The organism is Streptococcus infantis (assembly GCF_047464415.1).
GTDB lineage: Bacteria > Bacillota > Bacilli > Lactobacillales > Streptococcaceae > Streptococcus > Streptococcus infantis_AE.
This window is the reverse complement of the sequence record NZ_JASHBX010000002.1, coordinates 114912-170668: the sequence shown is the minus strand read 5'-3', so window position 1 is coordinate 170668 and position 55757 is coordinate 114912. Positions and strand designations below refer to the sequence as shown.

Sequence of the window (55757 nt, the reverse complement as noted above, 5' to 3'; positions counted from 1 at the left end):
TTGGCTTGAACACCTTTATTGTATCGCGTTTGGAGTTTTTTTGGTATAACCTTCGACGCGCACCCGCATAGCGGGTGGTTTATTTGTCTCGCACCTAACGGAGCGAGACGGACTGAAAGTCACATAAGATAAACAAACCCCTTGAAAACACTGAATTTTCAAAGGGGTTATTTTTATTCTTAGAATCCGTCTACGTTTGTGTAGATTTTTTGTACGTCTTCGTCGTCTTCAAGGACTCCGTAGAGTTTTTCAAATGTTTCCAAATCTTCACCTGACAACTCAACTTCTGATTGAGGAATCATTTCCAATTCAGTTACTTGGAATTCTTCAATACCAGATTCACGCAAAGCAACGATAGCCTTGTGAAGATCAGTTGGAACTGTGTAAACAGTGATTGTTCCTTCTTCTGCTTCTACATCGTCTACATCGACATCTGCTTCAAGCAAGAGTTCAAAGATAGCATCAGCATCTTCACCTGCAAAGACGATAACACCTTTGTTGTCAAAGAGGTAAGATACAGAACCTGAAGCTCCCATGTTCCCACCGTTTTTACCAAAGGCAGCACGCACGTTGGCAGCTGTACGGTTAACGTTTGAAGTCAAAGTATCAACGATCAACATAGAACCATTTGGTCCGAATCCTTCGTAACGTCCTTCTGTAAAGGTTTCGTCTGTGTTTCCTTTTGCTTTATCGATTGCTTTATCAATAACGTGTTTTGGCACTTGCGCTTGTTTGGCACGATCGATAACGAATTTCAAAGCAGTGTTTAGTTCTGGATCTGGCTCACCTTTTTTAGCTGCTACATAGATTTCTACACCAAATTTTGCATATACTTTAGAGTTAGCTCCATCTTTAGCCGTTTTCTTAGCTACGATATTGGCCCATTTACGTCCCATTAGGAATCTCCTTTTTTCACATTTTAATCTTTCTTATTATAACACAAGTCTATCCGATTTTCACTAGAGGAAATGGATTTTTCTTTTGTAAATTAAGCTAGGATTTCCCGCCAGTAGCCAAGAGTTTTTTGCCTTCTTTGATCCATGGATGTTTGGAAAGTGAGAAGTAAAGTTGGGCAGTCATAACTAGCCAGAGAAGGGGCTCACATAGAATCACACCTGTATAACCTGTCCAAGGAATAATCCAAGCGACGAAAATAATTTTACCAAAAAACTCGATAAAGCTAGATACGAGGGGCAAGAATTTTTGACCGAGACCCTGCAAGCTATTTCTATAGATCAATAAAAGACTCAAAAACGGATAGAATACCGAACTGATACGTAGATACAAAGACCCATTTTCAATCAAGTAAGCGTCTGTCGAACTTGCCAGGAAAGAAACTAGGCTAGGACTTGCAAAAAATAGGAACACACAAGCAAAGGTCGCCCAAGACATACTCAAATAACTCCCTATACGAAGACCTTGAACGATACGTTCGGGACGTTTCGCTCCAAAGTTTTGAGAGATAAAAGTCGTCATCGAAGCCGAAATAGCCGTCATTGGCAATAGGGCAAAGGCCATGATTCTACGCGCTGCCGTTTGGGCGCTGATAATCACTGCTCCAAAGCCATTAACAGAGGATTGCAAGATGACGCTTCCGATAGAGACAATTGACCCCATCAGGCCCATGGCTAGACCTTGTTCCAAAAGATCCACATAAAGATCCTTATTCCATTTGAAATGTTTGAGACCTGGAAGAAGATCCGGAACACTCTTGCGAATATAGAAATAGCAGAGGATTGCGGACAAACCTTGCGAGATGATGGTTGCAAGACCAGCAGATTGAACACCTAACTGCAATTGTGTAATAAAATACAAATCCAGAATGACATTAACGATGGCTGAGAAAATAAGAAAACCAAGCGCCGCTAGGCTATCACCAACAGAGCGTAGCAAACCTGCAAAAAGATTATAAGCAAAGCTCACTCCCACACAAGTAACAATCATGGAGATATATTCATAGGATTGGGGGAGAATTTCTGCAGGTGTTTCTAGGTACCGTAAGAGTGGATAAAGACCAAAAAAGCCCATCAACATGACAAGCACACTCAAGATAATCCCTAAAATCCAAGTTGCTGCGACAGCTTCCTTAATCTTTTCAAAATTACGAGCGCCGTAGAGACGTGCAATAACAACACCCATCCCATTTCCAACACCGAGAGCAAAGCCGATAATCAAATCAAAAATGGCTGTCGTTGCTCCGACTGCCGCCAAGGAATCTTGCCCTAAAAAACGCCCAACAATCAAGATATCAGCTGTATTGTAAAGTTGCTGAAAGATATTGGACAGTAGAATCGGTAATGCAAAACTAATTAGCGCGGGAAGGATGGGACCATGAATCAGGTCCACTGTTGATTTTTTATTCATAAGGCTATTATATCAGCTTTCTAGTAGGGGAACAAGAGAATTTGGATAAGAAAGCGTTGCCTAGATACAAACAATCTGGTATAATCGTGACAGAAAAGGAGGCTATGTATGAGCTTAACCAGCCAGTTAATTACAGATGTATTCCCAGACCTTGAGAAAGTTGACCAATTAAACAAGGAAGCCTTTCCTGTAGAAGAACGGGTCCCTTTGGAAGAATTTTTAAGTTACCAGGATAGAGATGATGCCCACTTTTTCGCTTTCTATAACGAGGAAGAATTTGTCGGCTTCGCTTTTGCCATTTCCAACCAAAAAGCTTTCTACATTAGCTTTTTTGCCATTATGCCTCATCTCCGTAGTCATGGCTACGGGAGAGAAATCATTGAAAAACTCATCGATTTTTACCAGCGTACTATGATTCTTGAAGTAGAACGATTGGACGAAGACTGTGATAATCTCGAACAACGAAAGGCCCGCATGGATTTCTACTTACAAAATGGTTTTAAAACTGCCAATGCTTTTTTGGAGTACGAAGGTCTTAGTTTTGAGATTCTATATCGTGGCGACCACTTTGATGAAGAAGTCTATCGGAATATCTTCCAAAAATTGCAAGAAGAAAATTATTTTGACTTCCACATCGAGTACCGTCGCTTTAGTGAACACTAATCTAGATTGCAACCTTGAATCTCCATTAAAGATTTGTAATTTTCTCTGTAACCAATATACAATCACCTGTCGTAGGTGATTTTTTGTTATTCCCAAAGAAGATGAAAATTTGAAAAAAACTATCCCTAGCTCATCATAAATAAGGCTGAAACAATTTTGTCTCAGCCTTATCATGATTTACCTTATAAAGATGCACTAAGTTTACGCTTCTGTTCCAGCTTCTGGCATGATGAGCCAAAGAATGAGGTAAGCAAGAATTCCTGATCCACCTAGCAATGTGAAGAGAATCCAAAGCCCACGAACAAGTGTTGCATCAATATCTAAATAGTCAGCAAGACCTGCACAAACACCAGCAATCTTTTTATCTTGAACATTACGAACTAGACGTTTTTCCATAATAATCTCCTAATACTAATTTTTCTTTTTATTTATTTTATCATCAAATCAAATCTTTTTCAATAGGCTTTCTGCTTTTTATCTGAAGGTGCTAGTTTTAGCAATTCTTAAGCTCTCATTGTTTCATACTCTTCGAAAATCAAATTCAAACCACGTCAGCTTCACCTTGCCGTACTCAAGTACAACCTGCGGCTAGCTTCCTAGTTTGCTCTTTGATTTTCATTGAGTATCAGTTCTTTAGTCTAAGATAACAGAAAAAGTGGGGATTCCTCCGCCACTTTTACTTTTTGGCTCTATAATTTCTGTAGTGGGTAAAACCACCATAGGAATTATGGAGCCTATTTTATTGTAGAAAAAAGTCCCATAAGACCTATAATGAAAAGTGACCAAACCATCATTAGAAAGAATCTTATGGAACAATTAAATTTTATCACAAACTTACTCGGAATTAAAGACAAGAACATCATATTCTTGGATTATCTTGATGCTGGAACGCATAAAGAAGTCATCGCTAAGCTAGATTATCCTGCTCCTAAGTGTCATCACTGCCTAGGGCAAATGACTAAATATGACTTCCAGAAAGAATCTAAAATTCCCTACCTCGAATGTGCAGGATATAAGACACTCATTCGATTGAGAAAACGTCGTTTTCGTTGTAAAGTCTGCGGAAAAATGGCTGTATCAGAGACTTCCTTAGTCAAAAAGAATCACCAAATCCCGACCATCGTCAACCAGAAAATCACTCAAAAATTAATCGAGAAAGTCCCTATGACGGCTATCGCAGAAAGTCTATCTGTCTCTACTTCGACTGTCATTCGTAAATTGAAAGAATTCAAATTCAAGACAGATTTATCTTTCCTACCAACTCACATGTCTTGGGATGAATACAGCTTCAAGAAAGGTAAGATGAGTTTCATTGCACAGGATTTTGATTCCAGAAAGATCGTAACTATCCTGGATGGACGAACTCAAGTGACTATTCGCAATCATTTTTTTCGTTATTCTAGTCAGGTGAGAAGTCGCGTGAAAGTCATTACCATGGATATGTTTAGCCCCTACTACGATATTGCCAGAAAACTTTTTCCTAACGCTAAAATCGTTCTGGATCGTTTTCACATTGTCCAACATCTCAGTCGAGCTATGAATCGTCTTCGCATCCAAGTCATGAATCGTTTTGATCGTAAATCGCACGAATATAAGGCACTAAAACGTTACTGGAAACTCATTCAACAGGATAGCCGTAAACTCAGCGATAAACGATTTTATCGTCCGACTTTTCGCTCACACTTGACCAATAAAGAGATTCTCGAAAAGCTCCTTGCATACTCTCAAGAACTTAGAGAACACTATGAACTCTATCAACTATTACTGTTTCATTTCCAAGAGAAACAAACAGACCATTTCTTTGAACTGATTGAAGAAACGATTTCTTGTGTAAATCCTATTTTTCAAACTGTTTTTAAGACCTTTTTGAAAGATAAGGACAAAATCATGAACGCACTGGAACTGCCCTACTCAAACGCGAAACTAGAGGCTACTAATAACCTCATTAAGGTCATCAAGCGCAATGCTTTTGGCTTCCGGAACTTTGAAAACTTTAAAACTAGAATCCTCATTGCTTTGAACATAAAAAAGGAGAGAACCAAGTTGGTCCTCTCCAGGTTATAACTTTTCATCAACCCACTACAGTTGACAAAGAGTCTACTTTTTAATCTTCAATTTCGATTTCAAGATCATCGCCAAGGTCAAGAATTACTTCTTGATTAGCTACTTCTACTTCGGGAGCCTTTACTTTTTCATCAGCTACTGCATCATCTTCAATCAAGCCAAACTTGACACGAACTTGGTGGTCAATCTCGTCAAAGACTTCTGGGTGATCCGCCAAGTATTTCTTAGCATTTTCAGAACCTTGACCGATCTTTTCGTCTTTATAAGAGTACCATGCCCCTGCCTTCTTGATGATGTCAAGATCACTTGCAATCTTCAAAAGCTCACCAGTTCTTGAAATTCCTTCACCATACATGATTTCAACAAAGGCTTCTTTGAATGGTGGAGCTACCTTGTTTTTAACAACCTTAATCTTGGTTTCCTTACCTACGCTCGTATCTTTTTGGTCACCAGTTCCCTTGATTTGTGTGCTTCCACGAACATCCAAACGGACAGAAGCGTAGAATTTAAGGGCACGTCCACCAGGAGTTGTCTCTGGATTACCAAACATAACCCCTACTTTTTCACGCAATTGGTTAATGAAGATAGCGATTGTCTTAGTCTTATTAATAGAAGCTCCGAGTTTACGCATAGCCTGGCTCATCATACGAGCTTGAAGACCAACGTGGCTATCTCCGATATCTCCATCGATTTCCGCACGAGGTACAAGAGCAGCAACTGAGTCGATAACAACAAGGTCAACTGCACCTGAATCAATCAATTTTCCAGCAATTTCAAGACCTTGCTCCCCTGAGTCTGGTTGTGACAAGAGCAATTCGTCAATGTTAACCCCAAGAGCTGCTGCATAGGCTGGGTCAAGAGCGTGCTCTGCATCGATAAAGGCAGCAATTCCACCTTCTTTTTGGGCTTGCGCTACCGCATGAAGGGCAACCGTTGTCTTACCAGATGATTCTGGCCCGTAGATTTCGATGATACGTCCCTTTGGATAACCACCTGATCCGAGTGCGATATCAAGAGCCAAAGAACCTGAGCTCATCACTTGGACCTTTTGCTCTGCACGTTCCCCCAAGCGCATGATTGACCCCTTCCCAAAGTCTTTTTCAATCAATTTAAGAGCATCGTTCAAGGCTTTTTCACGATCAGCACCAAATTTTTTGCCAATTTCGTCTAATTTTTTTGTTGGTTTTTTCGCCATTTTATTCTCCTGTATTCTAATAGTCCTTAGACCTTCTTCTATTATAACAAATCTCCAGCACTTAATAAAGCTTTGCGAACTAGGTTAAAGGCATGTAGAACTGCAATTTCTCGCACATCTGCTCGACTTCTGCCTGCGATATTGGCCTGGATAACTTCTGTCCCCGAAGCTTGCGCCAAAGCAATAAAAACTGTACCTGCTGGATGTCCTTCTAGGCTATCTGGTCCAGCCACTCCTGTCAAACTAATGCCAAAATCTGACTGGGTCTTGATTCGCGCCTGTTCAGCCATTTTTTCAGCAGTAAAGGCTGAGACGACTCCGTGTTTTTCCAATTCAGCATGTGGAATATCAAGCATCTTAGCTTTTTCTTCAAGGCTATAGGTCACAAAACCACCTTTAAAGATAGCAGATACACCTGAGAAATCAGCCAAAGTAGCTTGAAAAAGACCTGCAGTCAAGCTTTCTGCTGCAGTGATAGTTTTCTTTTGCTTTTTCAACTCTTCTACTACCAGGCTAGCCAAGCTGGTTTCTTCCCCATAGCCATAGCAAATTTCTCGAAGTGAAACACCCTCAAAGGTTTCTCTTTCAAGGATTTTTTGTTCTAAAGTATCTAGAACACGATCCGCTTCTTCTTGACTCTTAGCCTTGGTCGATAAGCGAAGCGTCACTTCCCCAGTTTTAGCATAAGGTGCCAAGGTTGGATCCGTCTGCTGGTCAATCAAATCTGATAGAATGGTCACTAGCTGGCTCTCACCAATCCCAAAGAAACGTAGCACACGTGAATAGAGCTTAGATCCCGTTGTCAATCTTGGAAGCAACTCATTTAAGACCATAGGTTTCAATTCACTTGGAGGTCCTGGTAGAACGACGTAGGTTACCCCAGCCACCTCGATCATGCCACCGACTGCCAGTCCTGTTTTGTTTGGTAATGGAGTTGAACCTTGAACGATTTGAGCCTGGCGTTCATTATTTGGAGTTCTAGCATAGTCTGGTCGATGAGCAAAAAAGTCATCTAGCTTAGCCTGAGCCTGAGGATCAAAAGTCAAGTCACGTCCTAAAAATTGAGCCAAAGTTTGCTTGGTCAAATCATCTTCTGTCGGCCCCAAGCCACCTGTTAAAATGACTAGGCTACTGCGATTCTGAGCAATTTCCAACAAGGATAAGAGACGAGCTTCGTTATCTCCTACAGCTGTCTGAAAATAGACATCTACACCGATTTCAGCCAACTTTTCAGACAAGAATTGCGCATTGGTATTGACAATTTGACCTGTCAAAATCTCTGTTCCAACAGCTATAATTTCTGCTTTCATTTTTTCCTCCTACTTACCTATTCGGATTTCTTTGAAAAAATCGCAGGATAATTCCTACGATTTGATGAATAGTTTCCTATTATTCTAACTCTTCTACTGCAACACTAGTAGATTGAGGCAACTGACCCTGACCATAAAGATTCTCATACAAGACTACGTTGGTCTCCAAATTCGTAACTTCTGGTTGCCCGAGCGAGCGGCGTAAAAGATTTTGCATCTCTAACATATGCTCAGATGTCACGATTTGGTAAGATGTCCCTTGAAGCATTGCATCCTCTCCACGCAATTGTTGAGACTCAATATTCTTAAATGAATCTTGATACCCCATCAACTGAGGAATCGTTGTCGTTGTAATCTCGATATTTGTCTGCATATTGTCACTAAGAGCCTTCAGAATCTCTTGATAGTGACTCACACTGTTCAAACTAAGAATCTTCTCAACAACTTTTTGAATCACTTCACGCTGACGTTTTTGACGACCATAGTCTCCTTCTGGATCCTGATAACGCATACGTGAATAAACAAGGGCTTCTTCACCATTTAGTTTCTGTTCACCAACACCGATAGAAATCGTATTAAATGGTTCCTGATCTTGGATAGAGATTGGGAAACCTAGAGTGTTGTTCACTGTAATTCCACCTACTGCATCAACCATTCTTTGAAGTCCATGCATGTTGACCATCACATAACGGTCAATGTGGATATTCATCATTTTTTGAATCGTTGAAATAGACAACTCTGCTCCACCATTGGCGTAGGCGGCATTGAGTTTAGCCTCCGTTACACTACCATCTGGCTGCTGGATTTGTGTGAGAATATCACGCTCCAAACTCATCATGACTGTCTTCTTGGTTTTAGGATTCACCGTCACCAAGATCATTGAATCACTATTACCAGCCCATGGATCTGTACGTTCAACATTCCCTGTGTCCACTCCCATAAGCAAAATCGTCAGAGGTTCGGTCGCTTCAATGACCTTGGTTTCTTCTCCGATTTTTTTATAGGTTTTGGCCAAAGTCTGTGTACTCTGTTGGTAGATCGTATAGGCATAAGCTCCCACACCAAGTACTGTCACAAGAACAAAGCCTAAAAACATTCCGATTATCTTTTTTGCCATACTCTTATTCGTCTATCAGTTGACCCATTAGGTAAACATCTAGAAACTCTCCTCCTTCTATACAAGCACCACGTTCCTGTAATCCTTCTATGTTAAAGCCCATTTTTTCATACAGATGCACCGCAGCAAGATTTCTTTTTTGAACTGTCAATTGTAAACGTCGAATACTACCACTTGATTTGGCCCATTCAATAGTTTCTTCCATCAAGATACTACCGAGACCATTTCCCCAGTAAGCTTTTTTTATTCCTAAAAAGACATCTCCAATATGACGGACTCGCGGACGTTGATCAGCTGTTGTATTGATGATTCCTACTAACTCATCATTCAAAAAAGCGAGTAGGGTAATTTGATTATCCGACTGGGCCTGCTTATCCAAAAAATGTTGCATTTCAGACTCACTCATTGCAATCCCATTTTCATCCAGACTGGTATAACTAGACTCTTGACCAATTTGATCTAATAGAGCAATGACCGCTGAAGCATCCTGGGCTTCCGCTTCACGGATTAAAAGATCATACTCCATCCGTCAATCCTTTCAAAAGTTCTGTCGCTCTTTGGCCATGAGCATGAAAGACGATTTCTCGGCCCTCATCTTTTTTAAGGATTTCTAACTCCAGATAATCTGATGGAAGATTTTCCCCCAATAGATGTCCCCACTCAATAACCGTTACACCTGAACCAAAAAGAAATTCATCCAAGTCGATAGAATCTGCATCCCCTTCGATGCGATAAACATCTAAGTGATACAAGGGTAGACGTCCTTCATATTCTCTAACAATGGTATAAGTAGGACTCTTAATCATTTGATGAATGCCTAATCCCTTAGCCAGACCCTTTGTTAGCGTTGTTTTCCCAGCACCTAATTCACCAGTCAAAATCAACACATCATTTTTTTCTAACAAATGCCCTAAGTCTTCCCCAAGTGCAATCAACTCATCTTCATTTTTTGTGTACATGTAATTATTATACCAAAAAGTTTTATTTTGTGATATTTCCATCAACAAAAAAAGAGGAGACTCCCCTCTTTTTTTAGTTTTTGTCATTAGTTAAGAGCCATACTGATGTAGTTCAAGATAAACAAGGCATCCAAAATCCAAATCATGACATGCACATCTTTCACTTGACCTTTGACAACCTTCGTCAAAGTATAAGTTAAGAAACCAACGGCAATCCCTTGTGTGATTGAGTAGCTGAATCCCATAAAGATAGATGTGAAGAAAGCTGGAACAGCTTCAGCCATATCATCCCAAGGGATATTTTTCAAGTTAGAAAGCATCATAATTCCGACGATGATCAAAATTGGTGCAGTTGCAGCTGTTGGAACAATTGCTAGAAGTGGGCTAAAGAAGCTTGATAGGGCAAAACAGATGGCAACAACCAAAGCTGTCAAACCAGTACGTCCACCAGCACCGATACCGGCTGCTGACTCAACATAAGTCGTAACGTTTGAAGTACCTGCAATAGCACCTACTGAAGTTGCTACCAAATCAGAGTAAAGAGCTTTATCCAATTTAGCTGACTCATGGTTTTCACCACTTGTAGCTACGATACCTACTTTTTCACCAGTACCGATAAGAGTACCGATAGTATCAAAAATATCTGTCAATGAGAAAGCAAGAATGGCCATCAAAGTTTCTGGTAAGCGAGAAGTATTTGAAATCAAAGATCCTAAACCTTCTGAACCAAGAGCAGCACCAAACAAAGTTCCTAGGTCGTTGACTGCTGATGAAAGATTGTTGCTAGCGAAGTCAATCCCTGACACATTAACAAGACCAACAGCAATCGCAAGAACTGTCGTTGTCAAAATAGAAAGGATGATACCACCTTTGATCCCCTTAACAACGAAGAAGATAGTAATGGCAAGACCTGCAAGAGCTACCAAGACAGCTGGAGTGTTGAAGTCTACCAATCCTGGAACAGCTGCTGAGTTTGCAGTAAGTGCTGCTTGAGCCTTATCTGCTCCTTCACCTGCTACTGTATAGGTACCTGGGTCAATCGAGAATTTCAAGAGACCAGCATTCTTAATCCCAACATAAGCAAGGAAAACCCCAATACCAGCTGAAATCGCTGAACGAAGAGTTGTAGGAATAGATTCGATAATCATTTTACGAACATTGGTCAATGTAATAATCAATGAAATAATCCCACAGATGAAGACCATTCCAAGGGCTTCTTGCCATTTATAACCCATCCCAAATACGACGGTAAATGTGAAGAAGGCATTTAGTCCCATACCTGGAGCTTGCGCATATGGCAAGTTAGCATAGAAAGCCATCATCAAAGTTCCCACAACAGAACCGATAATTGTCGCCAAGAATACACCCTGAACAGGCATTCCTGTTTGTGAAAGCATTTGAGGGTTTACAAAGAGAATATAACTCATTGCAAAGAAAGTTGTTAAACCAGCAAGAACCTCTGTACGGACATCTGTCCCGTGCTCTTTTAGTTTAAATAGTTTGTCCATTTTTAATCTCCTTTGTCATTTTACGAACAATACTACCATTATATCACCAATCATTCATCTTTTCAAGATGTTTTTTCTAATTTAAAAAATTCTTATGAGATATTATTCTCCCTATTTTCGCTTATTATCAGCTTTTCTAGTCACTTTCTGATATAATAGAAAACATCTTATCTGAAACTAGATTCGGGAGGATCTTATGACTAAAAAAATGATTGCCGTCGACTTGGACGGAACCTTACTTAATGGCGAAAGCAAACTATCGGATTTTACCAAGGATACTATCAAACAAATATCTAAAAAAGGCCACCATGTCGTGATTGCAACAGGTCGCCCTTATCGTATGGCTAAAGATTTTTATGACCAGCTTGAACTTGAAACGCCTATGATCAATTTCAATGGTTCACTCACTCACCTGCCTGGTAAGGTTTGGGAGCATGAAAAATGCCTGACTGTGGACAAAAAATATCTCTTAGATATGGTTCAACGAAAAGAGGAAATCGAGGCAGACTTTATCGCTGGTGAATACCGTAAAAAGTTTTACATTACGGCTCCAGACAAGGAGATTGCCGACCCTAGGTTGTTTGGTGTTGAAAACTTCAGACCTGAAAATCAATTTAATTCCGAACTTGTCACCAAGGATCCTAACTGCATTTTATTGCAGACTCGTGCAAGTGACAAATATGCCCTAGCAGAAGAGATGAACAGCTTTTACAAGCACCAACTCAATATCAACACTTGGGGTGGCCCTTTGAACATTCTCGAATGTACTCCCAAAGGAGTTCACAAGGCCTTTGCCCTCGAATATCTTCTCAAGGTCATGAATATAGACAAACAGAATTTGATTGCCTTTGGTGACGAACACAATGACCAAGAAATGCTTTCTTTTGCAAGTAAAGGATATGCCATGAAAAATGCTAATCCCGCTCTACTTTCTTTCGCAGACGAGCAATTATCACTAACCAACGAAGAAGACGGAGTCGCTCACTTTTTACAGGAACGATTTCTTTAATTTCACTCATTCTATACTTTTTGGGTAGACATTAGCCACCTTAAAAGTATGGAATTTTTTTGAACTCAAAGTCAATGAAAAAAGGATTTGCACCTGTTTTAGCCAGATTCAAATCCTTACAAAATATCTATTTCTTTAAGACAATACGATCAGAAACGCCGCGGCCCATGTCATCGATAATAATCTGGTTCTCTTCTGCCACATAAATCTTGACATCATCACCGACGATGACTTTCTGATTTTCTGGTTCGAAGGTCACCTTCTTAACCTCTTGATCTCCGTCCGCTTCAACTTCTGTCCACGTTCCGGTATTTCCAGTAACTACAAGAGTAATGCTATCACCCTCGTCTTATCCCTTGTAGGTCCCATCTATATTAGTAGTCGTGTCAGTCTTTGCACTAATAGTAGAACTAGAAGCACTGGTTTCTGACACTTGACTAGTGCTCGCCTCAGAGCTAGTGCTTGCTTGGGATGAAGGTGTCGATTTAGCTGTTGACGAACAAGCAACTAAAAGACTAAGACTTGCCACAGTAGCAAGAGAGAGTGTAATTTTTTTAGTGACATAATGTCTCCTTTCTTTCAGGAGCTAAAGGCAGAAAAACTGCTGAACTATTCCACTTATACTATAGCAAATAAAGGAAACAAGGTCAATCAAGCAACTATGTTTTTATAAGGTAGGCACGAACTTCAGATATAAAATAGAGGGAACCTGTAACAAACAGTAAGTCTTTCTCCCCTGCAGACTTTTCAAAATCATCTATAAAGTCTCGATAGGAAGCAACTCTATGATAGCCGCTCAAATCCTGCTCCTCCAAAGAGCCATGATAGTCGAAGCTCGTCACATAGAGAGTTGTATCAGGTAAATGATCTGTCAAATAACCAAGCATGCCACTGTAATCTTTACGCTTTAAAGCTCCAAAAAGGATTTGAGGTTGATGACCTTGCTGAATTTTTTGCTGGATAAATTCAACTAACCGCTCCAAGGCTGGTAAATTGTGGGCACCATCTAGATAAATGTGCTCCGTAACAGCTTCTAGACGCCCAGCCCAGCTGGTTGTTTTCAGAGCACGCCGGATAGCTTCCTCATTGATCTTTTCACCTCTCTCTGTCATAAACAACAGAAATGTCTGCAAAGCCAAAGCAGCATTCTCCTCTTGATAAGCTCCTTCCAAACCCAGTTTTAGTCGGGTCAAATCCGCTTGAGAAGAAGAGAAATGTCCAGATTTGAAAGAAAAATCTTGGTCAGCTTGATAGAGAGTGACATCTAAATATTCTGCTATCTTTTGACAAACGAGCTGGGCTTCAGGAGCTAAGTTTGCAACCACTGCTGCTTTTTCTGGCTTAAAAATTCCTGCTTTCTGTTCAGCGATTTCTTCCAGACTATTGCCCAAGGTCTCCTGGTGATCCAGGCCGATTGATGTAATAACTGCGATCTCTCCAGTCACCACATTGGTCGTGTCAAGCAAGCCACCAATTCCAACTTCTAATAGAACTAGATCCACCCCTTGTTCTTTAAAATAAAGCAAAGCAATCACGGCTAACAACTCAAAAAAAGACAACTGGTCATGTGTTTCTAGAAGTCTTTGCTCCATTTCCTTAACTTGATTTGCTAAACGGATAAAGTCTGCGTCCGATATGGGTTGACCATTGATACAAATCCGATCATGGATGCTAACAATGTGGGGCGAAGTAAAGGTCCCCACCTTCTTACCATGAGAAAGAAAGAGCTCTCTCATAAAGGCGATGGTTGAACCCTTTCCATTTGTCCCTGTCACATGGATAATAGGATAGGCTTGCTCAGGGTTCCCCAGCAAGTCTACCGCTCTCTGCATCCGCCCCAAACCTGATCTGAAATTCAAACCGATTCGACTATGAAGCCATTTTTCTACTTCAAACACGCTTAATCTCCTTAATCCTTAACAAAAAAGCGAAGATTCTCTTCGCTTTTTACTTCATTAGCTAGTATTTAATTCTAGTATGGGAGAAAAATGTCCCCCGGACGTTCCAACTCTCCCTAGTTTCTAGGAGTTGGGGTAAAAACGTTCCCCGGACTCGCCAGCTCTCTCTTAATTCAAGGAGCTGGGCTGATACAGTCTCCCAGACTTACTTACGGTCTTTACTTTTAGCGTAAGGCTAAAAACGTTCCCCGAACGTTCCTGCTTTTTCTTATTTCTAGAAGCAGGGCTAAAAACATCCCCCGGACTTACTGACGGTTCTTATTTTTAGCGTCAGGCTAAAAACGTCCACTGGACGTTTTTACTCCTCCATAAAGCTGTTGAAGACTTCTTCAATCATGTTCCATTCATCTTCTGAATCTTCAGGGATTGGTTGCAATTCACCTTCTGTTCCATCTTCATTTTCGATGAATGAGTATGCTTGGATTTCAACTTCACCGTTTTCATCCTCTTCTGCATTAACTGGTACAAGAAGGACATAGTTTTTACCAAATTCTTCTTTTCCGTCAATAGTCAAAAGGATTTCAAACAAAGTTTCGTTTCCTTGCTCATCTACAAGTGTAATAAGTTCACGTTCTTCGTGATCGTGGTTGTGATCGTGTGACATAGTTTCTCCTCTGTCTTAAAATTTTCTATCTAAATAATTTTGCAAAATCAATTGAGCGGCTAATTTATCAATAACTTTTTTACGCTTATTGCGACTAATATCCGCTTGCTCAATCAACATACGCTCTGCAGCGACCGTAGTTAGGCGTTCATCTTGATACTCTACTGGTAGACCAAAGAGTTCTTCTAGTTTAGCCCCATAGGCTTGACTGGCTTCCACGCGCGGTCCGCTGGTATTGTTCATATTTTTAGGCAAACCAACAACAAAACGGTCTACCTTATAGGTTTCAACGAGTTCCTTGAGGCGTTCAAAACCAAACTGACCTTGATCTTCATTGATTTGGATGATTTCAAGCCCTTGTGCCGTAAAACCTAACGGATCGCTAATCGCTACTCCTACCGTTTTGGAACCAACGTCCAATCCCATAATTCTCATAGATTATAGATCGACTCCTTGTCCTTTAAGGTAGTAGCGAACCAATTCTTCAACGATTTCATCTCGCTCATACTTACGGATTTGATTTCGTGCATTGTTATAACGAGGAACGTAAGCTGGGTCTCCACTGAGAACATAGCCCACGATCTGGTTAATAGGGTTATAGCCCTTTTCATTCAAAGAAGCATAGACATCTGTCAATGTTTCACTGATTTCTTTTTTATTGGAATCGTCCAATTTAAAACGTACGGTTTCTTCAGTAAATCCCATTCTAACACCCTCTTTCCTTAGAATAGTACTATTATAGCACATTCGCGGTCGTTCTACAAATCACACAGTCTGATTCTGCTGATTTTCTCTGACTTTTTACTGGACTGTTGCCCCATTTGCAACACGATTAGCAATATAGTCCTCTGGTTCGTTTTTCAATAGATTTTCCAGTCCAACATTCTTCAAGTATTCGTTTTCACTTGCTTTTTTGAGATCCAGTGTTTGGAAATCATAGCTAGTCTTGGTTTCCATCTCTTTCTCATTTAAAAGAGTCGTTTCGATGGTAAATCCTGAAATTTTTCGAGCCGCTTGAACAGACTCATCCTTGTCCTCAGCTTCTTTTAGAGCTTTTTTAGCTTCATCTAATCCTCGCTCAGAAATATAATTTTTTAAATCTTCTGATACAGGACGCTTTTGCTGAATGGTCAAGCTTAAAAATTGATTGCCTTTGTAGGTAATGATTTGAGTTTGCTGAGCACCACTCTCATCAGCTGGCAAAACCAAGGTCTTAGTAACAACTGTATTCTTGGTTGCATTTTCTAATACGGGCAAGGTAGACTGTAGGGCTTCTTGAGAACTCTCAGTAGTTGAAGCTGCTGTTTCTTTTTTCTGACCACATCCAACGAGCAAAAATAGTGCTGCGAATGTTCCAATGACTAACTTTTTCATAAATCCTCACATGTTATCCAATTTAAATATTAGAGAAGGCCAGGAGTCACTCCCAGCCTTGATGTTTTATAGAGCCGCACGTAAACGCGCTTCTGCATTTTCCACATTACGGACAGAGCGTGGCAAAAAGGCACGGATATCGTCTTCTTTATAGCCAACTTGTAGGCGTTTCTCATCTACAAGAATCGGACTTTTCAAGATACGTGGTGTTTCCATGATTAGGTTGAGCACTTCATTGACACTCAAATCTTCGATATCAACACCAAGAGCCTTTGCATAACGATTTTTCGATGATACGATACTTGCAATTCCATTGTCTGTTTTTGTCAAAATATCAAGTAGTTCTTCTCTCGTGATTCCTTCCTTACCGAGGTTTTGTTCTTTATAACTTAACTGGTGGGCATTGAGCCAGGTCTTCGCTTTTTTACAGCTAGTACAACTTGAGACTGTATAAATTTTGATCATGTACCTACCCCTTTCGCTACATGTTACTATCAGTTTAGACTATTATACCATAAAAAACATCGGACTTGCGACCTATTTTTAAAAAATTTTAACTTTTTTGGCAATTTTTGAACTTTTTTCTTGACAAAACACGAACTATAACCATTCTTTATATTTCTTAATGTAAAATTTCTTAATAACTGTAACACTAAACATATACAAGAAAATAATACAGATTAAGAACAAGAAGTAAGGAAGTCCTAAAGGTTCTAGACGAAGGATATTTACCAGTGGTCCATAAGGTAGGCTGGTTACGAAAAAGGCTGCAACCAGAGTCATCAAAATCACAAGCCAAGCTGGTCTGCTTTGTAGAAAAGGAACTTTTGCTGTACGAAGCATATGGATGACCATGGTTTGAGACCACATAGATTCGATGAACCATCCTGTTTGGAACAAGATAATAAACTGAAGGGCAGATTCAGATCCGTGAACATAGTGATGGCCTGTCACCAATGGAACAATGATAAAGTAGAGGAAGATAAAGGTCAAAATATCAAAGACAGATGAGATTGGTCCCATCCAAACCATAAATCGCGTAATGGATTTTGCTTCCCATGTATGGGGTTGTTTAAGGAAGTCTTGATCCACATTATCAAATGGCAATGCCACACAAGACAAATCATAGACTAGGTTTAGGACAATGAGATGAACAGGGGCCATTGGTAAAAATGGCAAGAAGATACTCGCAACAAGGAGTGAGAAGATATTCCCAAAGTTTGAACTAACTGTCATCTTGATGTACTTAGTCATGTTGGCGTAGACCTTACGGCCCTCAACAATACCAGTCTCAAGAACCATGAGATCCTTGTCTAGCAAAATAACATCCGCTGTTTCTTTGGCGATGTCTACTGCTGTATCTACAGAAATACCGACATCTGCCACCTTCATGGATGGAGCGTCATTAATACCGTCACCCATATAACCAACACCGTGACCATTTTTCTTTAACTGTAGAATGATACGAGCTTTTTGGTCAGGAGATAATTTGGCAAATACTGTTACTTTTTCAACCACTTCTGCCAATTCTTGATCTGTCATTTGGTCAATGTCAGCCCCTAAGAGCATATGCTCAACGTCCAAACCAACCTTTTCACAAATGGCTTGGGTTACTTTTTCGTTATCCCCAGTTAAAATTTTTGTTTTGACACCATGCTCAAGTAGAGCTTGAATAGCTGGTGCTGCAGATGGTTTTGGCGGATCCAAAAAGGCAAGGTAACCCGTAAGGATCATGTCACTTTCATCAGTCACAGCATAGGCATAATCTTCACGTAGACCTGACTTGTAACCAACACCTAAAACACGCAAACCTTGACGGTTTAATTGACCAACTTCTGCTAATACTTCTTGGCGAATGTCTGCGGTTAGGGGAATGATTTCTCCGCGATATTCCACATGAGTCGAAATGGTCAACATTTCTTCTAAAGCGCCTTTGGTAACCATACTAACGACATTGCTGTCGTCTTTGACGATGACACTCATGCGTCTGCGTTCAAAGTCAAAAGGCAGTTCATCAATCTTTTGGAAGATGTTATCCAAATCTTGTAGAATAACGTGTTCTTTAGCTTCTTTTTCAGTTCTACTGATAATGGCACGGTCCATCAAGTTTTTCAAACCTGTTTGGAAATGTGAATTTAGATAAGCTCTTCTTAAGACTGCCATGTCCAAATCACCATGGATATCCAAAGGGTATTCTAAGACAATCTCATCTTGCGTTAGAGTTCCTGTTTTATCTGTACATAGGATATCGATTGCTCCTAAGTCCTGGATAGCATTGAGTTTTTTGATGACCACCTTTTCCTTGGCCATGATAATGGAACCTTTGGCCAAGCTGGCTGTGATAATCATTGGAAGCATTTCTGGTGTCAGTCCGACACCAACGCTCAAGGCAAAGACTCCAGCCTCTAGCCAGTCTCCATCAGTCAACCCATTTGCGAAAAACACGATCGGAACCATGACAAGCATCAAGCGGATCAAGAGCCAAGAAATGCTGTTCATTTCACGTTCAAAAGAAGTTGGCTCATCATAGGTGTTGAGAGTTTGCTCAATAGCTCCCATCATGGTATCATCACCAACAGCGAGAACCATAGCTGTAGCACTTCCTGAGATAACGTTTGTCCCCATGAATGCCAAGGATTCTGCTTCTAAAAGACTCTCTACATTTTGATTAGTAGCTTCATTTAAAGCAAGCTTTTCGACTGCATCGCTTTCTCCAGTCAAACCTGACTGTTGAACGAAAAAGTCGCGGGATTCAAACAAGATAACATCTGCAGGAATCATATCTCCCGCACTCAATTTCACGAGGTCTCCCACAACCAACTCATCGATAGGTAACTCTTGTTCAAGACCATCACGAATAACAGTTGCAGTGTTGACAATCATTTTTGAAAGGTTGGTTGTTGCCTTGTCGCTCCGCAACTCTTGGACAAAACGGATGCCTCCTGAAATCAAAACCAAGACAACGATAATGATAGAAGTCGTTGGATCCTCTTGACCAGGTTTGGCAAGCCAGACGTTTGTAACGAGAGAGATAAAGGCAATCACAAGCAAAATGATTGTGAAAGGATTGATAATGGACTCATAAATCTTTTTAAAGATAGAATCCTCTTGACCCTTGGTGATGGTGTTTTCACCATATAGATCACGGTTTTCTTGAACTTGTTCTGAATCTAAACCTTTTTGACTTGTATGGTAAAAAGCTAGACTCTCTTTAAATGGAGTTTGAATAGCTGCTGCTAATCTTTCTTTTGTAGTTTTCATTGGTTTCTCCTATCTGTATGAATGGTGATTTCATACACAGGGACCAATCACTTTATAAGGACAGAACGACACAAATCAGCGATTGGCTGTGTATGTGCGGCTCTGGATGATCGTCAATTTGCATCGTTTGTCTCCTTTCTTTGTTCTAAAACAGCAGAAAATCCTGCCATAAAATGGCAGGACTAAAAAACTGATTATCTGTTTTCGTTCAAGCTTTAACTCCATAGGGCGATGTAATGAGCTTAGTCTTGACCTTCGCGACCAGGACTGTTGACCAACGAGTAGTGTCTCCACTGCTTTGCGGTAGTCATCCGTATCCCTATGGTAGCCTCACCTACCGTTTTCGCCTTTCAGTATAAACCTTTAACTAGTAAAAGTCAACGATTTATCTCATTTTTCTTAGATTACGATTAATTCTTTTGGAGCAAGGGTTAATAACTCACAACCGGTATCTGTAATCAGGATATCATCTTCGATACGAACTCCGTATTTACCTTCAATATAAATACCCGGTTCATCAGTCAAGACCATACCAGTTTTGATAACTTCTTTAGAAGTTTGGCTAAAGTAAGGTTCTTCGTGAATATCAAGTCCGATACCATGCCCGATACCGTGTGTAAAGTATTCTCCATAGCCTGCTTCCACAATAATATCACGAGGAATTTTATCAAAATCACGGAAACCTAAGCCATCCTTAGCTTGGTCAATCAGAGCTTGGTTAGCCTTCAAAACAGTGTTGTAGATTTCTGCTTGTTCATCACTGACATGACCTAGGTAGATAGTACGTGTCATATCACTGACATAGTGGTCGTAAAGGCAACCGAAGTCCATGGTAATAGCTTCACCTAGTTCTACTGGCTTGTGCATTGGGTGGGCGTGAGGTTTAGAAGAGTTGATCCCACTCGCTAGAATCGTGTCAAAAGACAAACCAGCAGCGCCTAATTCACGCATACGGAAGTCCAGGAAGTTGGCAATTTCAATTTCTGTCTTCCCAGGCTTGATAAATTCAAGCGCATCGTGGAAAGCTTGGTCTGAGATTGAACAAGCCTTACGAATAGTCGCAATCTCTGTCTCGTCCTTAATCATACGAAGCGCTTCAACAAACTGAGATTGAGGAAGCAATTCTAAACCTTCAAAGGCGGTTTGCATACGATGGTAATAAGAAACTGAAATTTCATCTTCAAAACCGATGCGAGAAAGACCCATATCTTTTGCAATCTTTGCGATAGTTGCCAACTCATCACGTTCTGCAAAAATCTCAAAGCCAGTAACTTCTTGCTTGGCAGCGATAATATAGCGAGCATCTGTCACCAAGACTTGACGGTCACGACTGATAAAGACTGTCCCATTTGAACCCCAAAATCCTGTCAAATAGTAGACATTTTTAAGGTTATTGATAATGATTCCATCTAGTTCTTTTTCTTGCATTTTATCTAAAAATGCTTGCACACGTTTATTCATGATGTAACTTTCCTTTCAAATACTGTCCTGTATAGCTAGCTTCATTGGCAGCTACTTCCTCTGGTGTTCCTATTGCGATAATAGTACCACCGCCAACACCACCTTCTGGGCCTAGGTCGATAATATGGTCTGCTGTTTTGATAACATCCAGATTGTGCTCAATGACGAGAACTGTATTGCCATCGTCTACAAAGCGAGCCAAGACTGTAAGCAAGCGAGCGATATCCTCTGTATGGAGTCCTGTCGTCGGCTCATCCAGAATGTAGAAAGATTTTCCTGTCGATCGTTTGTGGAGTTCACTAGCCAGCTTCATACGCTGGGCCTCACCTCCAGAAAGTGTCGTAGCTGGTTGTCCCAAGGTCACATAACCTAGACCAACATCTTTGATGGTCTGGAGTTTGCGTTGAATTTTCGGAATATGTTGGAAAAATTCTACTGCGTCGTTGACTGTCATATCCAAAACTTGCGAGATATTCTTTTCCTTGTAGTGAACTTCCAGGGTTTCGCTATTGTAGCGAGTCCCATGACAGACTTCACAAGCTACGTATACATCTGGCAAGAAGTGCATTTCAATTTTGATAATCCCGTCACCCGAGCAAGCCTCACAGCGTCCACCCTTGACATTGAAACTGAAACGCCCCTTCTTATAGCCACGAATCTTGGCTTCATTTGTCTGAGCAAAGAGATCCCGAATATCATCAAAGACACCTGTATAGGTAGCAGGATTGGACCTCGGTGTTCGTCCAATTGGACTCTGGTCAATATCTATCAGACGGTCGATATGTTCGATTCCTGTAATCGTCTTAAACTTACCAGGTTTGTCTGAATTGCGATTGAGTTTTTGAGCAATGGCTTTTTTGAGAATACTGTTAATGAGGGTCGACTTCCCTGAGCCAGAGACACCTGTCACCGCAATGAATTTTCCGAGTGGGAAGCGAGCGGTGATGTTTTGCAAGTTGTTCTCACGCGCTCCTGTCACTTCAATAAAGCGTCCATTCCCAACACGGCGTTCCGTCGGTACTGGAATTGCACGTTTACCTGACAGATACTGTCCTGTAATGGATTTGCTGTTGCGAGCTACCTGCTTAGGCGTTCCTGCAGCAACAATTTCTCCACCAAAGACACCCGCTCCAGGACCAACGTCAATCAGATAATCAGCTTCTCGCATAGTATCTTCATCGTGTTCCACCACGATCAAGGTGTTTCCCAAGTCACGCATTTTTTTCAGACTGGCAATCAAGCGGTCATTGTCCCTCTGGTGAAGACCGATAGATGGCTCATCAAGGATATAGAGAACTCCTGAGAGATTGGAACCAATCTGAGTCGCCAAGCGAATACGTTGACTCTCCCCACCTGATAGGGTTCCTGCCGAGCGGGATAACGTTAAATAGTTAAGGCCCACGTTATTGAGGAAAGTCAAGCGGTCCTTGATTTCCTTCAGGATAGGACGAGCGATGATAGCTTCATTTTCAGATAGGGTTAGCTGGTCAATAACTTCCAAATGGTCTGCGATGGAGAGGTCTGAAATTTCTCCGATATGGAGTCCTTTTTCTCCCCCTACTCGAACAGATAGGGCCTGGTCATTGAGACGATAACCATGACAAGTGCCACAAGTTAGCTCATTCATATAGAGACGCATCTGAGTACGAGTGTAGTCGCTATTGGTTTCATGATAGCGACGCTTGATATTATTGACAACACCTTCAAAAGGAATGTCGATATCACGAACTCCGCCAAATTCATTTTCATAGTGGAAATGGAATTCTTTCCCATCTGAACCATAGAAAATGAGATGTTTATCCGCCTCAGATAAGTCCTCAAAAGGCGTATCCATATCCACTCCAAAAGCTGTCATGGCTTGTTCCAGCATATTTGGATAATAGTTAGAAGAGATCGGATTCCAAGGCGCTAAGGCTCCCTCGCGAAGAGTTTTGCTAGCATCTGGCACTACTAAGTCCGTATCAACCTCTAGCTTGATCCCCAAACCATCACACTCACTACAGGAGCCAAACGGTGCATTGAAGGAGAAGAGACGGGGTTCTAGCTCTGGAACTGTAAAACCACAGACTGGACAAGCATAGTGTTCTGAGAAGAGCAACTCTGAATCATCCATAGTATCAATAACGACATAACCTTCAGCGATACGGAGAGCTGCTTCAATCGAGTCAAAGAGACGACTACGGATACCATCTTTGATGATAATACGGTCTACCACCACGTCAATGTTGTGTTGTTTATTCTTTTCAAGTTCAGGAACTTCGGTCACATCGTAAACAACTCCATCGACACGGACACGGACGTAACCATCCTTTTGAATTTTTTCAATCAGCGTCTTATGTTGCCCTTTTTTCTTACGAATAACAGGAGCCAAAATCTGCAAGCGTTGGCGCTCTGGCAATTCCAAAACCTTGTCTACAATCTGTTCAACAGACGAAGCCTTGATAGCCCCATGTCCATTGATACAGTAGGGTGTCCCTACACGTGCATAGAGAAGACGTAGATAATCGTTGATTTCCGTCGTTGTTCCAACTGTCGAACGAGGATTTTTACTGGTCGTTTTCTGGTCAATGGAAATGGCAGGGCTGAGACCATCGATAGAATCCACATCTGGCTTTTCCATATTGCCCAAGAACTGACGAGCATAGGCTGACAGACTTTCAACGTAGCGACGTTGCCCTTCTGCATAAAGAGTATCAAAGGCCAAACTAGACTTCCCAGATCCAGATAGTCCCGTCACCACAACTAGCTTGTCACGCGGAATTTCCACATCTATATTTTTTAAATTATGGGCGCGTGCCCCATGGATGACAATCTTATCTTGCATATTACTTCTTTCTAGTTCATTGTTGCTTTCCATTATACCAAAAAAAGTGAAATTCTATTACCAAAAAAGCCGATTTTGTAGTATAATAGTACGGTGCTAAAAATCACTTAAACACAGAATAGATTAGGAAAGGATAGGGGATATGAAACAAGTCTTTCTCTCAACAACAACTGAATTTAAAGAGATCGATACGCTCCAGCCGGGCACTTGGATCAATCTCGTCAATCCTACCCAGAGCGAATCGATGGAAATCGCTTCTGCTTTTGATATTGATATCGCTGACCTCCGTGCACCACTCGATGCGGAAGAAATGTCTCGTATTACCATTGAAGATGAATACACTCTGATCATCGTAGACGTTCCCATTGCCGAGGAGAGAAATAACCGTACCTACTATGTGACCATTCCCTTGGGGATTATCATCACAGAGGAGGCTATTATTACTACTTGCTTGGAACCTCTCCCACTTCTAGATGTCTTTATCAATCGGAGACTTCGAAATTTCTATACCTTTATGCGTTCTCGCTTTATCTTCCAAATCCTCTACCGCAACGCGGAGATTTACCTAACCGCCCTCCGTTCAATCGAACGTAAGAGTGAGCAAATCGAAAGCCAACTTCACAAATCTACTCGAAATGAAGAATTGATTGAACTCATGGAGTTGGAAAAGACCATCGTCTACTTCAAGGCCTCTCTTAAGACAAACGAGCGCGTGATTAAAAAATTGACAAGCGCAACTAGCAATATTAAGAAATACCTTGAAGACGAAGACTTACTTGAAGATACCTTGATTGAAACGCAACAGGCCATCGAGATGGCGGATATCTATGGAAACGTCCTTCACTCTATGACAGAGACCTTTGCCTCTATCATTTCAAACAATCAGAACAATATCATGAAAACCTTGGCCCTTGTGACCATCGTTATGTCTATCCCGACTATGATTTTCTCAGCTTACGGAATGAACTTTAAGGATAATGAAATTCCTTTAAACGGAGAACCGCATGCTTTCTGGCTCATCGTCTTTATCGCCTTTGCTATGAGTGTTTCTCTCACTCTTTACCTCATCCATAAAAAATGGTTCTAAACAGGAGTTATTATGTCACAGATTGATTTAAAAGAATTAACAAAGAAAAACCAAGAATTTATCCACATTGCAACCCAACAATTTCTCAAGGACGGAAAAACAGATGCTGAAATCAAGGCTATCCTTGAAGAAGTGATTCCTCATATCCTTGAAGAACAACCAAAAGGAGTGACAGCTCGTTCTATCTACGGAGCACCAACTCACTGGGCTCATAGTTTCAGCGAAAAAGAGCAATACGAAAAAGAACATCCAAAAGAAAACGACGATCCAAAATTGATGATGTTGGATTCAGCCCTTTTCATCACAGGATTATTTGCAGTAGTTAGCGCCTTGATGAGCTTCTTCTCAAACCAACCTGTGGCCTACGGGTTGGTAACACTTATCAGTGTAGGGGCCTTTGGTGGAGTTGCCTTCTACCTGCTCTACCACTTCATCTACCGCTACTACGGACCAGATACTGACCGCAGTCAACGCCCTCCATTCTGGAAATCACTTTTGGTTATGTTAGCAACCATGTTTGCATGGGTCTTTATCCTCTTCTTGAGTAACTTCCTTCCACAAGCCATCAACATCAGTCTACCACCTCTTGTTTTGTTGGTCATCGGAGGAGCTCTCCTTGCCCTCCGTTTCTACCTCAAAAAACGCTTCAACATTAAGAGTGCAAGTGCAGGACCTGCTAGATATTAAGATAAACAAAAAAAGTAGTGTGTTTTGTAGACAGACTACTTTTATTATGGCTCCAAAGTATTTTTTGATTCTCCAAAGAAAAGTAGCTACATTTTCTAAAAACGTTCTAATGTAAAGGCTTCCCTTAGAATCCCAAGGTTTTATCCTTGAATTCAAGTTGTTTTTCTGTTATGCTAATAAAGTAATAAGGAGAAATATATATGACTAAACAGAGAATTAATCAAATTGTTGGTTCAATTGGTGCCTTTATCGGGATTATTGTATTTATAGCCTACATCCCCCAAATTTTTGCCAATTTACAAGGGAACAAAGCTCAACCATTCCAACCTTTATCAGCAGCAGTCTCTTGCTTAATCTGGGTCATTTATGGATGGACAAAAGAGCCTAAGAAAGACTGGATTCTAATCATTCCAAACTCAGCCGGGGTTATCCTTGGCGGACTGACTTTCCTTACTGCTCTATAAGAATACAACTACTATAAAAAGCAACCACACGATTGGTTGCTTTTTTGCTTACTTTTTTGATCTAAAAGTCTTTTTCTGATTCTAATTCTTGTTGTTTCTCCTTATCTTTTGTGATACAATAGCATCAATCTATTTCTAGGAGGATGAGATATGGTTTCTACTATTGGTATTGTTAGTTTGTCTAGTGGCATTATCGGAGAAGACTTTGTCAAACACGAAGTGGACTTGGGTGTCCAACGTCTCAAGGATCTGGGACTTAATCCTATCTTTTTGCCCCATTCGTTAAAAGGCTTAGACTTTATCAAGGACCATCCTGAAGCGCGTGCGGAGGATTTGATGCAAGCCTTTTCTGATGATAGTATCGACATGATCCTATGCGCCATCGGTGGAGATGATACCTATCGTTTGTTGCCCTACCTTTTTGAAAATGACCAACTAGAAAAAGTTATCAAACAAAAGATTTTTCTTGGTTTCTCGGATACAACCATGAACCATCTCATGTTGCATAAACTAGGTGTTAAAACTTTTTATGGTCAATCCTTTTTAGCAGACATTTGTGAATTAGACAAAGAAATGTTGCCATATAGCCGCCACTACTTTAAAGAATTGATTGAGACTGGAAAAATCTCAGAAATCCGCCCTAGCGACGTTTGGTATGAGGAACGGATTGACTTTAGTCCAAAGGCCCTGGGAACAGCTCGTATCAGTCATGTAAATACAGGTTTTGACTTATTGCAAGGAAATGCTCAGTTTGAGGGAGAAATTCTCGGTGGTTGCCTTGAATCTCTCTATGATATCTTTGACAATTCTCGATACGCAGACAGTACGGAGCTCTGCCAAAAATACAAACTTTTCCCTGACTTGTCAGACTGGGAAGGAAAAATCCTCTTGCTAGAAACCAGCGAAGAAAAGCCTAAGCCAGAAGACTTCAAAAAGATGTTGCGGACTTTGAAGGAAAATGGGATATTCGAGGTTATCAGTGGACTCTTGGTCGGAAAGCCAATGGATGAAACCTTTTATGACGACTATAAAGAGGCACTATTGGATATCATTGATAGCAATATCCCAATTGTCTATAATCTAAATGTTGGTCATGCAACTCCAAGAGCTATTGTCCCCTTTGGGGTCCACGCCCATGTAGATGCAACGGAGCAAGTCATTCGCTTTGACTATAACAAATAAAGCTGAGATAGAAATCTCAGCTTTTTTCAGTATCGTTACTAGCATTTTCATCACATACTACCGATAGCTAAAATAATAAAGGAGAGGCTATTGCCTAACATGTGAACAAGTAGGGGATAGTAGATATTCTCCTTTTCTTTCACATAAATAATAGAAAAGGCAAGGCCCCCACCTAGGTATCCGACTGCACCGACCCACTCTGATAAAGACAAACTGTGCATATGAGCAAGCGCAAAGGCAAGGCCGACCAAAAAGACACTCAGCCAAGTTGGCAGACTTTTCCTAAAATATCTCAATAAAATTTGACGGAAAAAGAGCTCTTCCACTAAAGGTCCTATGACACAGGCAAAAACCGCTATCAGTAGTGGTTGTTCTTGAAAGGTACTTTGAATATTCGACTGGTTTAGACCTTGTCCGACCAGCCCGAAAAACTGCCTCAACAACTCTGATACAAATCCAAAGGCAACAGTCATCAGAATGAGAAAGAGCCATCCTGTTAAGACGCCAAAGAAGAATTTTCTTTTAGCCTTTCTAATCTCTTCCCACTTTTGGAGCAATAGGGACTTAAATAAGAAGCAACCATACACAAACATGATGGTATAGACTAAATATGTCCCTGCAGAAGAAGGTAATGGAGCATCAAATACTCGTATACCATCAAACACAAAAAGGACTGTATAGAGAATCGCAAAAATCAGAATTCCCTTATATTTGTTAGACATCATTTAATTCCCCTTCCATTCACAATCATTCTCATGGTCATCAACTAGCCCTGCAGCTTGTAGAAAGGATAAAACAGCGACTGGTCCTGTGAACTTGAAGCCACGTTTTTTGAGTTCCTTGGATATTTTTTCGGACAAAGGCGTTTTGGCTGGTGCTTGACGGTAGTCCGGGATATCATTAACTATGATTTTCCCATCTACAAAAGACCAGAGATAAGCATCAAAAGAGCCATACTCTTTCTGAACTTGTAGAAAGGCCTGGGCATTAGCTCGCGTCGCAAAAATCTTGGCGCGATGACGAATGATAGCTGGATTTTCTAACAAAGATTCCAGTTCTTCATCCGTCATGTCTGCAACAGCTTGAATTTGGTAACCATGAAAAACTTGACGGAAGGCTTGGCGTTTATTGAGTACCGTTTCCCAAGATAAGCCTGCCTGATAAGTCTCCATACAGAGCAACTCAAAAAGCGCTCGGTCATCATGGAGGGTCTGGCCCCATTCCTCATCGTGGTAGGCTACATATAGAGGGTTGTTCATTTTAACCCAACCACAGCGTTTTGGCATAGACTTCTCCTATTTCACCAACATCTTAAGGGCAGATTTGATGTAGTTTTCAGCTGTATCAGTCGTTCCTTCAAAGAATTTCTTGATTTTCTTAAGCTCGGTCGCCTTGTAGCCCAATGCCAACATGGCTTCCATGGCTTCTTCCAATTCTTGGTTGTCACTACTAGATGGAATTGTAGCCTTAGCAGGGAGGTCATCACCTGCCACAGCCACCTTACCTTCTAAGTCCAAGAGCATCTGTTGGGCTGTTTTCTTCCCGATTTTAGGGAACTTGGTCAGGTAGGTTATATTCTTGGTCTCGATGGCTTGAACAAGCCCTGCATTGTCATCAGCTGCAATAATGGCAAGAGCTGATACAGGACCAATGCCTGACACCGAGATCAAGCTGAGAAAGAGTTTTTTCTCGTCTTCTGAACGAAAGCCGTAAAGCAGGTGAGCATCTTCGCGAACAACTTGATGGACATAGATTTGCGCTTCTTGATTGACTTGTCCTGAGTAAGCATAGGGGTTAGCCACGTGCAAAATGTAGCCGATCCCGTTAGCTTCTAGAACAATGTATTTAGCAGTAATTTTGGTAATAATACCCTTTAGATATTCGTACATAATTTTCCTTTAAATTTAGTATTTCCCTAGTTCGCGTAGGCTTGTATGATTTTCTTGAATGCGACGGAACATCTTTTCCATATCTGACTTGGTAAAGTGGACCAAAACAGGGCGTCCGTGTGGACAGTTGTAGGGGTTGTCACATTGGGAAAGCTGATAGAGGAGTTGTCTAGCCGAGTGATCATCGATACGGTGGTTAGCCTTGATAGACCTCTTGCAGGACATCATAATGGCTAGTTCAGCTCGGTATTTCTTGATTGAAACTTCCTTGGTCAAGAGGAGCATGTCGCACATCTCATAGATTCCAGATTCAATTTCCTCCTCTGCCATCCAAATGGGATGTTCGCGCAAGATAAATTGATTCTCCCCGTACTCTGCTAGAAAGACGCCAACTTCCTCTAAAAGAGACATTCTTTCCTTGAGGCGAAGGGAATCATCCGCAGGAAATTCAAAGATATAGGGCACTAGGAGTTGCTGCTGGCTCTGGTCAACATTGCCAATACTTTCGCGATACTCCTCATACTTAACCCGCTCCTGAGCTGCGTGTTGGTCTATGATGTAAAGCCCATCTCTACCTTGGGCAAAGAGATAGGTTCCATGCATCTGACCGAAAAATTCCAACTCCGGAAAGCTTGAAGATTCTTCTCGCTCCAGCTTGTCATAAGCCTTATCCAAATTAGCCATATCTAACTCAGGATGATCCAGTTGGTCGTAACTGATAGACTTTCTCTCTGCAAAATGCAGTTTTGCTGGTTTGGTCAGCTGATCCAAGGTTTCCTTAGCGAAGAGGTTCAAATCCTGTCTTTCTTCAGTCAGATTCACCTGATGGTCTGCTACCTCAGCTTGAGGCGGTCTTGTCAGCTCCGTTTGCTCGTAGTAAAGATTATTTTCTTTAAGCGGGAGAATGGTTTGCTCTACTTTTTCACGATTGCGTACGGTAGACTTTGCCAGATTTTCCAAGGCATCTGGAATCAAGGTCTGTTCCTTGAGACTCTTTGCGATAGCTTCTGAAACCAGTGCCATCAGCTCTCTTTCCTTAGAAATACGCACCTCTTGCTTGGTCGGGTGCACATTGACATCTGCTAGATAAGGATCGATATGGATGTGAATAACAGCTAGCGGAAAACGCCCCACCATAAGCTTGCTGCCGTAACCATCTAAAATGGCACGATTGAGCAGGAAGTTTTTGATATAACGACCATTGATAAAGAGACTGATATAGTTACGATTAGCCCGTGTCAATTCCGGCAAGGACACAAAGCCTGAAATTTCAAAGTCTAGGTCAGAATTCTCAATCTCAACCATTTTTTTAGCACTGGCTAAACCATAAATTCCAGCAATGGCTTGGCGGAGTTGACCCGTACCAGCTGTTCGTGTCATTTCCTTGCCATCACTAATTAGACTAAAGGAAATCTCAGGATGGGCTAGCCCCAGACGATTGACAATATCGATGATATGAGACAACTCTGCCTGCTGGCTCTTCATATACTTGAGACGAGCTGGTGTGTTAAAAAAGAGATCCTCCACACAAACCTTGGTCCCAACAGGACTAGTCGCAGGGATGATTTCTTCTACTTCTCCCCCACGAGCTACTAGCTTAGTCCCGTGACTTGCACCCTCTACTGCAGTCAAAAGAGTCAGAACACTGACAGAAGCGATAGAGGGCAAAGCTTCACCACGGAAACCGAGCGTACGAATCCGAAAAAGATCTGCCTGATTCTTAATCTTACTGGTTGCATGACGACGGAGAGCCAACTCGACTTCATCGTGGGCAATCCCGTGACCATTATCGGTAATTTGGATTTTCTTAAGACCAGCTTCTTCGATCTCAACGATAATCTGGCTAGAACCAGCATCGATAGCATTTTCAACCAACTCTTTAACTACGCTGGCAGGACGTTCGATAACTTCTCCTGCCGCAATCTGGTTGGCCAAAACCTCTGGCAATTCAATAATATGAGACATCTTTCAGCCCCTTTCTTAACTGTTTTTATCTATTTCTCTGAAAATAATACTCTTCAAAAATCAAATTCAAACCACGTCAGTCTCGCCTTGCCGTACTCGAGTACAGCCTTCGGCTAGCTTCCTAGTTTGCTCTTTGATTTTCATTGAGTATAAGCTAGTGCTATTATACCATATTTCACTCGTTTCCAAAAAAGTCCAAGCAGCAACTTTCTTCCCGATTTTACTAGGTTATTTGCCAAGTTTGTGGTAAAATAGGTAGAAACAATATTTTAAAAAGGAGAAAAGACACATGCACATTTTTGATGAGCTAAAAGAGCGTGGTTTGATTTTTCAAACGACTGATGAAGAAGCTTTGCGTAAAGCCCTAGAAGAAGGTCAAGTTTCTTATTATACTGGCTACGATCCAACTGCTGACAGCCTTCACCTAGGTCACCTTGTCGCAATCTTGACAAGTCGTCGTTTGCAGCTAGCAGGTCACAAACCTTATGCGCTCGTTGGCGGTGCTACAGGTCTCATCGGAGATCCGTCCTTCAAAGATGCTGAGCGTAGTCTCCAAACAAAAGACACAGTAGAGGGCTGGGTCAAGTCTATCCAAGGACAACTTTCTCGTTTTCTTGACTTTGAAAATGGTGAGAATAAAGCTGTCATGGTCAACAACTACGACTGGTTTGGCAGCATCAGCTTCATTGACTTCCTCCGTGATATCGGAAAATACTTCACTGTCAACTACATGATGAGCAAGGAGTCTGTGAAGAAACGTATCGAAACTGGGATTTCTTACACTGAGTTTGCCTACCAAATCATGCAAGGGTACGACTTCTTTGTCCTTAACCAAGAGCACAATGTAACCCTCCAAATCGGTGGTTCTGACCAGTGGGGAAATATGACTGCTGGTACAGAGTTGCTTCGTCGTAAGGCTGACAAGACCGGTCACGTCATCACTGTCCCACTCATTACAGACGCAACTGGTAAGAAATTTGGTAAATCTGAAGGAAACGCTGTTTGGCTCAACCCTGAAAAGACTTCTCCATACGAAATGTACCAATTCTGGATGAATGTCATGGATGCTGACGCTGTTCGCTTCTTGAAGATCTTTACCTTCTTGTCACTTGATGAGATTGAAGACATCCGTAAACAATTCGAAGCAGCACCACACGAACGCTTGGCTCAAAAAGTCCTCGCTCGTGAAGTTGTGACTCTTGTCCACGGTGAAGAAGCCTACAAAGAAGCCCTTAACATCACTGAACAACTCTTTGCAGGAAATATCAAAAACCTTTCTGTCAAAGAACTCAAACAAGGACTTCGTGGCGTGCCAAACTACCAAGTACAGGCAGACGAAAATCACAACATCGTTGAACTTCTCGTATCTTCTGGCGTGGTTAACTCAAAACGCCAAGCCCGTGAAGATGTCCAAAATGGAGCTATCTACGTCAACGGCGACCGTATCCAAGACCTTGACTATGTCTTAGGGGATAACGATAAGTTAGAGAACGAACTGACTGTTATCCGCCGTGGTAAGAAGAAATACTTTGTATTGACTTACTAAATTGTTAAACATTTACCTATAAACAAAGGAGTTAACCTCGATAAAGGTAACTCCTTTTTGCTGTGAATAGTCCCCACCTATCCCTTAATAGACAGGCTACGCAGTACAATGCGTAAGGTTGTTAGATTATGTAAGATAGAAAGATTTGAAGGGCTGAGCCAGTTAAACAAGCCAAAGCCAATCAAACTACTATTTACGACAACGGTATCTTGAATATTCTTCTTGATGAGTGTTTGCAAAGATGATGATAGCGAATCCAACTCTTGGAAGAAATCCAAACGATTATCTAACAATAAGATATCGCTCATCTGCTTAGAAATATCTGCACTCTCATTCATCACCACACCGATATCTGATAGGGTTAGAGCCGCTGAGTCATTCAATCCATCTCCAACCATCAAAATAGTGTGACCTGCTTTCTGCAGTTCCTCTACTAACTCAAATTTCCCATCAGGTTTCAAGTCTGTATAGACCTGATCAAAGGGCAAATCTTTGACTAATTCCTCTGTCCTAACCAGGGTGTCCCCTGTTGCCAGAATCAATTTTTTCCCTTGTGCCTTAAGTTTCTCCAAGGCTGCTTTTGCTTCTTTTCTCAAAGGAGTATGAATACAGAACATTCCAATCAATTCATTCTGGTAGGCTAAGAATAAGAGATTGTAGTGACTCTTGTACTCTTCAATTAAAGCATTTTGTTCTGAACTGATATGAATCTGCTCATCCTGCATCAAGACATAATTCCCAATAAGAACTGGTTGGCCATCTATATGAGATTTGATCCCCTTACTTGCGATATATTGGAGTTTCCCATGCATTTCCTCATGTTCAATTCCCTCTATCTCGGCTTGCTTGACGATGGCATTAGCAATAGGATGATAAATGTGTTCCTCAAGACAGGCACTGATTCTGAGAATATCTTCCTCACTATTGTCTCCAAAAGGTAACACCTTTTCAACTATCGGATAGCTAGTTGTGATTGTTCCCGTCTTATCAAATAAGAAAGTATCAACTTCCAGATATTTCTCCAGAACAGCCCCATCCTTAATCACCATTTCACGGTTCAACCCCTCCTTGATAGCTGTCAAATAAGCTACAGGAGTAGAGATTTTCAAAGCGCAGGAGAAATCGACCAATAGGAAAGAAATAGCCTTAGAAAAAGAACCTGTTAATAGGTAAGTCAGACCAGCCCCCAAGAAATTATATTTGACGACCTTATCCGCCATTTTGATGAAATAGCGTTGTTTCGTTTTCTTGTTTTCTTCAGATTTCTTCATCAACTCAATCAGTTGTAAAATCCGGCTGTTCATCTGATTATCGGTTACACGAATGCGTAACTCTCCAGTTTCTAATACTGTATTTGCACAAACCAAATCAGACTCTCTTTTTTCAACTGGAAAACTCTCTCCCGTCAAGGAACTTTCGTTGACCATACCTAAACCTGAAACTACTTGTCCATCAAACAGAATTTCATTTCCTTGAGATAATACCAAGACATCTCCTATTTGAACATTGGAACTCTTGATACTAACGACCGTATCACCCTGTACTAGGAATACATCGCTCTCTTTTGCAAGAAGACTCTGTTCTAAATCTGTTGCAGTTTTTTTCAAGGACCACTGATCTAAATGATTCCCCAAATCAAGCATAAACATGATATTGCTAGCTGTCTTGGATTGGTTCATAAACAAGGACAATAAAATCGCCGAACAGTCCAAGACCTCCATCGTTAGTTCCTTACGCGCTAGTGTTTGATAGGCTTCTCTAATATAACCCAAAGCCTGATAACAAGTCCATATATAGCGAATAGGATACGGCACAAAACTACGAAAAAGTACACGCTTAATCGCTGCACCTGAAACAATAGAATAAGCACTCTCTTCTCTACGAATGGGAAGAGTCATCAACTCAGAAACTTTCCCTTTATCAATTCTTTTTAAAAAGGCTTCTGCATTATCTAATACAGAAAAGCCTTCTTTTATGCGTAGAGTAAAGTGCTGTTGATCCATGTAAAACTGGATAGACTCAATCCCCTTTTCATCTCTCGCCAAGGAACGAAGATAGTCTTGAATATCCAAGGTGAGTGAAAAAGAAGATGATAGTCGGATATGTTGGTATCCTCTATGTAGCACTTTAAAAGACATATTATTCTCCTATAAGGCTATCTAATTGCTCTTCTTTTTTCTCTTGCTCGTACAAATATTTGGCATCTTGCAAGACATCGTCTCCATGTTGTTTCACAACAGAAACAGATGCATCTAGCCCGTCTTTCAACTTGTAAGCCTTAGCCAAAGCTTTAGAATAACCTTTTTTAGCTTCCTTACTTGCTAAGATTTTCAAACCAAGGGTACCAAATGCGACACCACCCAAAAAGAGTGATGATTTTTTCGCAACTTTTGCAACGGTTAGTACTTCTTTTAACATACTTATTTCCTCCTTATCATTATTATATAGCAATTTAGATATAAAAGCAATTTCATTCTATAAATTGGAGAATTAGTTTTATTTCTACTGAATCTCCCATTTACTTATTCCTAAAGTTGCTTTCATTTGCCTCTTTTGATACACTTAAACTATGAATACAAACCTTAAACCTAAACTCCAGCGCTTTGCTTCTGCTAGTGCCTTTGCCTGCCCTATCTGCCAAGAAAATCTGACCTTGGTAGAGTCTAGTCTTAAATGTGAGAATCGGCATTCTTTTGACCTAGCAAAATTCGGCTATGTCAATCTTGCCCCTCAAATCAAACAATCCGCCAACTACGATAAAGAAAACTTTCAAAATCGCCAGCAAATCCTAGAAGCTGGCTTTTACCAAACTATTCTAGATGCCATCTCTGATTTAATTGCAAGTTCAAAAACTGCCAAAACAATTTTAGATATCGGCTGTGGCGAAGGCTTCTACTCTCGCAAACTTCAGGAAGTGCACCCTGACAAGACCTTCTATGCCTTTGATATTTCAAAAGATTCGGTCCAAATCGCTGCCAAGAGCGAACCTAACTGGGCAGTCAATTGGTTTGTCGGTGACCTGACTCAACTTCCTATAAAAGACGCTAGCATGAATATCCTTCTTGATATCTTCTCGCCTGCAAATTATGGAGAATTTCAACGAGTTTTATCAAAAGATGGTATCTTAATCAAGGTCATCCCGACCGAAAACCACCTCAAGGAAATCCGCCAAATAGTACAGGACCAGCTGACAAAGAAGGACTATTCCAATCAAGATATCAAGGTACACTTCCAAGAATATTTCAGCATCCAATCTATCCAGACTGCTTCCCTGACCAAATCCATTACAGCAGAGCAAAGACAAGCTTTACTCAGCATGACACCCCTCCTCTTTCACGTTGACCAAAGCAAGATTGCTTGGAGCCAACTGACAGAGATTACCATCGAAGCAGAGATTCTGGTCGGAAAAGCACTGTAAATAAATTTTTGAGATACTACAAAGCCCGCACCTCTTCTTGAGATGCGGGTTTAAAACACGATTTTTCACTGTCTTTCCGAAAAGTATAAAAAATTTTGACCTCTCCATTTATTTTCGATTTGAAATGACAAATTTATCAATAAATAGCAAGTGATATAAGGCAAGTGATGCCCCATAACAACATCCATGAAAAGAGATTTCTTGATGAGTCAGTGGAAACGAAGTGCTATTGCCCATATAAAGGCATGACCAAATTACCAAAAGAATCCAAAATAAATCAGTCCATTTATATTTTGAAAAATATTTTTTTCACATAAGAACACCCTCTTTCTTTACTATAATACTATTATAATACCATTTGTAAACGAATACAAGAAATTTGAGGTAACAGCTAAGAAGAACCTGAGGCTTAAAGGTAGTACAACCAACCTTCTTAGTGTTCTCTAGGTCTGATTTTTAAGTCTAGAAATTATTGACAAATTATTTTTTCTTTTGAGACCAGTCAACCTCAAATCCATAACATTCAAAAAAAGCGAATTTCAATTGAAACTCGCTTTTTTGCTAGATAGTGTAATAACTATTAAATTGTATATCTTAGTTCAAGTGCCAGATATCTTCGTTATACTGAGCGATTGTACGGTCAGATGAGAAGAATCCTGCTTTAGAAATGTTAACGATGACTTTATCCAACCATGCGTCACGGTCTTCGTAGTCAGCAAGCATTTGCTCTTTCACTTTGATGTAGTCTTCCAAGTCAAGAAGAGTCATGAACCAGTCTTTGTTGATTAATTCGTTATAAAGACGTTCCAAACGTTCAATCTTACCAACTGCAAGAACAGCGTCGCTCACGATAAAGTCAACCAATGGTTTGATCGCTTTACGAGCGTAGAATTCGCTTGATTTGTAAGCTGATTTTTCGTAAAGGTCGATAACAGTTTCTGAATCTTCACCGAAGATGTAAATGTTTTCATCACCAACCAACTCAGCGATTTCCACGTTAGCTCCGTCCATAGTACCAAGAGTCAAAGCTCCGTTCAACATGAATTTCATGTTACCAGTACCTGAAGCTTCCTTGGAAGCAAGTGAGATTTGTTCAGAGATATCACACGCTGGAATCAAGAAGCTTGCTGCAGTAACGTTGTAGTTTTCAACCATAACCACTTGTAAGTGTGGTGCAACTGCTGGGTCATTAGCAATCACTTCTGACAAGCAAAGGATCAAGTGGATGATGTCTTGAGCAATTGTGTAGGCAGGAGCTGCTTTACCACCAAAGAATACTGTAATTGGACGAGCAGGGATATTACCAGCCTTGATGTCCAGGTATTTGTGAATCACATACAAAGCGTTCATTTGTTGACGTTTGTACTCGTGAAGACGTTTGATTTGGATATCAAAGATAGAGTTTGTATTGATTTCCACACCTTGGTGCTCTTTCAAGTGACGAGCCAACTTACGTTTGTTGTGAGCTTTGATGCTTTCCAATTTTTCTTTGACAGCAGCCTTGTCTTCGTAAGAAAGAAGGTCTTCCAATTTAGAAGCTTCATGGTGCCATTCGCGGCCAAGAATCTCATCCAAGTAGTGAGACAAGCTTGGGTTAGCATGCATGAGCCAACGACGGAAGGTGATCCCGTTTGTTTTGTTGTTGAATTTTTCTGGGTAGATGTCGTAGAAAGCTTTCAACTCTGAGTTCTTCAAGATTTCAGTGTGAAGAGCGGCAACCCCGTTTACGCTGTATCCATAGTGGATATCCATGTGGGCCATGTGTACACGATCGTTTTCATCAATGATTTGAACAGCTGGATCTTTGTATTCTGCTTTAACACGACGGTCCAATTCTTTGATGATTGGTACCAAGTGAGGAACCACTTCTTCCAAGAATTCAAGAGGCCATTTTTCAAGGGCTTCAGCAAGAATTGTGTGGTTTGTGTATGCAGTCATGCTACGAACGATAGAGATTGCTTCATCAAGTTCGATACCACGTTCAGTCAAAAGACGGATCAATTCAGGAATCACCATTGATGGGTGAGTATCGTTGATTTGTACAACTGCGTAGTCAGCAAGGTCATGCAAGTTGCTTCCTTTTTCGATTGCTTCATCGATGATCAATTGTGCACCGTTTGAAACCATGAAGTATTGTTGGAAGATACGGAGCAATTCACCTTGTTTGTCGCTATCGTCTGGGTAAAGGAAAAGAGTCAAGTTGTGAGCGATGTCTGTCTTATCAAAGTTAATGCCATCTTCAATGATAGATGAATCAACTGAATCCAAGTCAAACAAACGCAAGCGGTTTTTCGTAGCAGTTTTGTAACCAGGTACATCGATATCGTAAAGAGTAGATGTCAATGTAAAGTGTGCAAATGGCACTTGGTAGCTACGGCTTGAGCGAACCAACCAGTTTTGGTCAGTCAACCAAGCGTTAGGAATAGTTTCTTGTTGGTTGTTTTTAAGCACTTGTTGGAAAAGACCAAAGTGGTAGTTCAAACCAACACCGTCACCGTTCAATCCAAGTGTAGCGATGGAGTCGATAAAGCAGGCTGCCAAACGTCCCAAACCACCATTACCAAGTGATGGTTCCAATTCTACTTCTTCGATTTCGATCAACTCTTTACCTGCGTCAGCAAGTTCTTTTTTAACTTCGTCATAAAGACCAAGGTTAATCAAGTTGTTTGACAAGAGTTTACCAATCAAGAACTCAGCTGAGATGTAGTAAACTTTTTTCTTACCAGTGTTCACTGGTTTTTGGCTGCTTGCAAGTTTGCTGTAGTTAAGAAGAGCAAGATAAAGCTCCTCATTGCTACATTCTGCGATAGATTTATTGTAACGATTTTGTACAAATTCTTTTAATGGTAACATTTTTATGTCTCCTGATAATGTCTTATTTCTTTAATTCTACCAAATTTTCATTGATACGGCGATAAATTGTAGTCAAGTCAAGCAAAGTTTCTTCGACAGCAGGAGTCAATTGTTCCTCTGTCATACGCCATGACCAGTTTCCACCAAGAGTAGATGGGAAGTTCATACGAGCTGAACCATCCAACTCTAGCAAATCTTGCATAGTTGCAATCGTCATGAAACTTACTGATGCGAAGGCTGTACGAAGCATAGCATGCACCACTGTTTCGTACTCTTTACGGTTTGTGTAGCGTGCCATGTACTCACGAGTTGGATCATCAATCTCATCACGGTACCAACCAAGAACAGTGTTGTTATCATGTGTTCCTGTGTACATAACAGAGTTAGCTGGTGCCAAGTGTGGGCTGTCGATACTTTCGTCTTCTGGATTGAAGGCAAATTGAAGGACCTTCATTCCTGGGAATCCAGTGCGCTCACGTAGTTCAATAACTTCATCAGTCATGAAACCAAGGTCTTCAGCGATGATGTTCAAGTCACCAAGTTCTTCTTTAACCGCTGCAAAGAGTTTGTAGTCAGGTCCTTTCACCCATTTACCAGGTGCCGCTGTTTCAGAACCAGCTGGGATTTCCCAATAAGACTCAAATCCACGGAAGTGGTCGATACGCACGATATCATAGATTTTAAAGCTTTCACGCAAGCGTTCAATCCACCATTTGTAACCATCGCGATCCATTGCTTCCCAGTCATAGATTGGGTTCCCCCAAAGCTGACCAGTAGCAGAAAACTCATCTGGTGGGCATCCTGCGATGCAAGTTGCTTTCCCGTTTTCATCTGTTTTAAAGAGGTGTGGATTTGCCCACATATCGCTTGAATCTTCAGCAACATAGATTGGCATATCACCCACAATCTCAATGTGGTTTTCGTTAGCGTATGCTTTCAATTTCAACCATTGTTGGAAGAAGAGATATTGGGTTACACGGTGGTAAACAAGTTTGTCTGCCAATTGTTCACGGTAGCTTTCAAGAGCAGAAGCTTTACGAGCACGAGCATCTGCATCTGGCCATTCTGTCCAAGCCAAGTTATCAAAATGCTCTTTAATAGCCATATACTCTGCAAAAAGTTCAAGCCATGATTGGTTCTCTTGAGCAAATTTTTCAAAATCTTGGACATCTCCAACTTCAAGGAAACGTTTAACTGCTTTTTCTAGAAGGGGACGACGTGCGTAATAAATCTTAGCGTAATCAACTTCAGTTGGGTTGCTACCAAAGTCAATCCCTTCAAGATCACTAGCTTCCAAGAGACCTTGCTCAACCAAGATATCAAGATCGATAAAGTGAGTATTACCTGCAAAAGCTGAGAATGATTGGTAAGGTGAGTCACCATAGCTTGTTGTTCCCAATGGAAGGATTTGCCAGTAGCGTTGCTTAGTGCGAACCAAGAAGTCAACGAAATCATAGGCGCTTTGACCAAATGATCCGATTCCGTAAGCTCCTGGAAGTGATGAGATGTGCATCAACACACCACTTTGACGTTTTTTCATATTAGCACCTCAAGTGTTTTTTAATTAATTATTTCAAATTTGTGCGCAAACGTTTGCGCTAAGTAAAGTATAACCCATTTCTAAAATAAATGCAAGCGTTTGTAAAAAAACTTTTATGATTTATTTTTTATTGATAAACTTTTAAGTTACTATATTCTTATTTTTAAAATCCTTTCATTAAGCATCCCAATCATGCAATCGTTTCCCTTCAATTATTTTTGAATCGAAATTTGCATGATTTCCTATTTCTCTTCTATTATACAAACAATTTTAGGAATTAGCCAGCAACAAGCTTTTTAAAATTTTTTCAAAAAAACGCTTGCAACCGTTTTCTGTTTGTGCTATACTATGGTCATAAGGGAAAACGTTTGCGTTTCCTCGAAATTAAAATTTGTTATTCTTTAGGAGGAATACACTATGTCAACTAAATTCATGAAGAGCGCAGCTGTACTTGGTACTGCTACTCTTGCTAGCTTACTTTTGGTAGCTTGCGGAAGCAAAACTTCTGACAAAGCCGCTGACTCTTCTGCATCAGGAAGCCAAGAAATCACTTTCTATGTTGAAGACCAATATAAAGCTTTCGCAGAATCAGCTGCTGCAGCTTACGAAAAAGAAGCTGGTGTAAAAGTTACTATTAAAACAGGTGACCAATTAGGTGGACTTGACAACCTTTCACTTGATAACCAATCAGGTAAAGCTGCTGACGTCATGATGGCACCATACGACCGTGTAGGTAGCCTTGGTACTGACGGACAACTTTCAGAAGTAACTTTGAGTGACGGTGCTAAAACAGACGATACTACTAAATCTCTTGTAACTGTTGGTGGTAAAGTTTACGGTGCTCCAGCTGTTATCGAGTCACTTGTTATGTACTACAACAAAGACTTAGTGAAAGAAGCTCCTAAGACATTTGCTGACCTAGAAGAACTTGCTAAAGATAGCAAATATGCCTTCGCTGGTGAAGACGGAAAAACAACTGCTTTCCTAGCTGACTGGACTAACTTCTACTACGCATACGGACTTCTTGCTGGTAACGGCGCTTACGTATTTGGTGACAACGGTAAAGATCCTAAAGATATCGGTCTTGCAAACGACGGTGCTATCGCAGGTATCAACTACGCTAAAACTTGGTATGACAAATGGCCTAAAGGTATGCAAGACACTGAAGGTGCTGGAAACTTGATCCAAACTCAATTCCAAGAAGGTAAAACAGCTGCTATCATCGACGGTCCTTGGAAAGCTCAAGCATTCAAAGACGCTAAAGTAAACTACGGTGTTGCAACTATCCCAACTCTTCCAAACGGCAAAAACTACGCAGCCTTTGGTGGTGGTAAAGCTTGGATTATCCCATCAAGCACTAAGAACCTTGAAGGCGCTCAAAAATTTGTAGACTTCCTTGTTTCAACTGACCAACAAAAAGCATTCTACGATGCTACTAACGAAATCCCAGCTAACACTGAAGCTCGTGCTTACGCTGAAGGTAAAAACGATGAGTTGACTACAGCTGTTATCAAACAGTTCCAAAACGCTCAACCAATGCCAAACATCTCTCAAATGTCAACAGTTTGGGACCCAGCTAAAACAATGCTCTTTGACGCTGTAAGCGGTAAGAAAGATGCTAAAACAGCTGCTAATGATGCTGTAACATTGATCAAAGAAACAATCCAACAAAAATTTGGTAACTAATTGATTGATTCAAGGGAGATAATTTAAACATCTCCCTTGATTTTTAGATACACTGACAATGTTTTCAACAAACTTGCTGATTAGCATCGAGCCCAGAGCTCGTATCTTATGAAAGGAGCACTCATGGAACAACAACCAAAAAAAGCAGCCTTGCTTTCATTGATTCCTGGGTTGGGACAAATCTACAACAAACAAAAAGCTAAAGGTTTTATCTTCCTTGCTGTAACAGTGGCTTTTGTCCTCTATTTTATAGTACTTGCAGCACCAGAATTGAGCAACTTGATCACGCTCGGTGAAAAACCTGGCCGTGACAACTCTCTTTTCATGTTGATTCGTGGTGCATTCCACTCTATTTTTGTAATTGTTTACCTAGCCTTTTATATTCTCAATATTAAAGACGCTCACACTATTGCAAAACGTATCAATAATGGCATTCCTGTCCCATTGACACTTAAGGATATGATCAAAGGTATCTATGAAAATGGATTCCCATACTTACTCATTATCCCATCTTACGTTGCCATGACATTTGCCATCATCTTCCCGGTTATTGTAACCTTGATGATTGCCTTTACTAACTACGATTTCCAACATTTACCACCAAACAAATTATTGGATTGGGTTGGATTGACTAACTTCACAAATATCTGGAGCTTGAGTACCTTCCGTTCAGCCTTCGGTTCTGTTCTTTCTTGGACTATTATCTGGGCTTTATCTGCATCGACTTTGCAAATCGTACTCGGTATCTTTACAGCTATTATTGCTAACCAACCATTTATTAAGGGGAAACGTATCTTTGGTGTTATCTTCCTTCTACCTTGGGCGGTTCCAGCCTTCATCACTATTTTGACATTCTCAAACATGTTCAACGATAGTGTTGGTGCAATCAACACCCAAGTTATCCCTCTATTTGCTAAGGTTCTTCCATTCCTCGACGGGGCACTCATCCCTTGGAAAACAGACCCTACTTGGACTAAGGTCGCCTTGATTATGATGCAAGGTTGGCTTGGATTCCCATATATCTACGTTTTGACTTTGGGTATCTTGCAATCTATTCCTAACGACCTTTACGAAGCAGCTTATATTGACGGTGCCAATGCTTGGCAAAAATTCCGCAGCATCACTTTCCCAATGATTTTGGCTGTTGCGGCGCCTACTTTGATTAGCCAATACACCTTCAACTTCAACAACTTCTCTATCATGTACCTCTTCAATGGCGGTGGTCCTGGTAGTGTCGGTGGTGGAGCTGGTTCAACCGATATCTTGATCTCATGGATTTACCGTTTGACAACAGGTACAGCTCCTCAATACTCTATGGCAGCTGCCGTTACCTTGATTATTTCAATCATTGTCATCTCTATTTCTATGATTGCCTTCAAGAAACTACACGCATTTGATATGGAGGACGTCTAAGATGAATAACTCAATCAAACTAAAACGTAGACTGACTCAAACCCTCACTTACCTCTACTTGATCGGACTTTCAATCGTCATTATCTATCCTCTTTTAATCACGATTATGTCAGCCTTTAAGGCCGGTAACGTCGTGGCCTTCAAACTCGACAGCAATGTCAATTTCAGTCTTGATAACTTCAAAGGGCTCTTTACAGAAACCTTGTACGGCACATGGTACCTCAACACTTTGATCATCGCTTTGATCACTATGGTTGTTCAGACAAGTATTATCGTACTTGCTGGTTATGCCTATAGCCGTTACAACTTCTTGGCTCGTAAACAAAGTTTGGTCTTCTTCTTGATTATCCAAATGGTGCCAACAATGGCTGCTTTGACTGCCTTCTTCGTTATGGCCCTCATGTTGAACGCCCTTAACCATAGCTGGTTCCTCATCTTCCTCTACGTTGGTGGAGGTATCCCGATGAACGCTTGGCTCATGAAAGGTTACTTTGACACCGTGCCAATGTCTCTTGATGAGTCTGCAAAACTGGATGGTGCAGGACACTTCCGCCGCTTCTGGCAAATCGTTCTCCCTCTCGTTCGCCCAATGGTTGCTGTACAAGCACTCTGGGCCTTCATGGGACCTTTCGGAGACTATATCCTCTCTAGTTTCTTGCTTCGTGAGAAAGAATACTTTACAGTTGCCGTAGGTCTACAAACCTTCGTTAGCAATGCGAAGAACTTGAAGATCGCCTACTTCTCAGCAGGTGCTATCCTCATCGCTCTTCCAATCTGTACACTTTTCTTCTTCTTGCAAAAGAACTTCGTTTCAGGACTTACAAGCGGTGGCGACAAGGGGTAATATACCCCCGCCACCCTTTTTCTTTTTTGAACTTGTGCTTATATAGTCTGATGAAAAACAAGAACTTATTTAAAATCCCCTCATGGTTAGTTGATAATTTTTATTAAAAGTCTACTTTTAACAAGGATTTGTCTCCCCTGCTTGAAATAAAATACATTTCTCTATATAATACTCATATAGAAAAATGCCTATAGAAAGAGATTTATGTTACCATATCCATTTTCTTATTTTAATAGTATTTGGGGATTTCGTAAGCCCCTATCTCAACGTTTTGGTCTCAACTGGTTTCAACTGATTTTTACCAGTATTTTCCTGATTAGCTTGTCTATGGTCCCTATTGCCATCCAGAACAGTTCTCAGGAAACTTATCCTTTAGAAACTTTCATCGATGATGTCTACACTCCTTTGACGGATAGTGTGGTTCAGGATTTGGCTGCCAATGCAAAGATTGTAGATGGTAAGTTGAGCTATACAGGTTCATCTCCTCATCAAGCTTCTATCCAAATCGGAAACCCTTCTAGTTCAAACTTCCCTGAGGAATTACTTCTGAACTTTGAACCTGAGAAACTCATCATCAGCAAGCAAGGAAAAGAATTGACCAGCATTCGCTATCACGCGATAACGACTGAGAGCTTCCAAAGCAAGGAAAGCTTAACACAAGCCATTTCTAAAGACTGGTATCAACAGAATCGCGTCTATATTAGTCTCTTTCTTGTGCTTGGTTCTAGCTTCCTCTTTGGACTTAATTTTTTTATTGTTGCTTTAGGTGCTAGCCTCTTGCTCTACTTCACGAAAAAATCGCGTCTCTTTTCATTTAAAAGCTACAAAGAGTGCTATCATTTCATTTTGAACTGTTTAGGATTACCAACCTTACTTGCCATGATTCTAGGTCTCTTGGGGCAAAACATGGCAACTTTGATTACTGTTCAAAATATTTTATTTGTTCTATACCTGGTCACTATCTTTTACAAAACGCATTTCCGTGATCCAGACTACCATAAGTAGGAGATTATTATGCCTGTTACGATTAAAGACGTGGCCAAGGCTGCAGGGGTCTCACCCTCAACCGTAACCCGTGTTATTCAAAACAAATCAACCATTAGCGATGAAACTAAAAAACGAGTTCGAAAGGCTATGAAGGAACTCAACTACCACCCTAACCTCAATGCCCGAAGCCTGGTTAGTAGTTATACGCAGGTTATCGGCTTGGTTCTTCCAGATGATTCAGACGTTTTCTATCAAAATCCTTTCTTTCCTTCTGTCCTTAGAGGAATTGCACAAGTTGCTTCAGAAAATCACTATGCTATCCAGATTGCAACTGGAAAAGACGAAAAAGAGCGCTTAAATGCAATTTCACAGATGGTCTATGGAAAGCGTGTAGACGGTCTTATCTTCTTGTACGCCCAAGAAAATGACCCCTTGGTTAAACTCGTTACAGAAGAACAATTTCCCTTCCTCATCCTTGGGAAATCACTATCACCTTTTATTCCACTTGTTGACAACGATAACATCCAAGCCGGATTTGATGCAGCCGAATACTTCATCAAAAAAGGATGTAGCCGCATTGCTTTCATCGGTGGTGCCAAGAAACTCTACGTTACGCAGGATCGTCTAACAGGTTACCAGCAAGCCCTTCAAGAACACAATCTACCTCTTGATAGTCATCGTACTTTCTTTGCAGATGAATTTCTTGAAGAAAAGGGCTATAAATTTAGCAAACAACTTTTTGAATACGATCCAAAAACCGATGCTGTTATCACAACAGATAGCCTCTTAGCTGAAGGTGTTTGTAACTACCTCAACGAACATCAGCTTAATGTCCCTGTTCTCAGCTTTGACTCTGTTAATCCAAGATTAAACCTAGCGGCCTATGTCAATATTAATAGTCTTGCTCTTGGTCGCACTTCGTTTGAGACGATTCTTCAAATCATCAACGATGTCAAAGAAAATCGTCAAATCTGCTATCGTCAAGTGATTGCACATGAAATCATTGAAAAATAAGAAAAACCAACTCTAACATCTTTTTCTTAGAGTTGGTTTTTTGTAATCTATTTTTATAATTGATTAGTTTTCGACTTCGACAAATCGTCCTAGAATATGAACATTTTCTGAAACAGAAACAAAGGCTGTTGGATCAACTTGCTTCATGATCAGTTTAAAATCATTGAACTCTGCACGAGTGATAACCGTAATCAAAACAGCCTTACGTTCGTGGTTATAAGTTCCTTCAGCATCATGGATCATGGTTGCTCCACGATGCAATTTATTATGGATCTTCTCAATGACGGCATCTGGATTACTAGTGACAATCATAGCCTGCATGCGTTTTTGCTTGGTGAAAACTGCATCTGTCACACGACTTGAGACAAAGATGGTAATCATGGAATAAAGGGCATATTTCCAACCAAAGGTCACTCCAGCAATCAGCATAATTGTACCATTGACCAAGAAAGAGATACTTCCGACGTTACGACCAGTCTTCTTACGAATGGTTAAGCTGACAATGTCTGTTCCACCACTGGAGATGTTATGACGTAGAGCAAAGCCGATCCCCAGTCCCATAACAACACCCCCAAAAAGAGCATTGATGATTGGGTCCTCTGTCAAGACGACCACTGGCACAAACTGGATAAAGAGCGAGCTCATGGATACCGTGATAAAGGTAAAAATCGTGAACTTATGTCCAATTTGGTACCAAGCCAAAATCATGAGAGGAATATTGATGGCATAAAAGGCTACCGATATCGGGAAATGAAAACCAAACCAGTGGTTACTAAGGGCAGATATAATCTGGGCCAAACCTGTCGCACCACTTGAATAAACGTGCCCTGGTTGGAAAAAGAAATTGACGGCTACTGCTGATAGAAAACCATATACCAGAGAAGCTGAGATTTTTTCATCGTATTTTTCTCGAGAGATACTTTGTAAAACACGCAAAATCTTTACTCGATAAGCAAAGCGGCGAAGATAATGGTACCACTTTTTAGTTAGTTTCGTTTGTTTCATCTTGTTCTACTTGTAGATTAAGTTCCTCTAGTTGTTTAAGAGCTACTGTTGATGGTGCTTGCGTCATTGGGTCGCTAGCCTTGTTGTTCTTAGGAAAGGCGATGACTTCGCGGATATTTTCTTCTCCAGCGAGCAACATGACAAAACGGTCAAGTCCGATAGCCAAACCACCGTGTGGTGGGAATCCATAGTCCATAGCTTCCAAAAGGAAACCAAACTGGTCATTTGCTTCTTCAGCTGAGAAACCAAGAGCTTTGAACATACGTTCTTGAAGTTCTTTTTGGTTGATACGAAGACTACCACCACCAAGTTCATAACCATTCAAGACGATATCATAAGCAATGGCACGAACCTTAGCCAAATCACCTTCAAGCTCATGAGCAGTTTCTGCTTGAGGAAGGGTAAATGGATGGTGGGCACTCATGTAACGACCTTCTTCTTCTGACCATTCAAACATTGGCCAGTCAACAACCCAAAGGAAGTTAAATTTATCATTATCGATCAAGCCTAGTTCTTTAGCAATACGTCCACGAAGGGCACCAAGTGTTGCATTGGCTACTTCAAGCGTATCTGCTACAAAGAGAACCAAGTCCTTATCTTCAAGACCAAGTGCTGTTGTCAAATCTGCCTGAACGCCAGTCAAGAATTTAGCAACTGGACCATTTAATTCACCGTCAACAACCTTGACCAAAGCAAGACCTTTGGCACCGTACTGTTTGGCTACTTCAGTCATCTTGTCAATGTCTTTACGTGAATAGTTGTCCGCAGCTCCTTTGACCACAATGGCTTTAACGGCAGGAGCTTCTGAGAAGACTTTGAAATCTACACCCTTGACAAGATCTGTCAAGTCTTGAAGCAACATTTCAAAACGAGTATCAGGCTTGTCAGAACCATAAAGAGCCATGGCATCATCATACTTCATACGAGGGAATGGAAGAGCTACCTCGATCCCTTTTGTTTCCTTCATCACGCGCGCAATCAAGCCTTCTGTAATGTCTTGTATTTCTTGTTCAGTCAAGAATGAAGTTTCCAAGTCGACCTGAGTAAATTCTGGTTGGCGGTCACCACGCAAGTCTTCGTCACGGAAACATTTGACGATTTGGTAGTAACGGTCAAATCCCGCATTCATCAACAACTGTTTTGTAATCTGCGGACTTTGAGGAAGGGCATAGAAATGGCCCTTATTAACACGAGATGGTACCAAATAGTCACGCGCCCCTTCTGGCGTTGATTTAGAAAGGAATGGTGTTTCCACATCGATAAATTCTAACTCATCCAAGTAGTTGCGGATAGAATGCGTTACCTTGGCACGAAGTTTAAGATTTTCCAACATTTCTGGACGACGAAGGTCAAGGTAACGGTAACGTAGACGCGTATCATCGTTTGCTTCAATGCCATCCTTGATTTCAAATGGTGTTGTTTTAGCTGTGTTAAGTACAGTAAGAGCTGTTACATTCAGTTCAACTGCTCCAGTCGCCAACTTATCATTGGCCTGCTCACGTGCAGCAACTTGACCAGTCACCTCGATGACAAATTCACTACGAAGGCTTTCAGCTGTTGCCATCACCTCTGCAGATACTTTTTCTGGGTTGATAACCAACTGCATGATTCCTTCACGGTCGCGAAGATCGATAAAGATCAAACCACCAAGGTCACGACGACGTGCAACCCAGCCTTTCAAGGTAATTTCTTGTCCGATGTGCTCCTCACGAACACGACCAGCATACATACTACGTTTCATGTTTTCTCTCCTCTTTTATTCTGTTACTATTTTACCATAAAAGCGCAGGCTCTTCATGAAAATCATCAGAAAAGTTGAGAAGAATCCTGCTATAAATGAAAAAATCCAGCAAAGTCATTCGCTGGATCTTATTTTACTTGGAATTTCTTTATTTTTTACGCTTTTCAGCAATCTCTGCAGCCTTTTTAGGGAGAACAATCTCCGTTGCATAGGCTGTCGCAAATCGCATAATACCTGCAATTGGTGCAAAGATAACTGCTAGATTGTTATAAAAGAAATCCCCTTTAAAAGCATAGGCAAGCGCTCCAATGATAAAGAAGAGAACAACTGCCTGAATCACTGCTAATAATATCACTCGTTTCATGACTTCCTCCTGAGTCTATTATAGCATGAGAATCATTAAAAATCCGATTAAATTATTTAAAGCATGTAAAGCAATGCTGTAAGCCAGTCCACCCTTGCTGATATAAGCCAACCCCAAGCTCAAACCGAGGGAACCATACACTAGGAATTGTTGTGGAGTTCCAGGGAAATGAACGAGGGCAAAGATGATGCTTGTTACTAGTAGAAAGAGAGCTGTCTGCTTGATGTTATCCTGTTGAGGGAAGACATAACGAGCTAGCATACCTCTAAAGGTTAACTCTTCTGTCAGGGGCGCAAAGACAACTATCATGAAGAAAGCGAAGAGAGGTTGACTATGAGTCAATTGTTCTGCCGTCTGTTGATTGACTGATGGATCATTTGGCAAAAAGAATTGAGCAACAATGACAAGGGCCCATACCAAGGCAGGCAACCAGATGTATTTGTTAAGGGCTGTTTTTTCAATCGTAACGGTTCCTGTCTTATACCACTTGTAGGTAACGAAGGTGAAAATTCCTGCTAATAAGACATAAATTGGGACAGCAACATATTCAGGCGCACCCATTTTCATGGCTTCTAAGCCTACGCCCTGAATAAAACTATAGACCATAATAAATGATAAGAAAGTAAGACTATACCAGCCAATATTTTTAAGTGTTTTCATAAGATTCTCCTATTTGCCTTTATAACTATTTTTCAATACAAAGAGACATGCTAGGCCTAGAACAAGGACCCATGACAATAAAAGACCAAGATTTCCCAGAGACAATTCTCCTCCACCTTCTTTTAATAGACCTACAAAAGGACCGATAAAAGAATAGTCCAACAGTTTTTGAATCGTATCATTTCGAGAAGCAATCGTGGGTAAAAAAGAGACAATTAACATAGGAAAGATACTATAGACTTGCGCTTTAGATTGAGTATCTGATACTGCACCGATTAGAAGGTTGAGAAAAATAATACAAATAGTTGCTAGAAGCAAATAGATAGCATAGGCAAATAAATAACCAGATACGTTTACTTTAAGATAGATGGGAAGCACAATCATAGCAAGTAACATTATCAGAATAGGGAGAACAAGCATACTGAAAGTATATTCTGTTGCTGTCACACCACTTAGAATGAGTGATTTGAGATTTCGTTTTTCCTTATCTTCTGCCATCATAATCGATACCATGTAACCACTTCCCATGCTCAAGACCATCGTCAAGCTAGCAGATAGTAAAAATAGGCTCACTTCTCCATTCTTATTTAAAAATTCATTTAATAAAACAGCAATACCAAAAGGCATCAATAAAGTTGCTAACAAAGTTGAATTGCTAATAAGAACTTGTAATCTTAACCATAGTAGGGCATTTAATTTTCTAAACATCTAACTTTTCTCCTGTTAATCTGATAAAGATCTCTTCTAAAGTTGGTTCACAAGAGTGAACAACCATCAAATCTGTCGTGTCTAAATGCGGCAATTCTTCAAACAGAACTATTTGTTCTCTTCCATCTTTATAACCTACACGTACTTTCTTATCCACATGGTATTTTTGAATAATCTCTTGTGGACTTCCATACTCTATTAAATTTCCCTTATTTAAAAGAGATAAGCGATCACAAAGCAAAGTTGCTTCATTCATATCATGCGTGGTCAGAAAGATAGTTGTCCCAGCTTGTTTTAATTCTTGAAGTAGGGTATGAATCATCTTAGATGTTGTAGGGTCTAAGCCACTGGTTGGCTCATCTAGAAAGAGAATCTTTGGAGCATTCAGAAGGGCACGAGCCAAGAACATTCGTTGTTTCATTCCTGTAGATAGTTTTTCTGCGATAATATCTTTAGCATCTGCCAATCCAACCTGTTGGAGCACCTGATTTACTCTATCTGACTTGAGACCATATAACTTAGCGTAAATGAGAAGATTTTTGTAAAGACTCATCTTTTCATAAAAACCACTGCCATCACTAACTATACCGATTTGTTCCAAATCATTTGAGGTTAAATCTTGAGAATTCTTGCCTAACAAAATTGTGTTACCTTGATCTGCAGTCAACTGGCCTGTTAAGACATTGATCATAGTTATTTTACCTGAGCCAGAAGGACCAAGAAAACCAAAGATTTCACCCTCCTTAATCTCAAAAGAAATCTGATGAAGGGCTTTTTTACTCCCAAAACTTTTGCTTACATTTTCAACACGAATCATAGAAACTCCTTTATTTGAAATAACGTTTCACCATAGGTAACTGCATCACATTGATATAAACATGGATAGCTCCGACAAGTAAGAAGGCTAGTAGCTGAATCTCTCCTGTCAGTAAGGAAAAGAGATCAATCAGAAAGTAGAGACCTGGCAAGACATACTGATTTAATTGGAATAAAATCCGAAAACTCTGTTCCAAATTAGCCTGACGCTCCCCTTCGTCGTAAGAATTGATATAGTCCAAGACATCCTTTGGCATAGAGAAAAATACCATATCAAACTGACGCACAATCGCAATGGTTTTATAAAAATATTTTTGAGCATTAAAAATCAACACTAATCCCAAAAAAGAAAGAGATAAGGTTAGATTGCTTCTATTTAGTATAACCACTTCACTTGCTGAAATGAAGAGAGCCAATAAAATCGCTACGTTTGTAATATTAAAAGCAATGTTACCAAACTCAAGATTCCGGTACATTTGCACATAATAGGTTTCATTCAGGTCATCATCCATATCCTCTTGATACAAGGAATGAAATTTTCTGCTTTTCTTTAAGAAATTGAACGTCAAAAGAATGCTAATGAAACCTAACAGTAAACAAATAGTTGATATCCAGGGTATCAAGACTTTTACATCTAAAATAACTTCGTAGGATTCGGCACCGGCCTTAAACATCCCTACAAACATGCCCAAGAAACCTCCAAAGACAACAGCTGCTAAAAATAATAATAATCCACGTTTCTTTTCCATCTTTTAACCTCTTTCTAAAACAATCCAGCCAACCATTGACCAAAGGCTTTCCCTGATTCAAAAATAGTTGTCAATCCCTCTGCTCCAAGTGATACCAAAAGCAAACAAACAACAAGTAGGATAATAGCTTGGTTTCTTGCTTTTTTCGCTCCATCTCCCAAGGGTTCATTGCCAAGCCAACCTGCTAGATAAGCATAGGCTGTAACTGTTAAAATACCAATCTCCGTCGAAGAGAGAAACAAGAAGACTGTCACCAAACGAACGATATTGGCTTGAATGTTAAAATAATTTCCTAAACCTGCACAAACACCTGCAAGTGCTTTGTTCTCTGTATCGACTTGAAAACCTGCTAAAAACTCTTTCATAACTTTTCTCCTTTTACGATCTCTTTGAACTTTATTTTTTTCTCTACCCATCTAAAGACTAATAGCAGCACTATATTATTCCAGAAGAGGTACTTGCCTTCTACGATCGTAAACCAACCAAATAGGCTTCCAATCATAGCCAAAAGATTCACGATAAACACAACGATACATAGATAATAAATCACTTTATACTTGTTCATCACTCATCCTCCTCCAAGCGAAAAACTGACTCGACTGGCTCATTAAAGATCTGAGCAATCTTCAGAGCAATGACGATGGAGGGCGTGTACTCATCCCGCTCCAATAGACTGATGGTTTGCCTGGATACGCCTGCTAGCTTGGCCAGTTCAGTTTGATTCAGGCCATCGCGAGCCCGAAGCTCTTTTAGACGATTTTTTAGTTGCATGTTACACACCTACTCTCCGTCAAATTGAATCGTTTGAATATCCTCAATACGTTGTAGTTTGAATTTTTCTTTTCCCTTTTTATCTACACGTCGTAGCTTGATCCATTCCTCATCAACATCCACAACTTCCCAGTTATCTGTTCCAAATAATTGTCCAACGATGACCGGCGTTCTCCCAATCATTTCTTTTAATAATCTTGACATTTCTGTATTTCCTTTCTCTTTTCGCTCAAACTTTTTGATTTTATTCCCTAGTTTCTTGACCTTTTGGGTATGGTCGAGATAAAAGATTATCATAAGAGGTACAAATCCTAATGCCCACATAATCGTTCCTTTCTGCTATACTTTTCTTAACTTGATTTCATTGTAACACATCTTTTTATTTTTGACAAGTATCTTTGTCAAAAAGTTTAAGATTTTTGTCATTTTGCAAAAGAAAAAGGTCAGGAGTAAGATCCTAACCAGTTTATCTGTTATTAATACTCTTCGAAAATCAAATTCAAACCACGTCAGCTTCACCTTGCCGTACTCAAGTACAGCCTGCGGCTAGCTTCCTAGTTTGCTCTTTGATTTTCATTGAGTATAAAATCCTAATTTTTCAAAGATTTCTGAGAAGTTTTGGCTAATAGTTTCAAGTGAAACTTGAACTTCTTCTCGAGTTTGGTTGTTCTTGACTGTCACTTGTCCGCTTTCGACTTCGCTCTCTCCAAGAGTGATGAGGGTCTTAGCCTCAAAGACATCGGCTGACTTGAACTGAGCTTTGAGCTTACGGTTGAGGTAATCACGCTCTGCTTTGAAACCTTGTAGGCGAAGAGCTTGTACCAACTCCAAGGCTTTAAGATTAGCTCCTTCACCGAGAACAGCGATATAGACATCTAGGGCGTTTTCGATAGGGAGAGACACACCTTGCTTTTCAAGGATGAGAAGCAGACGCTCTACACCAAGTCCAAAACCAAATCCAGCAGTCTCAGGACCACCAAAGTAAGCAACCAAGCCATCGTAGCGACCACCTGCACAGACTGTCAAGGCATTGCCCTCAATCTCAGTGATGAATTCAAAAATCGTGTGGTTGTAGTAGTCCAAACCACGAACCATATTGGTATCGATGATGTAATCTACTCCAAGATTTTCCAGCATCTGACGGACAGCAGCAAAGTGGGCTTGGCTTTCTTCATCAAGGTAATCCAAGATAGACGGCGCATTCTCTACTGCCACCTTGTCTTCTTTTTCCTTAGAGTCCAAAACACGAAGAGGATTTTCTTCCAAGCGTCGTTGGCTATCCTTAGACAAGCTATCTTTCATAGGTATCAAATAGTCAATCAAGGCTTGACGGTAAGCCGCACGACTTTCAGGATTTCCAAGAGTGTTAAGATGTAGTTTCACACCTTGAACACCGATTGCTTTCAAAAAGTGGGCTGCCATAGCGATCGTTTCCACATCTGTGGCTGGATTACTTGATCCAAAGCACTCCACACCAATCTGGTGGAACTGGCGCAAGCGACCTGCTTGTGGACGCTCATAGCGGAACATTGGCCCCATGTAGTAGAACTTGCTTGGTTTTTGAACTTCTGGTGCAAAGAGTTTGTTTTCCACATAAGAACGAACGACTGGAGCAGTTCCTTCTGGACGGAGGGTAATATGGCGGTCACCCTTGTCATAAAAATCATACATTTCCTTGGTTACGATATCAGTTGTGTCTCCAACAGAACGACTGATGACTTCATAGTGCTCGAAAATAGGAGTACGTACTTCTGCGTAGTTGTAGCGTTTGAAGATTTCACGCGCAAAGCCTTCAACGTACTGCCATTTGGCAGACTCAGCAGGTAAAATATCCTGCGTTCCTTTTGGTTTTTGTAATTTCATAGGGAATCCTCTTTATAACTTAATAGTCCTATTTTACCATAAATGAAGGGATAGCGACAGTGTGAAAAGAAGACTAACACCTAAATTTCATTTTTGAGATTAAAACTAGCTAGAAGAATCGCAAGCAAGGAAAGCCCAACAAACAGAGCCCATGTTAACTGTATATCCCATACTGCCACCAGTGAAAAACAGGCCGTCCCCACTGGTATAGATAGAGTAAACAACAAACCTAAAAAATTACTGGTACGAGAGAGAACCTCTGGAGCAAGATTTTTCATGAGTAGAGCACTTATCTTTGGAGAAATTTTCCCAGAAACATACATGGTAAAAAAGACGAAAAGCATCCCGAGCAAGACTTGGTTTAACAAATTAGATAGACCAACTAGACTGGCTCCTAATGTAACCCACATCATCAATCTAGGCAGAGATTGCTTTCCAAAATAATCATTGCCCGTAAGGCTACTGATGATAACTGCTAATAAGGTAATCAATTGTAAGATAAACAATGCATCCTTGTAGGAAAAATTCAGTAAGGAATGATTTAAAAGGAAGATGTTATAGATACCACCTAAGGCACCACCCAAAGCATTGATAATCAAGATAGCAAAGAGCATAAAACCAAAGTTCTTATGTCCACTTTTAAGAAAAACGAGACGTAAGTTTCGGTAAATCGTTAAAAATTGATCTTTGATAGAAAGTTTCTCATTTTTCAGTGATTTACTATCTACAAGTGGAGTTGATAAGCTTAATTCAGCCCTTCCTAAAAAGAGAATGAGAGCTGACACTAGGAAAAATATGGCATTGATTCCCGCTACGAGCGAAAAGTTCTGTGTT

52 protein-coding genes, 2 pseudogenes and 1 riboswitch (1 of these 55 only partly in view) are annotated in these 55757 nt (G+C 40.6%); of the genes and pseudogenes, 14 read left to right on the top strand and 40 right to left on the bottom strand.

The window, feature by feature from the left end; genetic code table 11:
• Positions 1-179: 179 nt before the first annotated feature.
• Together QM460_RS02320 and QM460_RS02315 are read right to left on the bottom strand one after the other, a co-directional pair.
• A complete protein-coding gene (locus QM460_RS02320; RefSeq protein WP_414289125.1) occupies positions 180-896 on the bottom strand; it encodes a YebC/PmpR family DNA-binding transcriptional regulator in 717 nt (238 codons plus the stop codon).
• A 97-nt stretch (positions 897-993) separates the two neighbouring features.
• Entirely contained in the window at positions 994-2364 is a 1371-nt protein-coding gene (locus QM460_RS02315; RefSeq protein ID WP_414289124.1) for an MATE family efflux transporter, read from the bottom strand.
• A 108-nt stretch (positions 2365-2472) separates the two neighbouring features.
• Here QM460_RS02315 and QM460_RS02310 point away from each other — a divergent pair, with 108 nt between their 5' ends.
• Positions 2473-3027 (top strand): GNAT family N-acetyltransferase, encoded by a 555-nt coding sequence (locus QM460_RS02310; RefSeq protein WP_414289123.1) that lies wholly within the window; start codon positions 2473-2475, stop codon positions 3025-3027.
• A 201-nt stretch (positions 3028-3228) separates the two neighbouring features.
• On the opposite strand, the gene QM460_RS02305 is transcribed toward QM460_RS02310, so the two are convergent.
• Positions 3229-3423, bottom strand: coding sequence for a PspC domain-containing protein (locus tag QM460_RS02305; protein ID WP_075229618.1), 195 nt, complete (start codon positions 3421-3423; stop codon positions 3229-3231).
• Positions 3424-3834: 411 nt separating this feature from the next.
• Between QM460_RS02305 and QM460_RS02300 the strand changes: the two genes are divergently transcribed.
• Positions 3835-5091 (top strand): ISL3 family transposase, encoded by a 1257-nt coding sequence (locus QM460_RS02300; RefSeq protein WP_414289122.1) that lies wholly within the window; start codon positions 3835-3837, stop codon positions 5089-5091.
• Between the two features lie 40 nt (positions 5092-5131).
• Here the strand turns inward: QM460_RS02300 and recA are convergent, their stop codons facing one another.
• The 6 genes from recA to QM460_RS02270 all read right to left on the bottom strand — a co-directional run bounded on the left by recA (position 5132) and on the right by QM460_RS02270 (position 11180).
• Positions 5132-6286, bottom strand: coding sequence for a recombinase RecA (recA, locus tag QM460_RS02295; protein ID WP_414289121.1), 1155 nt, complete (start codon positions 6284-6286; stop codon positions 5132-5134).
• 41 nt (positions 6287-6327) lie between these two features.
• Entirely contained in the window at positions 6328-7596 is a 1269-nt protein-coding gene (locus QM460_RS02290) for a competence/damage-inducible protein A (RefSeq protein WP_414289120.1), read from the bottom strand.
• A 79-nt stretch (positions 7597-7675) separates the two neighbouring features.
• Positions 7676-8713 carry a biofilm formation/cell division transcriptional regulator BrpA gene (brpA, locus tag QM460_RS02285; protein ID WP_025171292.1) on the bottom strand — a complete coding sequence of 346 codons (1038 nt, stop codon included), beginning with the start codon at positions 8711-8713 and terminating at the stop codon, positions 7676-7678.
• 4 nt (positions 8714-8717) lie between these two features.
• Positions 8718-9239: a GNAT family N-acetyltransferase gene (locus tag QM460_RS02280; RefSeq protein WP_000455485.1), complete on the bottom strand. Its 522-nt coding sequence runs from the start codon at positions 9237-9239 to the stop codon at positions 8718-8720.
• A complete protein-coding gene (gene tsaE, locus QM460_RS02275) occupies positions 9229-9672 on the bottom strand; it encodes a tRNA (adenosine(37)-N6)-threonylcarbamoyltransferase complex ATPase subunit type 1 TsaE (RefSeq protein ID WP_045762634.1) in 444 nt (147 codons plus the stop codon). The genes QM460_RS02280 and tsaE overlap by 11 nt, the downstream gene beginning before the upstream one ends.
• An 86-nt stretch (positions 9673-9758) precedes the next feature.
• Entirely contained in the window at positions 9759-11180 is a 1422-nt protein-coding gene (locus QM460_RS02270) for an NCS2 family permease (protein WP_414289119.1), read from the bottom strand.
• Positions 11181-11376: 196 nt separating this feature from the next.
• On the opposite strand from QM460_RS02270, the gene QM460_RS02265 reads away from it, so the two are divergent.
• Positions 11377-12189, top strand: a complete 813-nt coding sequence (locus QM460_RS02265; RefSeq protein ID WP_414289118.1) for a Cof-type HAD-IIB family hydrolase — start codon at positions 11377-11379, stop codon at positions 12187-12189.
• A 127-nt stretch (positions 12190-12316) separates the two neighbouring features.
• Here the strand turns inward: QM460_RS02265 and QM460_RS02260 are convergent.
• From QM460_RS02260 to uvrA, 10 genes and pseudogenes are all read right to left on the bottom strand, one after another.
• Positions 12317-12772 (bottom strand): annotated as a pseudogene (locus QM460_RS02260) (SP_0198 family lipoprotein).
• A 76-nt stretch (positions 12773-12848) separates the two neighbouring features.
• Positions 12849-14087, bottom strand: coding sequence for a bifunctional folylpolyglutamate synthase/dihydrofolate synthase (locus QM460_RS02255; RefSeq protein WP_414289117.1), 1239 nt, complete (start codon positions 14085-14087; stop codon positions 12849-12851).
• Between the two features lie 358 nt (positions 14088-14445).
• Positions 14446-14751, bottom strand: a complete 306-nt coding sequence (locus QM460_RS02250) for a DUF1292 domain-containing protein (RefSeq protein WP_000017624.1) — start codon at positions 14749-14751, stop codon at positions 14446-14448.
• A gap of 15 nt (positions 14752-14766) precedes the next feature.
• Positions 14767-15186, bottom strand: coding sequence for a Holliday junction resolvase RuvX (gene ruvX / locus QM460_RS02245; protein WP_049502846.1), 420 nt, complete (start codon positions 15184-15186; stop codon positions 14767-14769).
• 3 nt (positions 15187-15189) lie between these two features.
• Positions 15190-15456, bottom strand: coding sequence for an IreB family regulatory phosphoprotein (locus tag QM460_RS02240; protein ID WP_000507060.1), 267 nt, complete (start codon positions 15454-15456; stop codon positions 15190-15192).
• 96 nt (positions 15457-15552) lie between these two features.
• Positions 15553-16125 carry an SP0191 family lipoprotein gene (locus QM460_RS02235; protein WP_000737513.1) on the bottom strand — a complete coding sequence of 191 codons (573 nt, stop codon included), beginning with the start codon at positions 16123-16125 and terminating at the stop codon, positions 15553-15555.
• Between the two features lie 66 nt (positions 16126-16191).
• Positions 16192-16590 (bottom strand): transcriptional regulator Spx, encoded by a 399-nt coding sequence (gene spx / locus QM460_RS02230; RefSeq protein WP_000591165.1) that lies wholly within the window; start codon positions 16588-16590, stop codon positions 16192-16194.
• A gap of 135 nt (positions 16591-16725) precedes the next feature.
• Entirely contained in the window at positions 16726-19386 is a 2661-nt protein-coding gene (mgtA, locus tag QM460_RS02225) for a magnesium-translocating P-type ATPase (protein ID WP_414289115.1), read from the bottom strand.
• A gap of 192 nt (positions 19387-19578) precedes the next feature.
• Positions 19579-19732, bottom strand: a riboswitch (M-box (ykoK) riboswitch).
• 53 nt (positions 19733-19785) lie between these two features.
• Positions 19786-20847 carry a M24 family metallopeptidase gene (locus QM460_RS02220; RefSeq protein ID WP_414289114.1) on the bottom strand — a complete coding sequence of 354 codons (1062 nt, stop codon included), beginning with the start codon at positions 20845-20847 and terminating at the stop codon, positions 19786-19788.
• A complete protein-coding gene (gene uvrA, locus QM460_RS02215; RefSeq protein WP_414289112.1) occupies positions 20840-23671 on the bottom strand; it encodes an excinuclease ABC subunit UvrA in 2832 nt (943 codons plus the stop codon). The genes QM460_RS02220 and uvrA overlap by 8 nt, the downstream gene beginning before the upstream one ends.
• Positions 23672-23813: 142 nt before the next feature.
• On the opposite strand from uvrA, the gene QM460_RS02210 reads away from it, so the two are divergent.
• From QM460_RS02210 to QM460_RS02195, 4 genes are all read left to right on the top strand, one after another.
• The gene (locus QM460_RS02210) at positions 23814-24758 is read left to right on the top strand and encodes a magnesium transporter CorA family protein (protein WP_414289110.1); all 945 of its coding nucleotides are present in this window, start codon (positions 23814-23816) and stop codon (positions 24756-24758) included.
• 12 nt (positions 24759-24770) lie between these two features.
• Positions 24771-25445: a DUF1129 domain-containing protein gene (locus QM460_RS02205; RefSeq protein WP_006146142.1), complete on the top strand. Its 675-nt coding sequence runs from the start codon at positions 24771-24773 to the stop codon at positions 25443-25445.
• A 200-nt stretch (positions 25446-25645) separates the two neighbouring features.
• Entirely contained in the window at positions 25646-25909 is a 264-nt protein-coding gene (locus QM460_RS02200; RefSeq protein WP_004250486.1) for a SemiSWEET family transporter, read from the top strand.
• A 150-nt stretch (positions 25910-26059) separates the two neighbouring features.
• Positions 26060-27091: a S66 peptidase family protein gene (locus tag QM460_RS02195; RefSeq protein WP_049526447.1), complete on the top strand. Its 1032-nt coding sequence runs from the start codon at positions 26060-26062 to the stop codon at positions 27089-27091.
• 50 nt (positions 27092-27141) lie between these two features.
• On the opposite strand, the gene QM460_RS02190 is transcribed toward QM460_RS02195, so the two are convergent.
• From QM460_RS02190 to mutL, 4 genes are read right to left on the bottom strand one after another with little or no spacing between them, the layout of a single operon-like run.
• A complete protein-coding gene (locus QM460_RS02190) occupies positions 27142-27816 on the bottom strand; it encodes a CPBP family intramembrane glutamic endopeptidase (protein ID WP_049526445.1) in 675 nt (224 codons plus the stop codon).
• Positions 27817-28377: a DNA-3-methyladenine glycosylase I gene (locus QM460_RS02185; RefSeq protein WP_414289108.1), complete on the bottom strand. Its 561-nt coding sequence runs from the start codon at positions 28375-28377 to the stop codon at positions 27817-27819.
• A gap of 9 nt (positions 28378-28386) precedes the next feature.
• Entirely contained in the window at positions 28387-28980 is a 594-nt protein-coding gene (ruvA, locus tag QM460_RS02180; RefSeq protein WP_060955113.1) for a Holliday junction branch migration protein RuvA, read from the bottom strand.
• 15 nt (positions 28981-28995) lie between these two features.
• Positions 28996-30945 (bottom strand): DNA mismatch repair endonuclease MutL, encoded by a 1950-nt coding sequence (mutL, locus tag QM460_RS02175; protein ID WP_060955112.1) that lies wholly within the window; start codon positions 30943-30945, stop codon positions 28996-28998.
• Positions 30946-31234: 289 nt separating this feature from the next.
• On the opposite strand from mutL, the gene tyrS reads away from it, so the two are divergent.
• Entirely contained in the window at positions 31235-32491 is a 1257-nt protein-coding gene (gene tyrS / locus QM460_RS02170; protein WP_060955111.1) for a tyrosine--tRNA ligase, read from the top strand.
• A gap of 77 nt (positions 32492-32568) precedes the next feature.
• Here the strand turns inward: tyrS and QM460_RS02165 are convergent, their stop codons facing one another.
• Together QM460_RS02165 and QM460_RS02160 are read right to left on the bottom strand one after the other, a co-directional pair.
• On the bottom strand, positions 32569-34629 hold the full coding sequence (locus tag QM460_RS02165; protein ID WP_000008777.1) for a heavy metal translocating P-type ATPase: 2061 nt from the start codon (positions 34627-34629) through the stop codon (positions 32569-32571).
• 1 nt (position 34630) lies between these two features.
• Complete coding sequence (locus QM460_RS02160) at positions 34631-34909, bottom strand: DUF6110 family protein (protein ID WP_000910910.1); 279 nt, start codon at positions 34907-34909, stop codon at positions 34631-34633.
• A 151-nt stretch (positions 34910-35060) separates the two neighbouring features.
• On the opposite strand from QM460_RS02160, the gene QM460_RS02155 reads away from it, so the two are divergent.
• The gene (locus tag QM460_RS02155) at positions 35061-35909 is read left to right on the top strand and encodes a putative RNA methyltransferase (RefSeq protein WP_414289107.1); all 849 of its coding nucleotides are present in this window, start codon (positions 35061-35063) and stop codon (positions 35907-35909) included.
• 594 nt (positions 35910-36503) lie between these two features.
• On the opposite strand, the gene glgP is transcribed toward QM460_RS02155, so the two are convergent.
• Positions 36504-38762, bottom strand: coding sequence for a glycogen/starch/alpha-glucan family phosphorylase (gene glgP / locus QM460_RS02150; RefSeq protein ID WP_414289106.1), 2259 nt, complete (start codon positions 38760-38762; stop codon positions 36504-36506).
• A 22-nt stretch (positions 38763-38784) separates the two neighbouring features.
• Positions 38785-40302, bottom strand: coding sequence for a 4-alpha-glucanotransferase (malQ, locus tag QM460_RS02145; RefSeq protein WP_414289105.1), 1518 nt, complete (start codon positions 40300-40302; stop codon positions 38785-38787).
• Between the two features lie 417 nt (positions 40303-40719).
• On the opposite strand from malQ, the gene QM460_RS02140 reads away from it, so the two are divergent.
• From QM460_RS02140 to QM460_RS02120, 5 genes are all read left to right on the top strand, one after another.
• Positions 40720-41988, top strand: a complete 1269-nt coding sequence (locus tag QM460_RS02140; protein WP_414289104.1) for an extracellular solute-binding protein — start codon at positions 40720-40722, stop codon at positions 41986-41988.
• A 123-nt stretch (positions 41989-42111) separates the two neighbouring features.
• A complete protein-coding gene (locus QM460_RS02135) occupies positions 42112-43401 on the top strand; it encodes an ABC transporter permease subunit (RefSeq protein WP_414289102.1) in 1290 nt (429 codons plus the stop codon).
• Position 43402: 1 nt separating this feature from the next.
• Positions 43403-44245 (top strand): sugar ABC transporter permease, encoded by an 843-nt coding sequence (locus tag QM460_RS02130; RefSeq protein ID WP_006149616.1) that lies wholly within the window; start codon positions 43403-43405, stop codon positions 44243-44245.
• Positions 44246-44449: 204 nt separating this feature from the next.
• Complete coding sequence (locus QM460_RS02125) at positions 44450-45250, top strand: DUF1189 domain-containing protein (protein WP_414289101.1); 801 nt, start codon at positions 44450-44452, stop codon at positions 45248-45250.
• 9 nt (positions 45251-45259) lie between these two features.
• A complete protein-coding gene (locus tag QM460_RS02120) occupies positions 45260-46246 on the top strand; it encodes a LacI family DNA-binding transcriptional regulator (RefSeq protein ID WP_414289099.1) in 987 nt (328 codons plus the stop codon).
• Positions 46247-46309: 63 nt separating this feature from the next.
• On the opposite strand, the gene QM460_RS02115 is transcribed toward QM460_RS02120, so the two are convergent.
• From QM460_RS02115 to QM460_RS02055, 13 genes and pseudogenes are all read right to left on the bottom strand, one after another.
• Positions 46310-47251, bottom strand: a complete 942-nt coding sequence (locus QM460_RS02115) for a YitT family protein (protein ID WP_000814911.1) — start codon at positions 47249-47251, stop codon at positions 46310-46312.
• Complete coding sequence (gene aspS, locus QM460_RS02110; RefSeq protein WP_414289097.1) at positions 47229-48992, bottom strand: aspartate--tRNA ligase; 1764 nt, start codon at positions 48990-48992, stop codon at positions 47229-47231. Before aspS ends, QM460_RS02115 begins: the two co-directional genes overlap by 23 nt.
• A 148-nt stretch (positions 48993-49140) precedes the next feature.
• Positions 49141-49356 carry a hypothetical protein gene (locus QM460_RS02105; RefSeq protein ID WP_000832173.1) on the bottom strand — a complete coding sequence of 72 codons (216 nt, stop codon included), beginning with the start codon at positions 49354-49356 and terminating at the stop codon, positions 49141-49143.
• 18 nt (positions 49357-49374) lie between these two features.
• Positions 49375-50016 carry a lysostaphin resistance A-like protein gene (locus QM460_RS02100; protein WP_414289095.1) on the bottom strand — a complete coding sequence of 214 codons (642 nt, stop codon included), beginning with the start codon at positions 50014-50016 and terminating at the stop codon, positions 49375-49377.
• A gap of 9 nt (positions 50017-50025) precedes the next feature.
• Positions 50026-50724 (bottom strand): ABC transporter permease, encoded by a 699-nt coding sequence (locus tag QM460_RS02095; protein WP_414289094.1) that lies wholly within the window; start codon positions 50722-50724, stop codon positions 50026-50028.
• Positions 50717-51541 (bottom strand): ABC transporter ATP-binding protein, encoded by an 825-nt coding sequence (locus QM460_RS02090; RefSeq protein WP_414289093.1) that lies wholly within the window; start codon positions 51539-51541, stop codon positions 50717-50719. Before QM460_RS02090 ends, QM460_RS02095 begins: the two co-directional genes overlap by 8 nt.
• Positions 51542-51551: 10 nt before the next feature.
• On the bottom strand, positions 51552-52289 hold the full coding sequence (locus QM460_RS02085) for a DUF3169 family protein (protein WP_414289091.1): 738 nt from the start codon (positions 52287-52289) through the stop codon (positions 51552-51554).
• A 14-nt stretch (positions 52290-52303) separates the two neighbouring features.
• Positions 52304-52654: a PspC domain-containing protein gene (locus QM460_RS02080; RefSeq protein WP_075227913.1), complete on the bottom strand. Its 351-nt coding sequence runs from the start codon at positions 52652-52654 to the stop codon at positions 52304-52306.
• Positions 52651-52854, bottom strand: a complete 204-nt coding sequence (locus tag QM460_RS02075; protein ID WP_414289089.1) for a hypothetical protein — start codon at positions 52852-52854, stop codon at positions 52651-52653. Before QM460_RS02075 ends, QM460_RS02080 begins: the two co-directional genes overlap by 4 nt.
• Positions 52854-53060, bottom strand: coding sequence for a helix-turn-helix transcriptional regulator (locus QM460_RS02070; RefSeq protein ID WP_001176235.1), 207 nt, complete (start codon positions 53058-53060; stop codon positions 52854-52856). Before QM460_RS02070 ends, QM460_RS02075 begins: the two co-directional genes overlap by 1 nt.
• A 9-nt stretch (positions 53061-53069) precedes the next feature.
• Positions 53070-53537, bottom strand: a pseudogene (locus QM460_RS02065) (hypothetical protein).
• Positions 53538-53633: 96 nt separating this feature from the next.
• Entirely contained in the window at positions 53634-54923 is a 1290-nt protein-coding gene (gene hisS, locus QM460_RS02060) for a histidine--tRNA ligase (RefSeq protein WP_414289087.1), read from the bottom strand.
• Positions 54924-55003: 80 nt separating this feature from the next.
• Positions 55004-55757, bottom strand: the 3' portion of a protein-coding gene (locus tag QM460_RS02055) for a transporter (RefSeq protein ID WP_414289085.1). 494 nt of this gene lie beyond the right edge of the window; only the last 754 of its 1248 coding nucleotides appear in the window; its start codon lies off the right edge, out of view; the stop codon is at positions 55004-55006.

What these genes read in the sequence shown, in the direction of transcription:
- uvrA (WP_414289112.1), bottom strand. Translation starts at nt 23,671, where the DNA reads ATGCAAGATAAGATTGTCATCCATGGGGCACGCGCCCATAATTTAAAA.
- QM460_RS02300 (WP_414289122.1), top strand. Translation starts at nt 3,835, where the DNA reads ATGGAACAATTAAATTTTATCACAAACTTACTCGGAATTAAAGACAAG.
- QM460_RS02280 (WP_000455485.1), bottom strand. Translation starts at nt 9,239, where the DNA reads ATGGAGTATGATCTTTTAATCCGTGAAGCGGAAGCCCAGGATGCTTCA.
- QM460_RS02095 (WP_414289094.1), bottom strand. Translation starts at nt 50,724, where the DNA reads ATGTTTAGAAAATTAAATGCCCTACTATGGTTAAGATTACAAGTTCTT.
- QM460_RS02105 (WP_000832173.1), bottom strand. Translation starts at nt 49,356, where the DNA reads ATGAAACGAGTGATATTATTAGCAGTGATTCAGGCAGTTGTTCTCTTC.
- QM460_RS02190 (WP_049526445.1), bottom strand. Translation starts at nt 27,816, where the DNA reads ATGATGTCTAACAAATATAAGGGAATTCTGATTTTTGCGATTCTCTAT.
- brpA (WP_025171292.1), bottom strand. Translation starts at nt 8,713, where the DNA reads ATGGCAAAAAAGATAATCGGAATGTTTTTAGGCTTTGTTCTTGTGACA.
- recA (WP_414289121.1), bottom strand. Translation starts at nt 6,286, where the DNA reads ATGGCGAAAAAACCAACAAAAAAATTAGACGAAATTGGCAAAAAATTT.
- QM460_RS02270 (WP_414289119.1), bottom strand. Translation starts at nt 11,180, where the DNA reads ATGGACAAACTATTTAAACTAAAAGAGCACGGGACAGATGTCCGTACA.
- ruvA (WP_060955113.1), bottom strand. Translation starts at nt 28,980, where the DNA reads ATGTACGAATATCTAAAGGGTATTATTACCAAAATTACTGCTAAATAC.
- QM460_RS02155 (WP_414289107.1), top strand. Translation starts at nt 35,061, where the DNA reads ATGAATACAAACCTTAAACCTAAACTCCAGCGCTTTGCTTCTGCTAGT.
- QM460_RS02200 (WP_004250486.1), top strand. Translation starts at nt 25,646, where the DNA reads ATGACTAAACAGAGAATTAATCAAATTGTTGGTTCAATTGGTGCCTTT.
- QM460_RS02195 (WP_049526447.1), top strand. Translation starts at nt 26,060, where the DNA reads ATGGTTTCTACTATTGGTATTGTTAGTTTGTCTAGTGGCATTATCGGA.
- QM460_RS02310 (WP_414289123.1), top strand. Translation starts at nt 2,473, where the DNA reads ATGAGCTTAACCAGCCAGTTAATTACAGATGTATTCCCAGACCTTGAG.
- QM460_RS02085 (WP_414289091.1), bottom strand. Translation starts at nt 52,289, where the DNA reads ATGGAAAAGAAACGTGGATTATTATTATTTTTAGCAGCTGTTGTCTTT.
- mgtA (WP_414289115.1), bottom strand. Translation starts at nt 19,386, where the DNA reads ATGAAAACTACAAAAGAAAGATTAGCAGCAGCTATTCAAACTCCATTT.
- QM460_RS02090 (WP_414289093.1), bottom strand. Translation starts at nt 51,541, where the DNA reads ATGATTCGTGTTGAAAATGTAAGCAAAAGTTTTGGGAGTAAAAAAGCC.
- QM460_RS02140 (WP_414289104.1), top strand. Translation starts at nt 40,720, where the DNA reads ATGTCAACTAAATTCATGAAGAGCGCAGCTGTACTTGGTACTGCTACT.
- QM460_RS02075 (WP_414289089.1), bottom strand. Translation starts at nt 52,854, where the DNA reads ATGAACAAGTATAAAGTGATTTATTATCTATGTATCGTTGTGTTTATC.
- QM460_RS02305 (WP_075229618.1), bottom strand. Translation starts at nt 3,423, where the DNA reads ATGGAAAAACGTCTAGTTCGTAATGTTCAAGATAAAAAGATTGCTGGT.
- QM460_RS02235 (WP_000737513.1), bottom strand. Translation starts at nt 16,125, where the DNA reads ATGAAAAAGTTAGTCATTGGAACATTCGCAGCACTATTTTTGCTCGTT.
- tyrS (WP_060955111.1), top strand. Translation starts at nt 31,235, where the DNA reads ATGCACATTTTTGATGAGCTAAAAGAGCGTGGTTTGATTTTTCAAACG.
- aspS (WP_414289097.1), bottom strand. Translation starts at nt 48,992, where the DNA reads ATGAAACGTAGTATGTATGCTGGTCGTGTTCGTGAGGAGCACATCGGA.
- QM460_RS02185 (WP_414289108.1), bottom strand. Translation starts at nt 28,377, where the DNA reads ATGCCAAAACGCTGTGGTTGGGTTAAAATGAACAACCCTCTATATGTA.
- glgP (WP_414289106.1), bottom strand. Translation starts at nt 38,762, where the DNA reads ATGTTACCATTAAAAGAATTTGTACAAAATCGTTACAATAAATCTATC.
- spx (WP_000591165.1), bottom strand. Translation starts at nt 16,590, where the DNA reads ATGATCAAAATTTATACAGTCTCAAGTTGTACTAGCTGTAAAAAAGCG.
- QM460_RS02100 (WP_414289095.1), bottom strand. Translation starts at nt 50,016, where the DNA reads ATGAAAACACTTAAAAATATTGGCTGGTATAGTCTTACTTTCTTATCA.
- QM460_RS02115 (WP_000814911.1), bottom strand. Translation starts at nt 47,251, where the DNA reads ATGAAACAAACGAAACTAACTAAAAAGTGGTACCATTATCTTCGCCGC.
- QM460_RS02160 (WP_000910910.1), bottom strand. Translation starts at nt 34,909, where the DNA reads ATGTTAAAAGAAGTACTAACCGTTGCAAAAGTTGCGAAAAAATCATCA.
- hisS (WP_414289087.1), bottom strand. Translation starts at nt 54,923, where the DNA reads ATGAAATTACAAAAACCAAAAGGAACGCAGGATATTTTACCTGCTGAG.
- QM460_RS02290 (WP_414289120.1), bottom strand. Translation starts at nt 7,596, where the DNA reads ATGAAAGCAGAAATTATAGCTGTTGGAACAGAGATTTTGACAGGTCAA.
- ruvX (WP_049502846.1), bottom strand. Translation starts at nt 15,186, where the DNA reads ATGAGAATTATGGGATTGGACGTTGGTTCCAAAACGGTAGGAGTAGCG.
- QM460_RS02220 (WP_414289114.1), bottom strand. Translation starts at nt 20,847, where the DNA reads ATGAATAAACGTGTGCAAGCATTTTTAGATAAAATGCAAGAAAAAGAA.
- QM460_RS02320 (WP_414289125.1), bottom strand. Translation starts at nt 896, where the DNA reads ATGGGACGTAAATGGGCCAATATCGTAGCTAAGAAAACGGCTAAAGAT.
- tsaE (WP_045762634.1), bottom strand. Translation starts at nt 9,672, where the DNA reads ATGTACACAAAAAATGAAGATGAGTTGATTGCACTTGGGGAAGACTTA.
- QM460_RS02265 (WP_414289118.1), top strand. Translation starts at nt 11,377, where the DNA reads ATGACTAAAAAAATGATTGCCGTCGACTTGGACGGAACCTTACTTAAT.
- QM460_RS02250 (WP_000017624.1), bottom strand. Translation starts at nt 14,751, where the DNA reads ATGTCACACGATCACAACCACGATCACGAAGAACGTGAACTTATTACA.
- QM460_RS02240 (WP_000507060.1), bottom strand. Translation starts at nt 15,456, where the DNA reads ATGGGATTTACTGAAGAAACCGTACGTTTTAAATTGGACGATTCCAAT.
- QM460_RS02070 (WP_001176235.1), bottom strand. Translation starts at nt 53,060, where the DNA reads ATGCAACTAAAAAATCGTCTAAAAGAGCTTCGGGCTCGCGATGGCCTG.
- QM460_RS02125 (WP_414289101.1), top strand. Translation starts at nt 44,450, where the DNA reads ATGTTACCATATCCATTTTCTTATTTTAATAGTATTTGGGGATTTCGT.
- malQ (WP_414289105.1), bottom strand. Translation starts at nt 40,302, where the DNA reads ATGAAAAAACGTCAAAGTGGTGTGTTGATGCACATCTCATCACTTCCA.
- QM460_RS02130 (WP_006149616.1), top strand. Translation starts at nt 43,403, where the DNA reads ATGAATAACTCAATCAAACTAAAACGTAGACTGACTCAAACCCTCACT.
- QM460_RS02205 (WP_006146142.1), top strand. Translation starts at nt 24,771, where the DNA reads ATGTCACAGATTGATTTAAAAGAATTAACAAAGAAAAACCAAGAATTT.
- mutL (WP_060955112.1), bottom strand. Translation starts at nt 30,945, where the DNA reads ATGTCTCATATTATTGAATTGCCAGAGGTTTTGGCCAACCAGATTGCG.
- QM460_RS02120 (WP_414289099.1), top strand. Translation starts at nt 45,260, where the DNA reads ATGCCTGTTACGATTAAAGACGTGGCCAAGGCTGCAGGGGTCTCACCC.
- QM460_RS02080 (WP_075227913.1), bottom strand. Translation starts at nt 52,654, where the DNA reads ATGAAAGAGTTTTTAGCAGGTTTTCAAGTCGATACAGAGAACAAAGCA.
- QM460_RS02165 (WP_000008777.1), bottom strand. Translation starts at nt 34,629, where the DNA reads ATGTCTTTTAAAGTGCTACATAGAGGATACCAACATATCCGACTATCA.
- QM460_RS02135 (WP_414289102.1), top strand. Translation starts at nt 42,112, where the DNA reads ATGGAACAACAACCAAAAAAAGCAGCCTTGCTTTCATTGATTCCTGGG.
- QM460_RS02210 (WP_414289110.1), top strand. Translation starts at nt 23,814, where the DNA reads ATGAAACAAGTCTTTCTCTCAACAACAACTGAATTTAAAGAGATCGAT.
- QM460_RS02315 (WP_414289124.1), bottom strand. Translation starts at nt 2,364, where the DNA reads ATGAATAAAAAATCAACAGTGGACCTGATTCATGGTCCCATCCTTCCC.